The following is a 57,671-nucleotide window of genomic DNA, read 5'->3' as shown; positions in this document are numbered from 1 at the left end:
TGGCCATCGGCCGACACCACCCGCCATGCCACCGCGTACCGGCCATGGGCCAGCGCTTCAGGGAGAGGCACGTCGACAGTGGTCTGGTCGCTGGCCGGATGGACCGGTGCTCCAATGTGGACGGTGGATCCGGTCGAGGTGAACAGCCGGACGCCGTCGCCGGCGAGGCTGACCGGTTCGGTGAACTGCAACCGCAACCGTTCCGGCGGGTACTGCAGGGTCTGCCCGTTACCGGGGCTGGCGTGGACGAGCTCGGCGTGGGCCCAGCTCGGGGTGGCGACCGCTAGGCAGGCCACAGCGGTGGCGGCCGCGCTGAGCATCAGCGTGACCACCACACGGCGCAGAGAGATGGCCGTCATCGTCTGCCTGCCTTGACTGGTTGTTTGCCAGCGTTTCCGGGCCGGGCGGGCACGTCCGGCGATGCGGGCGGGGCAGGTCGCCGGCGCAGCAGGGCGACGATTGTCAGCCCTAGCGCGAGCAGCGCGATAACGAGACCCGCCAGCGCCAGTGCGGTGCCGTTGGCCGGGGCCGGTTCGGCGGCGGGTGCCGCTGGCGGTGCCGCCACTGTCACGACCATCGCGGGATGCTCGGGCCTCGGTGCCCCGTCTTGGGGCACGTCGATCCAGCGCACCACCACACCATCGGAGTACGTCTGCAACGCTTTGAACACCAGCGTTGTGGGTTCCTTCGGCAGCTGCCCGACCGCCACATCGAAGGTCTGGAACTCGTTTTTCCCCACGCCTACCTCGCTGCGCCAGACGATGCTGGTGACGGCCCCGGCGGCAGCTGTGTGGTCTTGCTCGGTGGGCTGGGCGGGGGCCGCGGACGGCTTACGGTTGACCGTGGCGCTCCAGCCCGGTACCGGCCGCAGCGAGACGGACGTCAGCGCGGCGTTGTCCGGGAAGACGACCTCTAGCTGGACCGTCTTGGCGGTATCGCTTTCGTTGGGCACCTTGAAGGTGAAGGTCGCCCGCCCTCCGGCGGTGGCGGTGGTCGGGGTGACCGTGACGTGGGCGGCGGCGGATGTCGCGGGTAGGAGTGCGGCGAAGGCAGCGCACGCAACGACCAAGGCTTGTGTGAGGCGCCGTTTCATGGGCGGGTCCTTCCAATGTGGAATGGGCGCGGGCAGATGCAGAGGTGCCGGCCCGGTCAGGTGGCCGGGCCGGCTCTGGGATCAAGCGGTGACGTCGATGGTCGTCACTAGCCCGATCATTCCGTCGGGTCCTTCGGAGTGGGAGAAGATGTGGCAGTGCAACAGCCACTTACCGACTTCCCTGGGCTGGAAGATGATGTCGAACGTCTGCCCCGGCGCCACACTGAGCGTGTCCACTGTGTACGGGGAGGCGAGCCTGATCCCATCCTGCGCGATCACCTGGAAGGGCATACCGTGCAGGTGCATCGGGTGGATCATTTCCGGGCCGGTGCCGATCAGCCGGATGTGGACCTTCTGGCCCACCCGGGCCGGCAACGGCACGGTGGCCGGGAACGACTTTCCGTTGAGCGTGAAGCCGTTTGACCCATCGCCGATCTCGACGGTGTAGTGCTTGTCCGCTGCGATGTCGCCGAGTGTCGGGGTTATCAGCAGCGCGCCGTAGAGCCCTTTGCCGACCTGGTTGCCGCCCATGTGCGAGTGGTACCAATGTGTGCCGGTACTCTTGGCCGTCCATTCGTAGGTGTAGATCTGGCCCGGCATGATGTGCGGCTGAGTGATGCCCGGTACACCGTCTTGGGAGTTGGGCAATTCCATGCCGTGCCAGTGAACGGCGGTGTGCTCGGGCAGGTTGTTCTGGACGATGAAGCGAAGCTTGTCGCCCTCATTGACCTTGATCGTTGGACCGGGGACGAGCCCGTTGAACGCGAACGCCGGTCTGACGACACCGGGTGACACCGTCAAATTGAGCGGTGCCATACACAACTTGAACACCTTCACTCCGCCGATCAGCTCGAATGTCGCGAGCCTGGTGCCGTCGCCCTGGTCGGCACCCACCGTCGGGTTCTGGCACGGTGGCGTGCCGGACGTCGGCGATGGGCTGGGCGAACTGGTGCCCGTGGGGGTGACGGTCGGGCTGGTCGGGGGTGGTGTGGTGGTCGGGGGTGGTGTCGTGGTTGGGGGTGGTGTGGTGGTCGGAGGTGGTGTCGTGGTTGGAGGTGGTGCCGTGCCGGAGTTGATCGTGCCGAGCATGTACGGGTGGTTGCCGCAGAAGTACGAGTAGCTGCGGTTACCCGTGATGGTGACGGTGAAGGAGGCGCCCGGAGGCAGATCCGGTGAGGTGAAGTCCCCCCGGATCGTGTGCAGGGTGCCGTCGGTTTCCTGGTTGATGAAGGTGACGGTGTCGCCGGGGGCGACGTTGAGCACGTCGGGGGTGAACGCGAAGTTGCGGATCGTAATGGTGTGGTTGGCTGCCATGGCCATCCGTGGCGGGAAAATCGCCAGGCCGGCCAGCATCGTCACGACCACCACCAAGGCGGCGATGGCTAGCCGCCGTATCGGTGGTGATGAGTTTCGCAACAGCCGCTGGACCGCGCCGAAGCGATCCGGCAAGCTCATATCTGACATGAGGACACTCCTCATCTACGCTGTTTGGGTATGCGGCATCGCCACCGGTCGCCGTGCGTTGCAAAACGCGGTGTGTGCCGGGGATTTGCTGGCCCACGTTGGCCAGCGGTGTGAACCGCCCTGAGCCGGGAGGGACCGCCCGCTTCGCGGTCCCTCCCTTACCGCCAGAGGCGGCTCGAGCCGGGAACTGGTTTAGCAGCCGCCGGTGTTAATGGGATTCAGCTGGGCGCAGGTGAGCTGGGCGGCCATGTCCGCCGGCGCGTTTTGCACCCATCCGTTGTAGACAATCGGATACGGGAACACGCCTTGGCCGCCCATTCCGTTGTACTTGACAACGGTGTCGTCGCTGATCGTGCCCGGAGCCCCGTCCAGCACCATCTTGCCGACGATCGCGGCGTCGGCGGGGTTGCCGTCACCATTCGGATCGGGATCGACGACCGCCAGTGTGTTGGCGAATTTGCTTGACACGTAGGCGTAGTAGCCGCCGCCGCGCTTAGCGCCGAAGTTGATCCCATGGCACCCGGAGTCACACGGCAAGTACTTGACGATCTTGTCCGTGTCCGGGTCGATGACCGTGATGCTGCTGGTCAACGTGTTCGCGACCAGGAGGGCCTGGCCATCCGGGCTGACCGGGAGCTGGATCGGCAAGCCACCGAAGGTTCCCCCGGTTGTCGCTCCGCTGATCGGGTCGTAGTTGGACCACAAGTTGATTGCCTTGTAGCCCACCGACGCACCCGCGTCGCTCTTGCACGCCGCCGCGGTGATCGAGATACACGAGACGCTCTGTCCGAGGAAGTTCGCCACGTAGTACTTCGAGGCATCCGGCATCATGCCGGTCGCGATGGGCAACTGCTCGGTCTGCATCTTCTGAATCGAGCCGGTTGGCACGTCAACCAGGGTTGAGTCGTGATGGTTGACGTTGGGAGTGACCATGTATCTGGCGTCGTGGCTCATCCAGTGCGCGTGCGGATGCGCGGGGGTCTGCCCCGGCCCCTGCACCATGATGCGCCGATCGATCTGCGTGGCGCCCGGACTCAGCTCCACGACCGCGTTGCCGGCGTTGATGGCCACATGGAGCTGATCGGTGTCAGTCCGGGTCATCACGTGCGACGGGTCGGGTCCAACTTGGATGGTCCGGACCAGCTGTCCCGTGGTGCGGTTGAACACAGTGAGCCGGTCGGAGAACCATTCAGTTTGGTAGATGTACTGGCCGGCCCGGTCAGACCACATGTTATGCGGGTTGTTCATGTTGATCTGCGGGAGCGCCACTTTCCGGGCCACCGTCCAGTTCACCACGTCCACTTTGGTGGCCGCGCCGGACTTCACCTTGCCCGCGTATCCCTCCATCTGGGTATCGATCCATACCTCGCCGACCCCCGGCACAGATGGCCGCTGGTTCAGCGCGGGCAGGGTCACGCCCTCGGAGAACTTGCTGTTGTAGAAGGAATCAAGGAGCGGAACCAGCACCGGTTGCTCCGCCGCGTCATACATGAGGATCGGCGCGGGTGGGTAGTGGGGGTTCCACTGCTTGGCCTCGGTGTTGCTGAACGTCTGCCAGTTGTCCGGCACCGTGATACGGAAGAACTTCTGCACCAGCTGCTGGACGACGTCGGCCGAGCTGGGCACGACCATACCGCCCTTGACAGCCACGTTGAGCTTCTTGCCGAAGTCGAGGCCCGGCGTGAGCGGATCGTCGACAACGACCGCACCCAGCATGTACGGGTGGATCTTGCAGGCCCACGCGTACAAACCCGGCTCGACAAGCGACGTTTCCACATCACCGATGAAAGCGCTGCTCTGGTCCAGTGGCGTGGCGCCGACAGGCCAGATAATGCTCGTCACCGAATGTGAGGAAGCCGCCGCCGGTGCGGCGACCTTGAACTTGGCCTTAGGGATCAGGCTCAGATCCTTAGGAGCAAGTGCCTGCAGATCTGCCAGAGTCCGCATCAGGTCGAGACCGACCGGCAAGCTGGAAAGTGCCACCGCTTCGTTGGCACTTTGCCCAGCGAGCTGGGTCCGGAACTGGTTGACCTGCTGCTTGGCCCGCTGCACGGTCGGATTCAGGAATCCGAGCGCGCCACCAGCGGCGTCGATCGCCGCATTGAGCGCGTCCAAGTTCAGCAACGAGTTCAGGTCAACCCCGAGGCTGCCCAGAAGCGGCGCCTCACCGCCCACAATGGGCAGGTTGGTGAGGTCACCAAGGTTGCTGTTGAGTAGCGGCAGGCTGTCCAGCGGCAGATCCAGCAACCGGGTACGCGGCGTGACCGCGACCCCGAGTGCCCGCGTACCGAACAGGTTGACACCCGTGTCGAACCAGGCGTCGTTGTTGTCGGTGAGGTTGAACATCACCGGGACGCCGGCACCGACCGGCTGCGCCTGCGCAGAGCCCGGTACAGCAGCGGTGGCTACCACGAGTACCGGAACCAGCAGGGCCGCCCAACGTCTGCGCGCGGCTCTGCGATTGGCGTCCCGTACGTCGTCGGGAGGTGAGTGCATATTGCTCCTCCTCTATGAGATCGGCAAGCGAAGACATGTGCGCTCCAATGCGGGCAGCTTCGCTTGAACGCCGCAAGCGCGGCGGTGGCCACATCGCGTTTCGATCGGACCACATCGATATAGGAGCAAGCCGGTATTACAGGGATCAACAGCAACACAGACCGACCAATTAAGAACTGCGCACGGCATAAACCATCGCCCGTGCTACACCGTTAACACGAAATTTATCAATCTTGATGTAACGCCGGCGGGGCCAAACCCGATAACGCCGCCATAGGCCCGCTAGGGCAGGAAACAAAGGAGGAGCCCGCCGAAATATCGACTAGCTCCTCCGGCGGCCCAATTGCCGACGATCCAATGAGGACTACCCGCAGCTGAAATGGCGGGTCAGGCGCGCAGACTCCATTGCTGGTTGGTGCCGCCATTGCACGACCAAAGGACGATCTTGGTGCCGTTAGCGGTGGCCGCACCAGTGGCATCCACGCATAGTCCTGATTGGACATTAGTGATGGTGCCGTTGGCGTTGACGTTCCACTGCTGGTTAAGTCCGCTGTGGCAGTCCCAAATGACAACCGCTGTGCCGTTCGCCGTCCCTGCGCCGGACGCGTCCAGGCACTTGTTGCCGTAGACGGTCAGTTGCCTGCCTGTCGTATAGGTCCAGCGCTGGTTCGTGCCGGCGTGGCAGTCCCAGAGCTGCACCTGAGTTCCGTTGGCTGTGGCGCTGTTGGGCACGTCGACACAGCGGCCCGATTGGCCGCCAACGACCTGGACGTTCTGCTGGCCGCCTCCGCCGCCTTGCCGCCTGACGATCGACTTGGACTCAGCTGATCGATTGCCCTGAGCGTCCAAGACAAACAGCCTGTAGTCACGCGCCGTCGTGGGAACGGCAATGGAAGTGGCCGTGCCGCTTGCCGTCGTCATCGTCGGGCCGGCGACGAAGGTGGTCGTGCCAGACGGAGCCAGCCAGATGGCCTTTGCCGCGTCACCGGTGCTGCGAACCGGAATCGACGATCCACTGCTGCCGATGAACGTGCTGGCCGGCAGCACGTAGTCAGGCAAGGCGAGATTGCTCTGCGGGATGATGTCCCGGTACGAATCCTCAAGCCCCGAGTTAACGGCAATGGCGTAGGCGGCCGCCGGCCAAACATAGTCGGAGGAGACGAGGATGTCGTGGATCGTGCTGTTCGGCAGATTCTTGTTGGAGACCTTGTTGATCGGGCCGTAGGTCTGGGTGATGCTCAGATCGTGCTTGCGCCCGAAGTCGTCGGAATTGATGAGCCACGTGACATTCTTGTCCACGCTCAACACGTTGTCGCGAAACGTAATGAAGGCTGAGCCCTCGTCCGGGTGAAGTCCGTATTTGTGACCGGAAGGAACGCCCTGGAGATAGTTGTTGACGATGGTGGTCCCCGGCTGGCTGCCCAAGGTATAGATCGGAGCCGTATCGCTGAGACGCTGCACGGTATCGATGATGTGGTTGTAGCTGATGTTGTTGTTCTTCGCTGTGGTGGTCGGCCGGTTAGGCGCTATCGAGCCCGATGAGCCGTCGAAGTTCCACCATCCCCAGCCCATTGTTATGCCCGACCAAGGAGTTTTCTCGATCCGGTTGCGCTGCACCGTGAGGGTGTCGGCGAAGTATGCCGAGATAGGACTGTGCCCGTTGAACAACACAGCGCTGTCGTAAAGGTAGTTGTTCTTGATCTCGATGTTCTTTGGCAGTCCCTCCGCCTGAACGGGATACTTCTCGCGGTTAGACGAGGTGTGGTCTCCGATGTAGACGTGCTGGGGATGGCCCACGGTGACCGCGGTTCCGGCGATATCGTTGGTGAAGTTTCCGGTCAGCTGCGTGTTCTGCACGTCGTTGACCATGCTGATCCCGTCGGCACCGGTGTGCTGAATCCGGTTGCGCTGCAGCGCGATCGCGTCGGCGTTCTGGATGTCGATAATGCCCGGGGTGAGGTCGACGTTGCGGTAGTAGTAGACGTGGAAGTTCCCCTTGGCGTAAACATTGGCGCCCAGATTGCCCTGCTGGGCTTGCTTGAATACCGAACCAGCCACGTTGACCAGGTTCCAGTCGGAGTGCTGCACCGTCAGGCCAGACAACGTGATGTTGCGCGCGTGACTACTCGTGGACGTACCAGCGATCCGCAGCAACGTGGTCACATTGTTTGGCGCGAAAACCGTTGCCGTCGCCATGTTTTCCGAGCTGGCCTTGTAGTAGTACAAGGTCCGGCTGGTCTTGTCGAAGTGGAACTCACCCGGCGTGTCCAGGAACTCATAGGCGTTCATGAGCTTGTGTGATCCGCCGACTTGAGCGTTGCCGTTGAACGCGCCCTGGGCGATGGCCGCGCCCGGTTGCTGGAACAGCGCTACCCGGTTGGCACCATCGGTCGTCACCTGGCGAACTCCCACGATGGCCGTGGTCCAGGTCGTGCCCGTTTCGATCTCAATATCATCGTGGTTGCGGGCAATGGCCGGAAAATCCGCGGGGCTGTACCGGGCGCCATCGCACTGCGATCCTGATTCCCAGGCCCACGGAGCTTGCCCTGCCGTGATGTTGTAGGTTCCGTGGCATCCCGCCGAGTTGACGGTTTTGGAAGCCATGAAGGCCCGCTTGTCGTTGACATAAAGCGTGCGCAGCTTGCTGGCGCGGTCGAGCGGGGCTTTCCAGATGTTGCCGCTGTGCTGCGTCCAGCCGGTCACCTGAACCCCGCCGTCGAGGACTGGAATCTCGCTGGGGTATGCGGCATAGATGACCCGGTAACCGTTGGTGCCGGAGTCACCCGCCCCGAACTCGATCGTGCTGCTGACCGGATAGGTTCCGCCGCGCAGATACACGTAGATATCACCGGTCATATTCGCATTCACCGTGCGGACGGCGTCCCGCGCGCGTTGCAGGGTTTTCCATGGTGACGCGATCGTTCCGGGGTTGGCATCGTTGCCACTCGGGGAGATGTAGTAGGTCGCTTGGGCCGCGGCCGAAGCCGGTACCTGGTAGGCGACGATGGCCGCAAGCGCGGCGGAAATGAGCACCGCGGCTGCCATCAGCGACCGTCCAGCGGTGGAAAAGGCTGACCTCACGTGATGTTCCTTTCGCTTGCCGCTCCTGCTGGATCCCGTCGTGGGCAGGCGCCTTCGTCCAAAATGGAGATCCATCATGAATTTCAAGCCGTGATCGCGTAGCGGAATACGACACCGAGGTAACACAGGTAATGGGATGAATATATATCTGTCACTCTTGCTGTTGTCCAGCGACTGAGAGACATAGCAGCTCACAGCTCTGCGTTCAGAATCAGCCGGACCCAGTTGCGGCACAGACATGGGATGGCCTGAAGGTGTCAGCGCTCCCCCCATCGGGCATGCAAGAAGCAGCGTTGCGTCCGTATCCGCGCGATTAGCTTTTACATCAAGGGGTACGGCGCACCACGCCATACCCCTTGATGGCTACTCACTGCCGTTACCGGTGTCCTGGAACCTCACCGTCCTGATACCACTGGCACCGCTATCGATCTGCGTTACCTTGTGGGGTAAGGGTTCTGGCCGCGCAGGTGAGCGCGGTAGCCTTCGCCGACGCCCGGTTCGGGGGTGCCGGCCCAGTCCTTGATGAGGACGGCACCCGAGGTGCAACCCCACGGGTTCCACGTCCAGGCCAGATAGGACAAACCATGCGTGTCGGCCCAGTTCGTCAAGCCTTGCATGTAGTCAAAGCCGCAGTTGTCCTGGCCGAATTCACCGAGCACAACGGGCACCTGCTGGGCCAGTGGTGCGATTTGGCTGTCCCAGCATGCGGCGCTGGCACACGCGTTGAAGCTGTAGGCGTGCCACGATGCCACCAGGTTGCCGGTTGGGTCGGCCGGGCGGTATTGCAGCCACTCACGCATGTCGTTGGCCCATTCCAGCCCGCTGACCATGACGACGTTGGTGGCGCCGGTGCCGCGCACGGCGTCAACGAGGTCCTGCATGCCGGCGACTTCGTAGGAGATGCCGGTGCAGGTGCCGCCGTCGCGAAGGCACTGCCATCCCAGGGTTTTGTTCCAGTCGGCGCCGGCCTCCGGGTATGGCTCGTTGAACAGATCGAAGACCACGGCGTTGTTGCCTTTGAAGGTGCTGGCGACGCTGGCCCAGAACTGCGGAGCGTACTGGGCATCCGGGACCGGCTTCTGGCATGTCGCGTGCACGTCGGTGCAGTGCCAGGCCGGCCCGTTGGTCCATGCCCCCCAGGTCCAATGTAGATCCAGGATCACGTTGATGCCGTTGGCGACAAGCAGGCTGACGTAGTCCTTGACGCCCTGCTGGTACACCGCACCGCTGGGCGAGCCGTTGAGGCCAAGCCAGCACTCTTCGTTGAGCGGTATCCGCACCGCGTGGATATTCCAGGTCTTCATCGCATCGACCGACGCCTGGTCGACCGGGCCGTTGTCCCACAGTCCCTTGCCCTGCACGCAGGCGTACTCACCGCTGGAACGGCTTACTCCCAGCAGCCGGTACGGTGTGCCGTCGGAGGTGACCAGCTTGTTGCCTGATACCCGCAGCTGCGGGGCCGGGCCGGACGGATTGGACGGGCTGGGAGTCGGGCTGGCCGTAGGCGACGACGAAGGACTCGCTGTGGGGCTGATCACCGAACCGGTACACGTCGTGCCGTTGACCGCGAATGAGGACGGCTCGGGATTTTGGCCGATCCAGGAGCCGACGAAGCCGACAGAGGCCGAGGCATTCGTTGCCAGCGCACCATTCCAGCTCATACTCTCCGCTGCCACCTGTGCGCCGTCCTGTGACCAGGTAGCGCTCCAGCCGTTGCCGACTTTCTGGCCGCTGTCGGGAAACCCGAAGCTCAATGTCCAGCTCGTGATAGGACTGCCCAGGTTGGTAATCGCAATGTTGGCGGTAAACCCGCCAGGCCACTGGCTCTGCACGGTGTAATCGACCGCGCACCCCGCTGTCGGGGCGGCAGATGCCGGCAGCGTAAGGGCTGCCATGCCAGAAGCCGCAAGCACGCCTGCGCATGTTGCAGCAACCAGCGCTCGATACTGTTTTTTCACCGAGTTCTCCTCTGATAGAGCGGGAACCCGTGGGAACGCTCCCAAAGCATAGTGGCTGACATCGATAAGTCAATACCTCGCGACCTCGCCCGACATTCGAGGGGCACAAAAGTAGCGGTGTCCCTCCCCCAGGGAAAGGACACCGCTCCTTGGCGCTCCTGTTCAGAAGTTGATCCAGTAGCACTGCGGCCTCTGGTAGGCCTGGTAGCAACGGACTTGGCGGGTAAACGGTGCGCTGCTTTGGTTACGGCTGTCGCGGACGGTCAGGGCGACCTGGTACAGGCGGGTGACGTTGGGATAGGTGTGTGACGTGGTACGGCCCGTGCCTGTCGTGTTGTCACCGAAATCCCAGTGGTACGAGGCGATCGCGCCCTCACCGTCGCTGGACGCGCTGCCGTCGAACTGACACGTCGGCAGCCAGCACGAGCCGGTGAACGACGCGGTAGGCGGCAGGTCTCCGGCCTTCACCTCACGGCGCACGGCGTCCTTCTTGCCACTGTTGTCGGTGACGGTGAGCTTGACGCTGTAGCTGCCGGACTGCTGGTACGTACGGGACGTGGTGCGGCCCGTACCGGTAGTGCCGTCACCGAACTCCCACGCGTAGCTGGCGATGGAACCATCAGGGTCACTCGACGTGCCCCCGTCGAAGGTGCACGTGTTGTTCGCGGTCGTGCAGGCGAACGTGAAGGCCGCGTTCGGAGCCCCGGGATCTGGTGCGCCACCGGGGAAATCGGCAGCGCTGCTGACGTCGAGGAGCGGCTCTTTGACGTTGTCGCCCGAGTCGTCGGCCCAGTTGGTGTTGGCGGTCTCCAACAGCCGGTCACGTACGCTCTGAACGCCTTGCCGGTTAACGGGTTTGCCGCTGCCGGAAGCCAGCAGTGCCGCGGCACCAGCCACGTGCGGGGCGGCCATCGACGTGCCCGACATCGTGGAGTACCCACCGTCTTTGTACGTTGAGTAGATGCAGGTACCAGGCGCGGCGATCTCGATACTGGGCCCGAAGTTGCTGAAGCTGGCCAGGGTGTCGTCCTGATCGGTACGGCAGGTCGAGCCAGCGCCGCCACCCGGCTCGCCGTTGAAGTCGGCCAGCGCCGAAACGGTGATCACGTCCGGGTGGTTGGCCGGGAAGAATGTCTTGGCGTCCTTAGTGTTGTTGCCCGCCGCCACACTAAACACGATCCCCTTGTTCACCGCATTGGTGATGGCCGTCGTGAGCGCACTGTCGGTGCAGCCGTCACAGCCGAGACTGAGGTTGACGACCTCGATCTCGTCGGCACGGGCTGCTACCCAGTCAACGCCCGCAGCCACTCCCGACAGAGTGCCACTGGCGTTGTCGCCCAAAACCTTGACCGACCAGATACGCGCGCCTGGTGCGACGCCGACGACACCGATGCCGTTGTCTATGGCACCGACCGTGCCTGCGACGTGGCTACCGTGGCCGTGGGCGTCATCGCCGCTGTTGTTCACGCAGGAGGTGCGGTTGGCACAGTCGGTGCGGGCCACGACATTGAGGTCGGGGTGATCGAAGTCGACACCGGTGTCCAGGATCGCCACATCAACGTCGGCGCGGAAGTCTTCCTGGCCATTGATTTTCAGGTTGCTGTTGTCGTCGGCGAACACACGGCGGATCCCGGTTGGCACATCCTGGGCCGCGATCGTAACCACCTGGTCGGCCTCCACCGACAGCACCCGCGGGTCCCGGCGCAGCGCTGCCACCGAGGTGGCGTCCAGAGTGACCGCGAAACCTTTCATCGCGTGCCGGTAGACGTGATGCAGCTGGCCGCCGCGCCGGGTGTACTCCCCGGCGACAGCAGACGGATCGGTGTTGTCGCGCAACACGACCACATATGCCGTTGGCGTACCCGGCTGGCTCGCGGCCATCGCGGTCCCGGTGCTCGCCAGGGTGGTGCCAGCCAGGAACAACGCGGCGGTGAGGGTGAGGAGCGTTCTGAGTCTTCGCATGTCGGTCCTTCACGAGGGGGTGGTGGCGCGGGGACATGGCCGCGCTCCCAAACACCCTGCGATCGATGTCCTGGCCGGACAATTGCGGTCCATATACGTAGGGGTACGTATCAAATGCGAAGCCGTCACTCCGGTTCGGGCAGACCGGGCAGCTCCGCCCGGTCACTGACGGCCATTTTGCGCAGCACCCGCGCGGCATGCAGCTCCACTGTCCTGGGCGACAGGAACAGCACTTCGGCGATCTCCCTGTTGGTGCGGCCAAGTGCCATCAGACGGGCCACCTGTTGTTCCCGAGGCGAAAGCGAGCTGCCATATCCGTGCCGGCCACGTCTCGGCCGCGGGGCTACGGCACCATAGCGGCGCAGCAGATGCCCACAGCGAGACGCGTCCCACGACGCACCAAGCGCGGCGTAGCGGCCGGCAACAGCCCGAAGCTGATCCTCCGCGTGCTCACCGCAAGCCAGCCGGCACCGGCCAGCCGCCTCGCCGGCTCTGGCCTGGTCATAGGGACGGTCGATCGACTGATACTCGGCCGCGGCCAGCTCATACCACCTGATTGCCTCAGATAGCTCACCGGCCGACTCACAAAGTGCACCCCGGCAATACCGCACGGTCGCCTCAGCCAAAGGCGTGTCCTGGCCCGCAATCTGCTGAGCCACTTCGTCGACAAGCTGACCGGCCTCCGCCGCCAGGCCCTGTCCAATCAGGAATGGCACCGCGGCGTGCAGCAGATCGCTCGCCCAGCCCCAAATCCCCTTGGTACGCAAGCGATCCAGCGCTATCGCCAGTTCCCGCCCGGCCAGACCCGGCTGCTTCGTCGCGGCGAAAGAGGTGATCCGCACCGCCGAGGCGGCGCAAAGCTGTGGCGCACAACCGATGTGCGGCTCCCGCATACCCGGCACCTCCAGCAGCCCCAGTGCTTCGGCCCACTCGCCTCGGCTCAGCGCAAGCTGCGCCAGCACCAGACGAGCATCAGCGATCACCGGCCAGCCAGCCGGCTCACCCAGCAACCGCAAAGCACGCCGGCCCAAATCAGCCCACCGGCCCAAGGCGAACTCCAGACGCAACTGCGTCCCATTACCCAGCCCCACCGCATACGCGGCACCGGCGTCAACAGCCAAACGCAGGCCCTCACGCAAGAACCGTGCCGCGTGCTGACTGTGCCCCAGCCACACCGCCGCGTCGGCCAGATTGCAGTACGCGCGCCCCGCCTGCTGACGTTGCGCCACACTTCCTTCATGATCGGCAAGCTGCGGCACCCGTTCCCAAATGGACGGATCACCCACGTTCATCAGCAGCGACAGCTCATTGGCCACCACCGCGGTAGCGATGGCAGGGTGACGCGCCCGGGCCACCGTCTGCTTGGCTTGCTCAGCCCACCAACGGTGTTCATCAACGTGACAACTGCCCCAGTGCGGCACCACCAGCGCCGCCATCCCCCGCGCGGCAAGGGCCGGGCGGCGGCGAAGCTCCGAGACCGCCCGGGTGATCTCCTTCCAGCCATCCTCACCGTGGCCCATCTGATTCATCAGCAGAAGGCCAAAATCAAGCCGGATCTCACCGCGAATCCCGGCAGGCAGACGTTCGTCACGCACTAAGTCGCGCAGGAGCACGAACGTCTCCTCACGATGCACACTCAGCGGCGCGAGGCGGGCCAGTTTTACCGCGAGACGTACCCGCGCCGGGCTGCCCGCCGGTGCCTGAGCGACAAGCTGCTCAAGCAAGCCAAGCGCGGCCGCTGTATCACCCGCGAGCATGGCTTGTTCGGCTGCCTCCTCACCAAAGCGGCTTGCCGCCGCCCAATCCCCGGACAGCCCACTGTGCCGGGCCAGCGCGGCCCGGTCAGCTGGCTCGTGAATGGACAGTGCCTTCATCGCCGACGCATGCAGATGCGCCCGCCTCATTGGCGCAATCTGCTGATACAACCAGCGGCGCACCAGTTCAGCCGCGATCTTCGTACCCGGCGAGGTGACCAGGAGCCCGCTTCGTACCAGAACGGTCACCGCGTCGTCGAACTCGGCAGCGGAAACCTCAGCCACCTGCGCCAGCACAACATCGGTCACCTCCACGGCCACCGCCGCCGCGTACAGCACCGACTGTTGCGCCGCAGGCATTCTGGTCAAACGGCTGTGCAGCCACTGGACATACGCTGCTGGCAGCCCGGCACACTCCATCGCCCCCACGGGATCACCCTGCCCGCTGGCTGCCGCCCGCACACAATGCGCCGCGAGGGCCGCTACGCCACCGCTTAGCTGGCCAAGTGGGGCGAGCACGGACGCGCGAACCTCAACATCGAAAGCCGGCTGCGCGAAAGCCGTAAGTTCCTCGACGCTCATAGGCCGCAGTTCCACAGCGGCGATCCGTATACCCACCGCGGCACGTGGCTCCGCGCCGAGGGGCAGACCCGCAACCGTCAGCTCGTCTGGCCGGTACGTCACAACGATCCGGCAGGTGCCCGGCATGTGGGCGATAAGCCTCAGTAAGGCCGCCCGGCACGCCTGGTCAAGCCAGTGAGCGTCCTCGATAAGGATCGTCTGGCCTTCTGCCACAAGGTTTGCGATGTCATGCAACGCAGCCTCGTCTGACTGTCCCGGTAGGCAACTGATTACCGTGCATCGCAGGTGAGGCATCGAGCTCAGTACCGCCTGTATGACACTGCTCTTGCCCATCCCCGCGGCTCCGGCGACGAACAGCACCACACCAGGCGCCCTCAGCGCCTCGGCAATGTCCTCAAGGTACTGCTTCATGTGCCCTCGAACTTGCCATCGGCAGTAGCGACCTAGATGCGATCCATGGTGTCCGCGATGGACACCCGGCACAAGAACGCGTCCAACCCTCGGGCACGCGTACCAACGCGAAGCCTCGACGTCAACGGCCATGGCTGAGCGGCGCCGGTAATCAGGCCCGATACTCCCCTTTACCCGCGTCGTAGCTGGTCTGAATAACGGGCTCAGGTTGATGAAGCCAATTTGTGTTATCCGTGGCCCGGGAAAACATCTCCTAAGCGTGACGCAAAGACCAGAGAGCATCCGTCGAAGAAGAACACCGATCCCACACTGGTTCTCCAGCACGGCTGCTCGTGAAGGTCTGTGACTGTAGTGCCCGTGCTAGTTCGGCTGCGTTGCTTCACTTCGGCGCACATCGCATGGGCGATTCACGGCCAACTCTGGCCCTGCGCACGCACCTCAACGCCCAAATTTTTCTCAGCATCGCCGGGCGACCTTTCCGGTTTGCCGGACCACTAAAGGTCGTCTGGTCGGCTGGAATGCAAGGAGAGATTGATATGCCAGCTCTAAACCCGCACCGGCGGTGGCGCTTCGCGTTGGCGGGTGCCGTCTCGGCGATGCTAGCGCTAGTCGCCAGTTGCGCTGAGCCGCCCGATCGTGGGGATGCCACAGCCACACCAGCCCCCAGCAGCCAACGGGGTGCGGGGGATATAGCAGGGTCACCGACCACGCCGGCTTCACCCACCCCGGCCACGTCAGGCTCAACCGCCCCGGCCAAGGGGAGCACCACCGGTGGCAGCTCGGCGAAACGTTTCATGGGCAACAGCACGGTGCTCATCGGCGCGTCCATGGACGACTCCTCGGCGAAAGCCGCGCCGTTCGACATGCGGTACGCCTACGTGCACAGCCAGCCCGCACCCTCGCCGGAGTACTACACGGCATCGCGTTGCCAAGATGCGTGGACGGGCTGGTGGGGCTGCTGGAACGGCAGCACCACGGCGCCTGGCACCTACGTGACCTACCGGCTGGCGCAGGCGGCGCAGGCGACGTACCAGGGCCGCTCGCGCCCGCAGAAGTTTTTCTTTACTTGGTACTCGTTGCGCGACCTCGGCGATGCGGCGGGGCAGGGCGATGGTCCGGGTGAGGTCGTGGCCATCAACAGGCTAGATCTGCTTACACGGTATTTGAATGACTACCGCTTCTTCCTGCAGAAGATCGGCAACTCGCACGCCGGGATCGACCTTGAGCCAGATTTTTGGGGCTTTGCCCGGTCGCTAGGCAATCTGCACCAGGTTCCCGCGCAGGTCTCCGGCGCGAATCCGGCCGATTGCGGATCGCAGGAAAACAGCGCCGCCGGACTGGCCCGCTGCCTGATCGCGATGGCACGCAAATACGCGCCGAACGCCGCCGTCGGCTTGCACCTTTCCTGCTTTGACTGGGAAAGCAACATACAGAAATGCGTCAATGACTACGCCGATCTCGGGGCCCGAAACGGCGACTTCGTGGTCTGCGACGTGTCGGACCGCGACGCTGGCTGGTACGCGCTGCCGGCTCATGGCAGCCGGAACACCTTCTGGACCGAGCAGAAGGCCGCTGCCGCGCTGCGGTTCTACAAGACGATGGCAGAGGCGGTGGGCAAGCCGGTGGTCTTGTGGCAGATTCCCGTGGGCAACATGGCGCAGAACAACACCCCCGGCCATTACAAAGACGACAAGGTGGACTGGTTCTTAGGGCACATGGACCAGGTGGCGAACGCACACGTCGCCGCCCTGCTCTTTGGTGCGGGGTGGACAGAACAGACAACACCCGAGACCGACGGCGGAAACCTGATCAGCAAGACGATCGCGTACCGCAACTCAGGTGGTGTAGCGCTCAAGTAAGCCGATGTGCCAACCCGACCCCATCTCTTTCGAAGGGGGCCGGGTTGGCACCTCTTCGCCGGGATGCCACACGGGCGGGTCTGTCGTGCGAGCGCGAGCTGCTTGCTTCACCAGGCAGCGCTAGCCGGCCGCGATGGACGCCTTGATGCGGCCCTGGTACGGCTGCGCCTCTCCCGTACTTGGTATGCCGAGGACGGCATTCACTTGGAATGAGCCAACGCGCGACGCCACAGCGATGGACCACCGGCGGTCTTCTACCAGCTCAGCAGCCCGGGAGGCTGCTCGCTCAACGGGAATCCGCGACTAGGGCTGCTGGAAGTTGGGTGTGGTCCAGATTCGCTGGGCCAGGTAGTCCTTGACCCGGGCGATGTAGCCTTCAGCCGCATCGGTGTGCCAGCGGCCCGAGAAATGAACGCCCATACAGCCCCACGCGTCGCCAGCGGCGTACGACGATCCGCGCTCGACCGTGTTAAGCCAGGTCATCTTGCCTTCAAAGCAGGACCGCCAGACGGCGAACACGTAATCGGTATTCATCGCCGTGGACGTTTCGACGCCAGGAAATGCGTCCACATTGTACGGATAGCGGACCTGCAGCATTCCGTAGCTTTCCGGGCATTTTCCCGGGGTACCGTCCATTCCCAGCCCATGGTTTGGAGGGCAGCGTGAGGAATCGGTGCCCAGGTCGCCTTTGTTGTCCATGTGCCACCAGCTTTCTATGGCGGCCTGAGCTTTGACCATGTCTTCGTCGATGCCCCACTTGCAGGCGGCCCAGCGCAGGATCTGCTCGGTGGTGCCGGTGAAGTTCCCGTCGACACGGGCCAGCTGACCGCTGGCTCCCGCCACGGTGTGCCCCTTGGTCTGGTTAGCGACCGCGTTGACCGACTTGTTCTCGGGGATGGGTTTGGTGCGCACAGCGGTGGCGCACTGCGTACCCGATGGCAGCTTGGCACCTGGGGCCAGCAACCCGAACGTGCTGGAGGACAAGCCCGCTGGCGATGCGCTGGCTATCGCCGGTGATGGTGAGGTGCCGGTGCTCGCGGAGGCACTCGGCTGCGCTGGCGTCGCGGCCGCGGGCCTGAATGCCGCGCCAGAAGGCGTCGCCGCGAACGCTCCCAGACCATAGGCGGTAAGGGCACCACCGCCGAGTACCAAGACGGCGGCCGCGGCGGCCACGGCCGGTTTCGCGGTCAGTACAGGTCCGATCTTCGCGAGCCAGCCGTGTGAATGACCAGCTGCCGCCGGTCCCCAGAGGCCAGCACCAGCCCGCAACGCCGGAAGGGCAAACCCCAGCGGCAGCGGGACCAGGGCCAGCCCGACTAGCAGCCGGTCAGCCGGAACCAGATCGGCCCAGCCGCCAGCACACCGGCCACATTCGCGGGTATGACGGGCGAATCGCTTGCGCCACAACGCCGAAGGCTCGCCATCCCAGCCCCGTTTCAGATAGGCAAGCTGGGCACATTGCGGGGCTGCCCGCAGCGCACGCACGATCGCCCGGGCCGCGTCCAGCTGCCCTCTCATCCGCTGCACCCGCACTGCCGCCTGTGCGGGTGTCACCTCCAGCGCCCCGGCCAGATCCGAGCGAGACAGTTCACCTACGGCTTCCAGCCACCACAAAGACAGCAACTGACGGTCGTCTTCGTCGAGCCACCGGGTCGCTTCGGCAACCTCGCGGCGCTGTCCCTGCAGACCCAGCCTGGCGATAGTGAGGTCCACGAAGTCGGCCCCAGGATCGGTGACGTCTACATCCAGGTCGGCGCGCCGCGGCGAACGGCCCAGGCTTCGCCACCGCCCACGCACTTGCTGGATCGCGATCGCCACCAGCCACGACCGGAAACGCTGCGGATCACGCAGATCAGGCAACCCGCGCAGCGCGTTGAGCATGGTTTCCTGCACGACATCATCGACATCGGCATGCCCATCCATCGCCCGGCCGACGACGTTGTACACCAACGGCAGGCACCCCACCACAAGATCATCGACAGCTGTCTGACTCCCACCCATCGCCGCGGCCACCACCGCCGGATCGAACCCGATCCCTTCGTCCATCTCATCGACCTTTCAGGCATTCCACCGGCATCTCGCCCCGGCCTCTGATGTAGGAGATGCACGTGGCGGGGCGACATTGCAGAAACCCACGAATTGATCCACAAAGGTAGGCATCTTCCTCAGGAAGCCCGCGCGGTTGTTAACGTTAACATCCGCTGGGGCGCCACTTGTGAGCTGAGGGCAATGCCTAAGAAGCGGGCCGAGGTTGGGGAGTCAATTTGTGTTATCCGTGGCCCGGGAGAGACATCTCCTAAGCGTGGCAGAAGACCAGAGAGCAAATGTGGATCTACCCGGGCTGAGGTTGTCAACCCGGATCTGCCCATTGACCGGCTCTTACCCATCGCCGTGGACGTGACCCGGCCATAACCGCCTCCCCCCTAGCAAACACGTGCAGAAGGAGAACACCCCCGCCATGAAAGGCCTCACGAACGGCTGGCGCCGCGGGCGTCATCGCCGCCGTCGCTGGACCGCCACCGTCCTGCTGCTCGGCATACCCGTCCTTCTCGTGCCTTACTTCCTGTTCGTTCACGAGTACTCACTGGCCGCGGCGGTCGACGGCGATGCTTATTACCGGCTGGTTTCCGTGCGCAGCGGCAAAGCGTTGGACGTCAACGCCTTCTCGACCGGCGACGGCGCCCGCATCCAGCAATGGACCGACCAGAACACCGCCAACCAGCAGTGGAAGCTGAGATCTACCAGCGACGGCTACCACGAGCTGGTGAACCGCAACAGCGGCAAAGTGCTAGGCATAGCGGGCGATTCGACCGCCAACGCAGCCCCCGCCGAGCAGCAGACTGACAACTCGTCCGCCTCCCAGGAGTGGCGCATCGACGATGTGAGCGGTTCCGATGCCGTCACCTTCACCTCCCGCAGGAGCGGCCAGGTCCTGGACGTATACGAATACTCCACGGCCAACGGCGCGGCAGTCATCCAGTGGCCCAGCCACGGCGGCAACAACCAGCAGTGGAAGCTGGTGAAAGTGGCGGACACCGAGACGGGAACTGGCGTGCAGCCCCCGGCCGAGACGCCGGCACCCGAAACCGCGGCACCGCCCCCGGCCGCGACCGGACCATACGTGTGGAAGAACGCCCAGGTGGTGGGCGGCGGTTACGTCACCGGGCTGGTGTTCAACCCGCGGGAGAAAGGTCTGCTGTACGCACGCACCGACATGGGCGGTGCCTACCGCTGGGATAGCGGGTCCGCGCAGTGGATCCCGCTGACCGACTGGGTCGGCGAGAACGACTGGAACCTGCTGGGCATCGATGCGGTGGCCACCGACCCCGTCGACCCCGCCCGGCTCTACCTCGGGGCGGGCACCTACACCAACGAGTGGGCGGGCAACGGCGCGATCCTGCGCTCCACGGACCGGGGCCGCACCTTCCAGCGCACCGATCTGCCGTTCAAGCTGGGTGCCAACGAGCCCGGGCGCGGCGCGGGCGAACGGCTCGTGATCGACCCAGCGAACCACGCCACCCTGCTGCTGGGCACCCGCAAGAACGGCCTGTGGCGCAGCAGCGACTATGGCGTGACATGGCGTCAGGTCTCCTCGTTCCCGGTCAAGGACGGGGCGGGCAGCGGCGCGGGCATCTCCTTCGTGACGTACGGCCCAGCCGGCAGCAACACTGTCTACGTCGGCGTCCACGACAATTCCACCCCGCTGTACCGCTCCACCGACGGCGGCAGCAGCTGGCACGCCGTTGCCGGACAGCCCACCGGCCAAACGCCGCAGCACGGTGTGGTCTCCGGTGACGGTTCGCTGTACTTGTCCTACAGCAACAGCATCGGCCCTATGGACGCGACGGCGGGCTCGGTTTGGAAGTACACGCCTTCGGGTGGGGTGTGGAAGAACATCTCCCCCTCCCAGGGCGGTTACGGGTTCTCCGGCCTGGCCGTCGACCCGCAAAAGCCCTCGACGGTAATGGTCACCACCTTGGACCGCTGGTGGCCCGAGGACGAGATCTACCGCACCACCGACGGCGGCACGACCTGGAAAGCCCTGGCCGACAAGTCGCAGCGGAACGCCTCCGGCGCTCCTTACGTCGGCACCCACACCGGGCACTGGATGACCGCCCTGGCCATTGATCCCTTCGACTCCGGGCACGTGCTGTACGGCACCGGTAACGGCATCTGGCGAAGCAAGGACGCCACTGCCACCGACAGCGGCGGCACCAGCCACTGGACCGCGGGCGCCCGGGGGCTGGAGGAGACCTCACTGCTCGACGTCATCGCCCCTCCCGGCGGCGCCACTGTCATCACCGCCATGGGCGACCAAGGCGGTTTCCGTCACGACTCCCTGACCGAGGTACCCGCCGGGCGGCTGTCGCCGTTGATGGGCAACAGCACCGATATCGACTTCGCCCAGTCCAATCCAGCGGTGATGGTCCGCGTTGGCAATGGCGACAAGGACGGCGCCTACTCCACTGACGGTGGCAGCAGCTGGATGGGCTTCGCGACGGAGCCAGTGGCCAGCGCTAACGGTGGCCATGTCGCGCTCTCGGCGGACGGCTCCACCATCGTCTGGACCCAAGCCGGACAGCTCCCGTACCGCTCGACAGACAAGGGAGCGAGCTGGTCGAAGGTCAGCGGCCTGGGCACCGGCGCCGTGGTCGTCGCTGACCGCTCCTCGGTTAAGACCTTCTACTCGCTGGCAGGCGGCACGCTTTACGCCAGCACCGACGGCGGCGCGACCTTCACCACCCGCGCCACCAACCTGCCCTCCGGCCGGCTTACGGCCGTCCCCGGCATCGCCGGGGACTTGTGGATCGCCGCCGGTGGCAAGGGGCTGCTGCATTCCACCGACGGCGGAGCTAGCTTCACCACCCTCACAACGGTGCCCTCCGCCTCCGCCCTCGGCTTCGGCAAGGCCGCACCGGGCGCCTCCTACCAGGCCCTGTACCTAATTGGCACCATCAAAACCGTCACAGGAGTCTTCCGCTCCACTGACAAGGGAGCCACCTGGCTGCGCGCCAACGACGACGCCCACCAATGGGGAGGCATCGGCAGCGTCGGCGTCATCAGCGGCGACCCCGACCTTTTCGGGCGCGTCTACATCGGCACCAATGGACGCGGCCTGCAGTACGGCGACCCGTCCTAACCCCAGCGCCCGAGCGGGTACGCAGGCACCGCCTCCTGCGTACCCGCGACGGCTGAGACCTCGCTTCGCCTTGCGCTGAAGGAGAAACGTAAATGAACACCACCCCCGCACACCCGAAGCGGTTCACCTGCGCCAGCATCGGGCTGTTTCTTCGCGGTGCCTGCGCCCTGTCGCTAGCGCTGGCCGTGACTATCGTGCCCAGCGCGGCCCACGCGGACACCACCATCACATCAGGCCAGACCGGCTACCAGGCTGGCAACGACAACGGCTATTACTACTCCTTCTGGAACGATCGCGCTGGATCCGTCACCATGACCCTCGGACCTGGTGGCACCTACAGCACCTCGTGGAGCAACGCCGGGAACTTCGTCGCGGGTAAAGGCTGGAGCACCGGCGGCCGCAAAAGTGTGAGCTACTCAGGCAGCTTCAATCCGTCGGGCAATGCCTACCTCACTCTCTACGGGTGGACGACCAGCCCGCTCGTGGAGTACTACATCGTCGATAACTGGGGCACCTACCGGCCTACGGGAACACACAAGGGCACGGTCAGCAGCGATGGCGGCACGTACGACATCTATCTGACGACGAGATACGACGCACCGTCCATTGTGGGCACCGCGACCTTCCAGCAGTACTGGAGCGTCCGGCGGTCCAAGAAAACAGGCGGCACCATAACGACCGGCAACCACTTCGACGCGTGGGCCAGTCACGCAATGAACCTGGGCAGCTTCAACTACATGATCCTGGCCACCGAGGGATACCAAAGCAGCGGGACCTCCAGCATCACCCTGGGCAGCTCCACGCCACCCCGTACCACCCCGCCAACGACCGCACCCGCGGTGCCGCCGGCTCCCACGAGATCCGCCATTGCGTCCGCAAGCCATGCCTCAGCAGCGCCATCCAGTTCGCCGCTTCCGGCATCGGTGTCAGCGTTCCCGGCGGCAGACAGTGACGTCGCTGTCCTCACGCCCGCCGCCGGCAACGGCAGCGTCATGTGGCTTGCCGTCGCAGGCGTGCTGATAACCGCTGGCGCTGCCATCGCGATCCTGATGAGACGCCGCCGGTTGGCGGCACGCGCGGCGCACACAGAACGGGCCGCGCGGCACGGGCGCCGCTAGAGAACTGACCTTCCCGTTAGAGGACTGACACCTAGGAGAACCACAACATGGCACCCGCTCGGCCACTCCCCCTCCGGAAGCCTGCGTTCGTAACCACCATCGTGGCGGCCCTGCTAGCGGCCGCTGGCGGTTGCAACGCCAGCCCGTCGCAGCCAGACACCGCCCCGAGTCTGGTACCGGCACTGGCCGCGAGCGGCACTCCGTCGCTGTCGCAGATGAGCACCAGCGCGTCACCGTCGGGCATTCCTTCGAGCCAGCGCCCCAGCGGCATACCATCCAAGGCACCTGCAGCCAGCCCGTGCGCTCTTCCCTTGAAGTACCAATGGAAATCGACGGGTGCACTGGCGACCCCCAAGCCGGGCTGGGTCTCGCTCAAGGACTTCACGACCGCCCCCTACAAGGGCAAGCACCTCGTCTACGCCACCACCCACGACTCCGGAACAGCCTGGGGCTCAATGAGTTTCGGCCTGTTCGCCGACTGGCCGGACATGGCATCGGCCAGCCAGAACACGATGTCTTCGGGCACCGTCGCGCCGAGCCTGTTCTACTTCGCCCCCAAGAACATCTGGGTACTCACCTACCAGTGGGGGCAGTGGCCCTTCATCTACCGGACCTCCAGCGACCCCACCAACCCGAACGGATGGTCGTCACCGCAGCCGCTGTTCTCCGGAACCATCTCAGGCTCCGACAGCGGCCCTATCGACCAGACAATCATCGGCGACTCCACGAACATGTACCTCTTCTTCGCCGGCGACAACGGCAAGATCTACCGGGCGAGCATGCCCATCGCAAACTTCCCGGGCAGCTTCGGCACGAGCTACACGACGATCATGAGTGACACGAGGAGCAACCTGTTCGAAGCACCCCAGGTCTACAAAGTCCAGGGCGACAACCAATACCTCATGATCGTCGAAGCGATGGGAACCCGCGGGCGCTACTTCCGCTCGTTCACGGCCACCAGCCTGGGCGGCTCATGGACACCACAGGCCGCCACCGAGAGCAACCCCTTCGCTGGGAAGGCAAACAGTGGAGCCACCTGGACCAACGACATCAGCCACGGCGAGCTGATCCGCGTCAACGCCGACCAGACCATGACCATTGACCCGTGCCACCTGCAACTGCTCTACCAGGGTCGCTCGCCCAACTCCGATGGCATGGACTACGGCCTGCTGCCCTACCGCCCGGGCCTGTTGACACTGCGACGCTAAGACCGAGGACCAAATCCTGCGGTGTTCCCGGCGTCCGGACGGCGTGCGGCGGTGATCGCGAGCTCGACCCGTGACCGGGCGTCGAGCTTGCTGAGGATGTTGGAAACGTGTGTCTGCACGGTCCGCCGGGACAGGAACATCTGAGCAGCGATGTCGGGATTGGACAGTCCTTCCACGACGAGCGCCAGAACCTTGTGCTCAGTTTCGGTCAGCGACTCCCAGCCCTTCTTCGGACGGCCACGCCGGCCGCGTACGCCCCGGCGCACACCAGACTGACGCAGACGTGCCTCGGCGCGCCCGGTATCCCAGGCGGCATCGAGATCGCCATAGAGCATGAGCGCGCTGTCCAGCGCCTTACGCGCCTCGTCCGCCCGGCCCAGCGGGACTAGTGCCAGCGCGGCATGCTCCAAGGCGTACCCCTCAAACAATGGGCGCTTGGCCTCAGCGAAGCTGGCTGCAGCGGACAAAATGAGGTCGGGGTCGCCGCCGGCCACGCCGCGGCAAAACTGCGCTATTCCTTTCGTGGTTGGGTTTGGCAGTTCGAAGGCTACTTGCTGGGTACTGGCAGCGAGCTCCCGAAGACACTTGCTGTCGCCCGCCGCGGCAGCCAGGCGCGTGAGGTCAGGGCAGATGTCGTAGATGACGCGATGGTGTTCCATCAGACCGCCGTCGCGCCATACGGGGTAAAGGATGTCCAGTGCCGCCTGCGGCCCGGATGCCGTCTCTTCGGCGATCGCCTTTGCCCACAGGAGGAGGAACCGGGACGACCTCATCCCCGCGCTGTCGTCATCCGCCGGAATGCTCTGCGTGCCAACAGCCGTGCTCTGGCGGTGTAACCCGATCATCGCGGCTATTGCCTGTGCTGGCAGGCCAAAGTGGTACGGGTCAAAGGATTCCAGACTTGTCTGTACTTCGGCCAGAGCATCGTCCCAGCGCCCGTCGCTGAAACGGATGCGTGTTCGCACTAGCCCGGACAGTCCGGCGTAGATGCCGCCCACTCGCACGTTTTCACGGATGGATGTGGCTAGCGCCTCATCCGCCTCAGCCAGGCGATCCAGCATCGTGAGGCAGAAGCCGCGCAGATAGTAAGGGTCCTGATGCTGGTCGGGATCTGTAGCGGCGCCACCAAAGGCCGAAAGCGCCCGGTCAACATAACTTAGCGCCTGGCTGAACTCGCCTCCCATCATGTTGACCCCGGCGAGCATGTCGTAGCCGTACCCGATCGCGATCCTGTCACCGGATGCTTCCCCTGCCGCGATGGACCGCAGAGCTGCCGCCTCAGCCTCGTCGAACTGGAACATGACGGTGTGGCACAGGCTCAGGAAGCCATGCATCCGGCTGATCTCGCCCTGGGTCAATTCTGGTGAACGGAGTGCGCGCTCCGCGGCCTCCTTCGCCTCCACCAGCCGCCCTTGGCGGTAACAGCTTTGCAGCAGCAGCCAGTACAGTGCGCCCTCCCGGTGCGGATGGTGGCCTGTGACAAGAGCTGTCCGCACCGCGTGTTCGGCTTCGTGGGCGTCACCTACCCAAAGCAGCGCGCGGATCAAATCGAAACGCAGCTGCTCCGCCACGGCGTCTTCGGCGCTGTCCAGCGCGCGGCGTAACAAGGTGACAGCCGTGCGGGGCGAGCGGGTTATCAGCTGGTCGGCGTTGTCCGTCAGCCATTCGATGGTCGCGCGGTCGATCGAGGTGCCAGCCAGCATGTGTTCAGCGATCCGTTCGACCGGAGCGCCTATGGCACCCAAAACCTGCCCAGCGTGCAGGTTCAGCGCGATGCGCACCGACCCGGGAAGGCTCGCGGCCAGCGCCTCGCGGATCAGATCGTGCCGGAAGAGCAGGTCGGTCCCGGTGTCGATCAAAAGTCCGGAGTCGACTGCGGTGATAGCTATTTCTGACAGCACGGCAACGGAATTGCCCGTCACCGCCGCGAGTTCCGTGAGATCGACTGTAGGGCCGAGCACGGCTGCCATCTGAAGCGTCTCGCGGGCCTTGTGCGGCAGGAAATCAAGCCGCCGGATGATGACCTCGATCAAAGATCTGGGTACCCGCCCAGCAAGCGGCGGTGCGACATCGGCTACGCCGTCGGTGATGTCGATGGCGTCCTCAGTGGACAGTGCGGTGATCAGTTCGGCAACGTACATGGGGTTGCCGCCTGCCCCAGCCATCAGACCGGTCAGGACCGGCCCTGGTCTCGCGCCAATCAGCCGTTCTGCAAGCGACGTGAGGGATTCACGATCCAGCGGCCCTAGAGTGAGGGTCTTGGCGCCGCGTGACCTAAGACCACGTACCAGACCGGTTATCGCTTCGCTGCGCGGCGTTGAGCGCCCGGAAACGATCAGCAGCAACGGCTGTTGCGACAGGGCCTGCCCGATCCGGTTGAGGGCTAACGCGCTGGACGGGTCAGCCCACTGCATATCGTCGACAATGAGGGCGATGGGCGCTTCGGTGCTCCATTGGTCCAGCAGGTCGAGGATTGCCTCGACGATCGCGAGTTCATGGTTTGCCGCTGAAAGGCTCTGCCCTAGGGCACCTTCGCCGCGCATCAGGCTGGCCACCTTCGCCGCGCCCGCATCATCTGTCTTCGTACGCACTCCGAGGGCGGCACCGATGGCGGCGAATGGCAGACGTTGCTCAAGATCCTCAGCGGCGGCCCGTAACACACGCGCGCCGAGTCGCTGACATTCCGCTGCCGCCGTGTCCAGCAGTGTTGTCTTGCCGATCCCGGGTTCGCCCTCTAGCACGATGGCCGCACCCTCCCCGGCGAAGGCCTGGGCGGCGATGGCGCTGATTTCCCGAAGCTCAGCCTCACGTCCGAGCACTCGCGGCGCCGCACTCGACGTCATAAACGAAGCATAAAACCATTTATGCGAATCAGATTCCTTCTTTGGGTGTTTTGTCTTAATCGCCCGATTTACGCATTTGAGTCATGTTGGGAGCGCTTCTTTACGTGCGGTGGCGGATGTTTCCGCTCCGGATAACGAGGATTGTTGTTCTCGTCGGGAGCGGAGTCACCCCCCAGGATTCCGCTCCTGGCCCCCACAGCAGTCGAAACAGCGAAAACGACACGGGGAAGAAAAGCATGTCGCATCAAACGCTCATCGCTCACGTAGAGGCACTGTTCATCTCAGATCTGCAGTCGTCTCAGCAGCCGAGCGCCGCCCAGGTGCGGGCCGCTGTTCGCAGAGCATTGCAAACAATCAGCATCGACGACGTCGCGGCCTTAGCCGCTCAGGAGTACGGCGACCATCCCGAAAGCTCCGTCACACGTATGCGGTGGGCCTGGGATCAGGTACTCCACGCCTACGATTCAGGCGGCAGTGCTCGTGCAATCCGTTGCGCCACTTTGCCAGCCGTGCCGGTATCGCCCCGCGACGGCCGCGATGAAGGCCTCAATCGCGACGGGATCGGCGTCATCGAGGAGTTGCAGCCGTTGCCAGCCGGTGAGCGCGACACCTTGGCGTAACACTGGATAGGGCGCGATCACCACCTTGCGTGGGTGCCCACGGGCGATCCGCTCTAAGGCTGGCACATCGCTTCCGGCGGCGTATTGCACCAGGACATGACCATGTGCCAAGACCTGAACCTGAGCCTCTTCCGGTAGCGGCTCCCGGTAAACACCGGTCGCCAGCACCCGCAGCGAGTGCGCACCCGAGGTCGGCGGCACCGTCCTATATGGAGGATGCGGCTCGGCATCATAGCGCAGCAAGATATCGCCCTCCGAGGCCTGAGCGGTGCCTGGAACCTGGTCGCAGGAAAGGGCTGTCGCCGTTTCCCGGACGGAGAAGTCCACCACCACTGACAGCCCGAGCGCGGCCATCGCCCCAGCCGAGAGCACGGGTGCCAGGATGGCAATCAGCCTTGCCTTCATCGTCGCGCCAATCGCTTGCGAATGATGATGAACAGGGGCAGGCCAAGCTGCACCGCCGCTAGCGCCGCCAGCGCGAGCGCTTCCCACCAGTCCGCGCTTCCCCAAGGCGCCGCTGTCAGCGCGGCCGCGGGCCAGCCGAACACGATCCTCGCGCTGGGCAGCAGGAAATGAAAGGCATACCAGCACAGCCAGAGCAAACCCGCAAGATAAAGCATCTGGTACCACCTCGCGGTGCTGACATCGCGAGGGTGAGCATTGTCCAGCTCGGCCGCATCCGCGGCAGTGAGCCGCCAGAACCGCTTCTTCAGCGACAGCTGGGTTATCCGGTGCAGGTTACGTCCGCCCGTCGCGGTTAGCAGCACCATGTACAGATCAGTGCGCAAGAACGCGAGCGCCTGGAAAACCGTGCCCACAACGAGCGTTAGCACGACCACGCCGAGAATCCGGATCAGTGTGGGCGGCACATCAAACCAGCCGCGGGTCCACCCGAACTTCACCGTTAAAGCGGCACAAAGGACGACCGAGTCGATCGCCATCCCAGCGAGGAACGGGCCAAACCGCCGGCCCGGTGGCACAGCCCAAACTCCCGTGAGATCGGTTTGCAGCACCGGGAAGTAGGCACGCTGATCGAGCCGGATCGTCGAGCGAACGCCCAGCGCCGCACCGGCTAACGCATGCCACACCTCGTGCAGCCCGGTCAGGCTCAGCGCAAGCACGTTGACTGCCATGATGCTCAGCAGCACACTCGGGGTGAAGAACAGGTCTTCATAGGTGGGAAGCAGACCGGGTTCCAGCACGAAAAGTGTTACAGCGCCTACGAAGCAGCCGGCGTAGAAGCACCACGCGACGCGGCCAAACAGCGGTTTGACGAATCTGGCGGGAATCTTTGACACGGCCCAGAAGCGGCCGCGCGGTCGCTCAACGCCGACCACACCGGCCGCGGCTATCTCGGTGGCGAAATCCAGCGCGTCGACGTCGGCTCCGGTCTCCACGCGCAGGATGTCAGCCGCCTCGGCGATCGTGTGGCCCTGCGCGAAGAGCTCTATGAGACGTGCGCCTTGACCTGGTACCGAAAAATAGATCCCTTGATCTGGATCTCCTACCAGGTATTCGTCTTCATCTTCCTGACGCACCACGAGATGCGCCACCGCGACCGTGTCCGATGGCGTCACGTGCGCCCACACACAGCGCAGGTGCTGTCCGGATCGGGCGCGACGAGATAGTGGTAGGTCAGATCGGTGAGGCTTTGGTGGAAGACCCGGCCGAGGGAGGTCGGCCGCAGCCCCACGAGGAAGTAGATGGCCTCCATCGCCGACAGATGACCGGTGAGGTTCGCTGTCGGGCCGAGCACAGCATGTCCCCCGCGTGACTCGAACAGGCCCGGCACCTGACCCCAGTCCCGGGCGATGGCGTCGTTGACGGTCAGAAGGCAGGCGTAGCAACAGGTTTGCCCAGGCACAAAGATGCCCGTCACCGCCATCGGGCCGGCATACTGTGAGACCTGCCAAGGCGTGCCGGTGGCTAGCGCGGCTTCGTTGACCCATTGCCGGATCTCGGCCATGGGCTGATCGGCGCAGAGCACGAACAGGTCAGTCTCGCGCATAAGCTCAGCGGCGTCGGCCGTACAGGTGAGCTTACGTTCGATGCCAGTAACCTGAACATGTCTGTTCATCCGGCGCAGCCTCGCCACCGCTGTCTGCACTTTGGACGCCCCGAGATCGTCCTCGGTGTAAAGCAGCTGCCGGGTAAGGTTTCCCACCTCGACGCGGTCGAAGTCAACACATCGCACGCTGCCAGCGCCAGCGGCCACAAGCGAAGAAGCGACCGCTGATCCCGTCCCGCCAAGCCCGCAAACGGTGACCCGGGCGGCTTTTAGCCGCGCCTGCAGCTCAAATCGCGATGGGCGTGGAGTGAGGTCGACCCACGCGAAGTAGTTCAGCGCCCTGTCGTAGCGCTCCTCTTCCTCAGCGCTGAGCGACGCCGGCCGTGGAGCACCAGCGTCCTCGACATGACCGGCATCCACGATCGAGGAGATCGCTTCATGAAGGCTTTCCGCATCAAGCTCTGGCCGCTCGCCGGTAAGCTCGGCAACGATTTCATCGCGGCTGCGGCGGCCGTCCATAAGCGACATCAGCCGCCAGATGGTGCCCTCCTCGTCATCATCGATGCGTGCGCCAATGCCGTACTGCTGGCCCCCGACGCTTATCAGCGTTGGCGTCAGGCGCAGCGGCCGGTGATTTCCCTTGATGCGTGGCCTGTTCATGCCTGTCTCCCAACTCGGTGCGACCCGGGGACCGCAGGCGTCCCCGGGTCTTCATCCGATTAGCCTTCGAGGTCCCAGCGGATCTGCTGAGTCGTCTCAAGCTTCTCGAGCCGGCGGACGGCAACCTTGATCGCCTTGCGCTCGGTCTGCACGGGTTGCTGCACCTTGTCCGTCATAACGCCTCCTTGAGGTGATGTGTGGACTCAAGGTGCCAGGCGCCGCTATGCATCTGCTATTCACTCGCTAATCAGCCGCGTGCGCGCTGTTGCTCTCGCCGGGGCGTTGCTGGGCCTGCCAGCACCGCCATTGGCTTCACCCGCCCAGGCGCTGCCCTGGGATTCCGTGCACGGTTACTACAACTCCGAAGCCGAATGCGATGCGGTTGGATTCGCGGGGTTCGGCGTGTCCTGGTCCGAGTACGCCCGCACACGGCAATAAGCGCCCCCTGGCATGTGGGTTCTATACGTCGCCACCGACGGCAGCCAGCCAGAATAGTGCGGCTGGTTACCCAACAACCATTGAATGTTCATATGTATTAATTTTCTTTGGCTTGCGAGTCCGAGTTGGATTCCATCTGACCATTTTGGACTTAAATGGCCCCGCCATATGCTTTGAGCTGCCCATATTCCCAGACATCGAGGTCAGAGGCCCGGGGACCCGGCTGGTGCTGGAGCCAGGCCAGATGTACCATTTGCACGTCACTTGGCCAGCGTGCTTCATCGCTGGCCTGCAATGTGTTAGCTCCCAAGTTTCCCCTCGCTGCGCATGATTGGATAGAAGTTGGCGCATATAACGGCTGACAGTGCGAGCGAGCGACTCACCCCGCAAAACGTCGAGAAGGTGCCCCGCCGCCGGCGGGATCGCCGCAAGCAGACGATTAAACGCCGCGTTATCAGGCTCGTCCTCATACCCAGTGTGGTGGCCGTGCTTCTGTGGTTCGTGGCGTCGGGATACCTTGTCTTCCAAGGGTTCTACAACCGTGCGGTCGCCGACTCGGTGCGTCAGGTGTCCATTCCCGCAGTCTCGGCGCTCGCGTCGATCCAGCAGGAGCGGCGGCTCAGCGTCGCCTTCCTCTCCCAGCCGTCGAGTGACCTGACCACATTGGCCGATCAGCGGCGGCAGACCGATGAGGGAGTGTCCGCGCTGCGGACCGCTGCCACCTCCGCGTTGGCGCTGGCCCCAGACTCCATTGTGTCCAAATGGGAGACGCTCACGGCGTACTTGGACAAACTTCCCGGCACCCGGACCGTCATCGATTCCAGGTCCGTCACTAGCCAGCACGCGTACGGTTTCTACAACGACCTGCTGGACGCGGCGACGAGCTTGTTCGATACCCAGGCCCGAGTGGTGCCCGACGTCGCGGCGACCCAGGGCGGCATCGCGGCGACCGAGGTTTTCCGGGCCAGCGACTTGATGTCACGGGCAGGGTCAGCCATTGATGGCGCGTTCGCGGCAGGCACGCTCAGCCCGGCCGATCATCTTGAATTCGCGCGGCTAGTGGGCACCTATCATTCGAGCCTGGTAAACCTCGAACCACACCTTCAGCCTTCCGTTCGCCAGCGTCTGAGCAGCATTTCAGCCAGCGACTCCTGGAAAGAACTTGTCGCCGCTGAAAACGCCGTCATCGCCGGTGGCGCATGGCGCACTGGAGTGCCCCGCGGATTGCCTGCTGACAAGGCCCGCTGGGAGACGCTGACCCGCCAGGTCTCTGACGATTTGATCGGCTTGACTATTTTGCAGGCTGATGTGGTGTCGGCCGAGGCGCTGCGGACAGGTAACTACCAGCTCATCACCGCATCGCTTGGAAGTCTCATCGCCCTGTCGATCGCTATCGCCGCCATCGCGTGGGCGGTGCGCCAGTCACGGGTGCTGGTGGACCAGACACTGTCCGTGCGTCTAGCACAACTAGGCAAAGACGCCGCCGACGTGGTCGATCAGCGGCTGCCCTCCATCATGGAACGCCTGCGCAGACGCGAACCAGTGGACCTCACGACTGAGCTTCCAGCCCAAAACTATGGCAGCGATGAGATTGGCCAGGTCGCCGATGTCATCAATAGATCGATGCAGGCGGCAGCAGGGGCAGCCATCAACGAAGCCAAGGCCCGCGCGGCCGGTATCGCCATGCTGATGGGTGTCGCACGCCGGCCACAGCGGCCGCTGCAGCGGGGACTCAAGGTCGTCGAAGACCTGCAGAGCCTCGTGGGTGACGAGAAGATGCTGACCCAGCTGTTCGACATCAACCATCAGCTCACTCAGACCCGCCGCTTCCTGGAGAACCTGGTCATCTTGTCAGGTGGCCAGATCGGCCGGCGATTCCACAAGCCAGTTCCCTTGCGGCGAGTCATGCTGGCAGCATCCGCCGAGGCCCGGCACTACCAGCGGATCACACTTCGCCACTCAGCCGACGTGGCCATCGTGGGCCAAGCTGTGGCCGGAACGGTTCACCTGCTTGCCGAGTTGCTCGACAACGCACTCGCGTTCTCCCCGCCAGGAACAACAGTCTGGGTTACCTGCAACGAAGCCAGGCACGGCGTCGCGGTAGAAATCGAAGACGCCGGCGTGGGCATGAACGCGGAGGCCATCGAGCGGGCGAATCTGCTGCTGGCATCGGCGCCAACTCCAGACGTGACAGAACTGAAAGACGGCGCTCAGGTCGGGCTGCACGTGGTGGCGGAGCTGGCCAAGCGTGAAGGTGTCCAAGTGAGCCTGCGCAAGTCGGCTTACGGCGGGCTGCTCGCCGTCGTCCTCTTGCCACACCGGATGCTGATCTCCAATTCGGACGGCGTACCAGCCGAAGGGTTGGGCATTGACCCACCCACCGCGGCGATGGCCATTTCGGCTTCCCCACAAGCTTTCAGCCTTGAAAATGTGCCTGGGCTTGTGCCTGGAGGACTGTCGTCGCCCGCCTCAAGCTGGCCGGGCTTTCTGCACCCCGGCAGTAGCAAAACCCAGCAGCCGGAAACCCAGCCGTCTAGCAGCGTCAGCGCACCCAGCCAATGGCCCCCCGTGCCAGAAGTGATGAGTTCGTCCATGACGGATCCAGGAAACGCTGAACGCCCGCCCCTGCCTAAACGGCATCCACAACAACATCTCGCGCCAGAGCTGCGCCAGGAAGGCTCCATAAAAACGGGGACAGCGCCGCAAGCGGCCACCGTTGCACGGTCACCCGAAGAATCACGCAACCGGTTCGCGCGCTATCAACGGGGCTGGACCGACGGCCGGATCGCCGGCCAGGAAGAAATCGCTACCAGCGCTGATCAAGGCGGGAAGGCATGACCAAACTCGACATGCAAAATAATCTGGCTTGGATGTTGGATGATCTCGTAGAGATCCCCCACGTTGCCTATGCGGTTGTCCTGTCCACCGACGGGCTGATCATCCAGAAGTCGTCATCGCTGTCACAAGACGTGGCCGAGATTCTGGCCGCCGGTGCCTCATCGATGTACAGCGTCGCCGCGGGCACCGGACGGCGTGTCGACAGTGGGCCCGTTCAGCAAGTGGTCATCGAATACCAGGGCCGCACCATGTTCATCGCCGCCGCCGGGCAAAACGCCCGCCTGGCCGTGCTTTGTGACGAGGCTGTCGATCTGGGAACCGTGGCATACGAGATGAGCCGTCTGGTAACGCGTATCGGCGATTACCTCGGCACGACACCACGTGCTTCCACGTTGCCGCCCGACGGCGTCTCAGGCGTGGTTCATGGCATATGACGTGTGGGACGGCGACGAGGCTGATGCTGGGCGGCTAGTCCCCTGGTATGTCCTCGTCAATGGACGCACAACGCCAAAGGCAAGCGACCTGGATCTCGCGACACAGGTCTACGCGCTGCCAGTTGATACCAGAAGACTGGAACCAGAATTCCTGGAGATCGTCAGGCAATGCGCCAACTGGATGTCCATCGCGGAGATAGGTGCCTACCTACATCTGCCTCTCACCATCGTCAAGGTGATGGTTGATGTCCTTCTTGAGCAGGGGTATCTGGGCGTCGGTACCCCAGCGCAGGAAAAGATCGTGGACAAGCGGCTGCTGGAGATGGTTCTCGCCGGTCTCCAGAGAGAACTAGATGTGAGGGACTGATGGCCGTGGATCGCAGATCGGTCAAGATAGTGGTGGCCGGCGGCTTCGGCGCTGGCAAGACGACCCTGGTGGGATCGGTCAGCGAGATTCCCCCGTTGACAACAGAGGAACTCCTGACACAGGCGAGTGTCGGCATTGACGACGTCACAGGTGTGGAAAGCAAGACGCAAACAACTGTCGCCCTGGACTTTGGGCGGATCACGATCAGCCCAAACGTGGTGCTCTACCTTTTCGGCACGCCCGGGCAGGACCGGTTCTGGTTTATGTGGGACGAACTAGCGCAGGGAGCCGTCGGCGCTATCGTGCTCCTGGACACGAGAAGACTCGAGTCCAGCTTCCCAGCGATCGACTACTTCGAACGGCGGGAGATCCCGTTCGTCGCGGCCGTCAATCAGTTCAACGGCACGTGCGCCTACACCGAGGAAGAGATCCGCTCGGCGCTGGAACTGAATGCGGACGTGCCGCTGGTGTGGTGCGACGCAAGGGATCGGGCGTCGAGCAAACTGGCGCTGATCGGGCTTGTCCGGCACGCGATGTCACGCCTTCCGGTTAGCGCGTGACCACAGAAAACCCTTCTTCGCCTGAGGTTTCGCTGGTTCCGCCGTGTCAACCGCGGAGTCGGCGGCGGCATCAGCCACAGGGGCTGCGGCAACTGGCGAGGCGCCCGTAACTGGAGGCGCTGGCTCAAGCCGCACCTTGAAGTGGCGCAACAGGTTTGGCGCGGAGACGATGCGGTGCCCGGGCACCCGGCTGGGATCCTTGGCGATGTGCGCTAGGACGGCAGCCACGTACACAAAATGGTCCTCGGTGTAGACCCGGCGCGGGATCGCCAGACGCACCAGCTCAAAAGGCGCCGGGGTCACGAGCCGGTGCTCGTTGTCCATCTGCCCCAAATACAGCGACCCAAGCTCGGCGCATCTGATGCCACCTTCGAGATAAAGCTGGCATACCAGGGAATGCCCGGGAAATTCATGCGGTGAAAGGTGGGGCAGCAGCCGGCCCGCGTTGAGGTACAGGGCGTGAATTCCTGGCGGCTGAACAGTGTCGACGCCAGCATCGTTGATCATCTGTGCGAGCCGGGCGGTCGATGCGGCACGGGTGCTCAGGTATGCGGGATCGACTACCTCACGGAGCCCTTGCGCAAGCCGCTCAAGGTCACGTCCCGACAGCCCACCGTAGGTGGAAAACCCTTCCGTAGCAATCAGATTCGCTTCACATACCGTATGCAGGTTTTCGTCGCGCAAGCCGATAAAGCCGCCGACGGGAGACATCCCGTCCTTCTTCAAGCTCACCACACAACCGTCGGCGAGGCCGAAAGCATGTGTGGCGATCTGCCTTGGCGTCCAATCCCGGAAGTCGGGCTCCCGCTGGCTGACTAGCCACGCGTTTTCGGCGAAGCGTGCTGCGTCAAGGAAAAACGGCACGCCATGACGACGGCAAAGCTCGCTGGTGGCGGCGATATTCGCGATCGAGGCAGGCTGCGCACCGAGCCCATTGTTGGTGATCGTCATAAGGACCAGCCCGACGCGTTTGCCGTCCGGTCCTTTGAGGACCTCCTCAAGGGCGTCGAGGTCGATGTTGCCCTTGAACGGTTCGTCGCTGTCGAGATCGGCGGCCTGCGGGCAAGGCAGGTCCCTCGCCTCGGCACCTGCCAGGACGACGTTGGCGTGAGTGGTATCGAAGTGAGTGTTGCTGATGCAAATCTGGCCCGGCTTGAGCAGGCTGCTGAAAAGAATGCGTTCGCCAGCCCGGCCTTGGTGGACCGGAAGGATGAAGGGGTACCCCGTGAGGTCGCTGACCTCATCACGGAACCGGAACCAGGAACGGGCGCCGGCATAGGTTTCATCGCCGACGGCGGCAGCGGCTTCCTGGGCGGCGGAGGTGGCACCGGTGCCTGAATCGGAAAGCAGGTCAACCGTTATCTGATCTGCCCGCAGGTTGAACGGGTTGTAGCCGGCGTCCGCGAGAGCCTGCTGCCGTTGTTCGGCGGTGAGGAAGGGAATCGGCTCGACGACTTTGATGCGGTACGGCGGCGGCATCCTCATCGGATCAACGGACATGGCTCACTCCTTTGCAATCAGCGGATCGTCGCCGTGGTGCGGGTGCTGCCACGCTCCACTGGGCTGCGAGCCGCCGGTATCTGTTTCGATCGCGGTGGGAAGACGCTGTAGGTCTCGGCCGACAGGTAGACCGTGACGCCTGGCCGCGGCGGGCCTAATCGCAGCGAGACGTGCGGTATCAGCCCGACGCCATCGCGAAGCGGCCGTTGCGTTAGCTGGGCTAACGCCTGGTCCAGGATCCCGGCGTCGAATCCGTAGCGTTTAAGCAGTGCCACCGCTTTGTCGCGGGCTTCCTGGTCATCGCTGACGTAGCTGCGAATCGGCACGTAGATGCTGTATCCGACCGGCTCATCAGAGCCTTCCGTCAGGGTGTAACTACCCACCAGCGGCCTGCCGCTGAAGCGGCTGGTGCCGGCTGCCAGCGAACAGAACTCCGCGACTTCGGATGGGTCGACACCGCTGACCACACGTGCGGCGCGGGCGATGTCGTGCACGTCAGCATGGTGGTGGGTCAGGTAAAGCTTGACGCGGGCTTGTGGCCCGTCGTCCAGATCCAGCGCGAAGAAACTGATCCGGTCCTGCAGACCCAGCTCGCCTGGCCGGATGACGCGGTCCAAAAGCGACTGGTATGACCCGCCTAATTTGAGACGGTCCAACGCTTCACCGACAAGAGCCGGAGCCTGGTCGACTCCCCTGACTTCCGGATTGAGGTAAACCTTGAACTCGGGCGCCCGCCCACTGCGGAATACCAGCGAACTCCAGAGCGCGAATGCGCCTTGGGGTTGTTCGGTGGCGAAGAGATCCTTGACCGCATTTAGCCGCTTAGTCGACAGGCCGAATTTAGTAACTTGCGAATCAATGAATTTGTAGCCGGCACGCATATTCGCCTGCGCACTTGGCGGCGAACCCAGAGCCTCACCCAGAATCCTCAGCGACGGCGGTTCGGCGCCATTAAAGGCCACCGAATATTCCACTGGAGTATGGTCATCGGCCACATTGGACGGCCATGGAGGTGGCTCAGACAGCAGGCGCGAGCCGTTGGAACCCAGGAGGTCCATCATCAGCTCAATCGATGCAGACTGGTCCAATCCGAGAACGTCGCATAGCCCTGCTAAGTGAGCACTCAATTGCCCCGCAACAGACAAGCCGCGCATGTTTATCCTCGCGTTGGATTCAGGCTGACCGTCGCATGCCAGCGATATCACTTGTCGGCACGCGTGCTTTACGCCCGCGTTTGTCTTCCTTCCATTGTGGCCTCCGGGAATTCTGACTCACATATCGTTATTGCCTAGTGACCCAATGTCGAGTGAGACATAGATCATATTGACAAGCGTCCACTTAGGACATTCGTTCTAATCAATGTAGTATGCGGCTGCCCACCCAGACCGCTGGTGTCTACATTGGATTCACGGCAGTGACCACCTGCGTTCATTGCAGATGAGACTCACTGTTGCCGGGCATCGCCATCCCTGATATAGATGCATGCACATTCTATGAGGTGGAGGCGTGCATGCGTTTCGTAGCAGCGAGAAGCCTGGCGATCCTCGCGATGGCGGCTGGAATCATTCTCACCCCGGCTGTGCCCACGATGGCGGCGACAGCGGAAGCACGTGCCTCACTTCGTGACCGGCTGGCGGAGCTCGCCCCGGTAGGCAGCTCGGCGGTGATCGACCCCGCGACCGGTGAAGTAGTTGTTAGGGTGGCCGGCACCGCCTCGCGAGAGTTCACCGCGGCCGTTTCGCGCCACCGTCCTGTACGGACGGTCAGCTCCGCTCCGGTGCAGACCACCGCGATCCTCAGGGGCGGACAGGCGATGAACAGCTATGACGGCCGCCCCTGCACCACGGGCCTCGTCACCCAGTACGGCAGCACCTTCTACTTGATAACCGCCGGCCACTGCCTAATCGGAGCGCAGAGCCCGTGGTGGGGCGAGGGTGGCGCCATGATCGGGCCAGCCCACTCTGCCACCTTCCCCGGCTCTGACTTCGGCTTACTGCGAGTCAGTGACGTCAGCCCGTTGACGCCACGCAGCGAGGTCGCCTTCCAGACCGGATATGCGCGCATCGGCGGGGTGGCCGATGTGGCAGTCGGGACGTCGGTGTGCAAGACCGGGCGGACCACGGGGACGACATGCGGCACCGTGCTAGCCAAAAACGCGACGTACCACTTCCAGCAGGGCGTGGTTTACGGACTCATCGAGACCGACGCCTGCACCGCCGCGGGCGACTCAGGAGCTCCGCTTATCAGCACCCGCGGTGGTTACGGCTCGCGATCGAAATATGGCGCCTTCGGCATCCTGTCCGGCTCCAACGGGGTGGCCTGCGACGGGCCTGGACATCGCTCAGCCTTCCAGCCGCTGCCGCCGGTGATGAGCTACTACGGGCTGCAGTTGCCCGAGGTCTGAAGCACGGCAATGGGTTCTGGGCGCGAGGGCGCACAGGGCAACCGGGGCCTGGCATACACCAGGCCCCGGTTAGAGGTCAGCTTATGCGGACATCGTCCACGGCGGCTTCGACCAGGCTGGCGCCACTGGCGTCGGCGGCCTCAACCGTCACGGTGATCGACTGACCGGCGAATGATGAAATGTCGGCGCTGGCCGTCTGCCAGGATGCGGCGACATTGGAAGCCGCGCCGAGTCTTTCAAACACCACAACATTATTGACGCGTACCCGGAAATAGTCGGCACTGCTGGCATTGTTCAGGTGTGCCAAGTAAAAGCGCAGTGACAGCGTCAACGGCCGCCCACTGGGCAACGCGATAGCCGGGGACCGCATCGAAGTGCTGCCACCATCAATGTCGTTGGCACCAACGGAACCATTGGCCAGACGCCCGGTCACGAGACAGTTAACGCCGCTCGTCGTGGTGCCCAGCTGATAGGTAGCGCCACCTGAAGTGGTGGCTTCCGGGTCGCCGCGTTCGAGGCGGCCCGAGGTTGCCGTGTCTGTCCCGTTTGGATTGGCCACCCAGCCGCGATTGGTCTCGAAGGTGTCCTCAAAAACGGTGCCACCACTGGTACTTGGCGGGAAGCGGACCACACGATCGTCGGTGGCGATCGGGGTACCCCGGCCGTCCCGGTTACTGGTCGCGATCCACAGGTAGCCGTCCGGTCCAATCACGACGGTACGGATTCGGCCATAGGCGCCTTGCAACTCAGAAGACGGTGGCCCGCTAGTGCCGCCGCTTCCGTTGAGCGGCACCAGCCACAGCCTGGTACCCCGCAAAGCGGCTGCGAACAAGGTTCCGTTGGCGATTGCCGCACCACTGGGCGAGGCTTCGGCCGTCGTCCAGGTGACGATGGGATTGCGGAACTGCGGGTTGCTGCAAGTGCCTTCGCACGTCGGCCAGCCATAGTTGCCGCCCGCCACGATCTGGTTTACCTCGTCGGTCGTGTTCTGGCCGAACTCGGTGGCATACAGCCGTCCCTGCGCGTCCCAGGCAAGCCCTTGCACGTTGCGGTGGCCATAGCTGTACACGACCGAGTTGCTGAACGGGTTGCCCGGCGGAACGGACCCATCCGGGTTCATACGCAGGATTTTGCCCGCCGTGGTGTTGAGATTCTGGGCGTTGGCGGTGTTGTTGGCATCACCGGTGCCCACGTAAAGCATGCCGTCTGGCCCAAACGCGATCCGGCCGCCGTCGTGAACGCTCGCCTTGGGGATGCCGGATCGCACCACCTGCACCGTGGCCGGACTGTCCAATCTGAACCGGACGATGCGGTTATCGGCGCTAGCCGTGTGATAGACGTAGACGAATCCATCGGTCGCGTAATTTGGTGATACGGCCAGCCCCAGCAGGCCGGCTTCACCGCTGGGCACCACCCCGGGGACGGTGGCCACCTGAACAGGAGCCATGCCGGGACGCAGGCGGAAGATCCGCGCTGTGCCCCTTTCCGCCGCGAGCGCGCTGCCATCGGGCAGGAACCCCAGGCCCCATGGCACCTGCATTCCTGTTGCCACTACTTCGGGCCGGGTCAGGTCGAATCCGCCGGCTTGGATCACTGGACCCGTGGCTGCCGGTAATCCGGCTTCGGCCGCACTGACGGCAGGTGCGGCGCTGATGGTCAGGAGGGTCGCAGCGACGATCGCCACTAATGATCTGATCTTCATTCGCGATCTCCTTAGATCGAGTATCATGAATACCCTACCATCGGTGAAATTACGTGGCGCCGATGACCAGCAGTGGTTAGCTTCCAGGCGTGAGCAGAATCCTCTCGGTCAATCTGCCCCAGCCCGGCGCGGGCTTCAGCAAACACCCCGTCGACCACCTGGTCACGGTGCCCGTTGGCGATGACGTTTACGCCTATGCCCGGGACGACTACGACTGGTGGCAAGCACGGCTTAGCCGCCGGCTCCCCAACGGGCTCTTCGGCGAGACCATCACCACCGAGGACCTCGATCTGGGCAACGCGGTCATCGGCGAAACATGGCGCATCGGCCCACGGCTGATGGTGCAGTTGGTGCCTGGGCGCATCCTCGATATCGCGTTTCAGCACATGATGGGCGAGCCCCGCTGGATGAAAACCTTCGCCCGCTCGAACCGGCCTGGCGCATGGCTGCGCGTGCTGGAGCCCGGCGAGGTGTGGGCCGGCGATCCGGTGTCCATAGAGGACCGTCCAGCCAACGGGATAACAATCGCGCAAGCCCAGCATCAGCGCACAATGGCGCCATGATTCTGGTGCTTCTCGGCGTCTCGGTCATCTTCGCCTTCAGCGTGACACTGTCCTATGTGAAGGTTTGGCAGCGCCGCCTGCGCGGTGTCACCGGCTGGGCAACGGTGGAGACACGCCGCGACATTCACGAATACGAGCGCGTGAGCCATCGTCTCCTCGTACGGCTCGACGCCGGCCCGTCGGTTCTTCTTACCCTTGTGGAACCCGGCCACGTGCCCACCGTAGGCGATCGCATCGAGGTCCGTTACGACAGCCGCAATCCCTCCAATGTGGACAAGGTAAGCCGCACTGTCGGCAGTCGCGTCCTGGCCGCCGCCACCGAGGTGATCATGGTGGCCTTCACCCTGGGCTCGATCGCCACCGTGGTGTTCCTGTCCTTCGCCGCGGCCAAATCGTTGTAAGCGCGGCTACGTTGGCCTGGCGGAACTAGGCCAGCACCGCTTTGCTTGTGAGCGCAACTGCACGACGCCAGCCATTGGCCCCAACGGCGGCCACGGGCCGCTACGGCAACCCTCGCCGTTGTCACCGCACCGACGCGGCCGGGCACAGGCCACCACTGCCGGGGGTCCCCTACCGGCCGGATAGCGTTGCCGCAAGGTTTTCCAGCAACAACGCTTCAGCGAGGCAGACCCGGTGGAAGTCGCCGAGGTGAAGGCTCTCATTTGTTCCATGAGCCCGTGAGTCGGGATCTTCGACACCGGTGACGAGCAGCGTCGCTTCTGGATAAAGCTTCGTAAGCACCTCAACCACGGGGATCGAGCCGCCCATGCCCACATCGACAGGGGCAACACCATCCCACGCCGCGGTGAAAGCCGCCCGCGCCGCCGTGAACGCCGGACCGATCGCATCAACGGCCCACGGCTGCCCTGAAGCACGGTGTGTCACCGTGACCTCGGCGCCCCACGGAGCGTGCCGCAACAGATGGTCGCGAAGGTTACCGAAAGCTCGCATCGCCTCGTCACCAGGGGCCAGCCGCATCGAGATCCTGGCTCGCGCCACAGGAGTCAGCGCATTAGGTGCATTAGCAACCGACGGCGCATCCAGCCCTAGGACGGCGATCGACGGACGTGCCCAGAGGCGATCGGCAATGGGCCCGGTGCCGATCAGCGACACCGAATCCAGCAAACCCGCGTCTGACCGGAAACGGTGCTCCGGATAGTCGATGGCGGACCGGGAGGCACGCGTGAGTCCTTCGACCGCGAGATCTCCCGCAGCGTCATGCAAAGTTGCCAGCAGGCGACACAAGGCCGTCAGCGCATCCGGTGCGGCGCCACCATAGATTCCACTATGGACAGCGTGTGTCGCGGTGCGTACCTCCACCACTGCGCTTACCGCACCACGCAACGACGTGGTCAGGGCGGGCTGACCCACCGCCCAGTTCGCCGAGTCAGCAACGACAACAACATCGGCGGCGAGTTCCCGGCGATGCTTGTGCAGCAAAGGCTCCAGCGACCTGGTGCTGAACTCCTCCTCGCCCTCAACGAACACCGCAACACCCACGGGCGGATCACCGTCGAAAGCACGCAAGGCGGCAACATGAGCCATGACACCGGCTTTGTCGTCAGCGGCTCCACGCCCGAAAAGCCGGCCATGACGTTCCGTAGGCTCGAACGGCGGAGTGTCCCAAAGCGACGGATCCCCCACCGGCTGAACGTCATGGTGGGCATAGAAAAGCACAGTCGGCGCACCGGCAGGAGCGGCACGGTGGCCGATAACAGCAAGGTGACCCCCGTCGATGCGCTCAACCCGCGCGTTGCTCAGGCCTGCCCCGCGAAACAGTCCGGCGACGGCCTGCGCTGATCGCTCAAGCGGCTCAAAGTCATACCCGTCAAAGGCAATTCCGGGAATGCGGACCAGGGCTTCCAAGTCGGCCAGGATTCCCGGCATCAGTGCGGCCATCCTGTCCGGGAGGTTTGGCATGGCCAGGACCATACCCGCCACCTACCGTCCGCGCTAGATTGCACGCAGCCGCGAAGACGACCGTGGCAACCTCGCCGTTCTAGCCACCGCAAGGGGGTCCATTGTGCACACCAGCTACTCTCGGTGGCGCACAAGCCGGTTACGTCAGCAGGTGCGCGCCAGGTCCCTGATCGCCGAGCACGTCACGCGGATTAACCAGCCCACACTGCTGGAACGACAGGCACCCGCAACCGATGCATTCGGTGAAGCGATCGCGAAGCCGTTCCATGATGGCGATGCGCTCGTTCAGCGTTTCGCTCCAGCATTGTGATGCGCGCACCCAAAACTCACGAGTTGGAGGGGCATCCGGGGGCAGAAACGTGAGCACCTCTGCGATCTTCGCCAGCGGAATTCCCACACTCTGCGAAGCACGGATGAACGCCACACGGCGCAGCACGCTGCGGTGATACCGCCGCTGGTTGCCACTGGTCCGCCGGGCACCGATCAGCCGCCGGCGCTCGTAGAAACGTAAGGCAGACACCGGCACCCCACTGCGATGCGACACCTCACCGATGGTTAGTTCCTGAGCGATCGCGGACATCTGAAGATTCTAGCTTGACCTGAACTTAGGTTCACGTTTGATGCTGTGATCATGACCAACTTGAAGCGAATTCTTGTCACCGGCGCCAGCGGAAACATCGGCCGTCATGTACTGCAAGGCCTGAAAACTGCGGGAGCCGATGTCACGGCATTCGCCCGCAAACCCGTACACGGCACCTATTCGATTACCGGTGACTTCACCGATCCTGCGGCCATCGCCCGCGCGGCAGATGGTGCCGACAGTGTGTTCCTGTTGTGGCCGTTCATGTCTGCCGACACGGCCGGCTCAGTGATCGAGATCCTGGCTGGCCGAGTGAAGCGAGTGGTCTACGTCTCGGCGATGGCGGTAGACGACAGCCGCGAACCCGAATCCAACGGGGTGTGGGGCCAACTGGAGCACCTCATTGCCCAGTCCGGGCTCGACTACACCTTCCTGCGGGCCGGAGGGCTCGCAGTCAACGCGCTGGGGTGGGCTGATCAGATTAAGACAGACAGCGTGGTGCGCTGGCCTTACGGCGAGGCCAAACGCTCCCCTGTTCACGAGAACGATGTCGCCGATGTCGCTCTCAAAGCCCTGCTCACCAGCGACCTGATCGGTGCCAGACCCACGCTCACCGGACCGCAAGTGCTCAGCCAGGCCGACCAGGTGCGCCTCATCGGTGACGCAGTCGGCCGTGAGGTGCGCTGGGAGGAATTGCCGGTTGAGGACGCACGGCAAGGTCTGCTCGCCGCTTGGGGCGATGCCACGTTTGTCGATGCCGCCCTGAACCACTGGGCCTCCATTGTGGACAATCCCGAACCGGTGAGCCACGATTTCGAGCAGATCACCGGCAAGCCCGCCCGCACCTTCGCGGCCTGGGCCCAAGATCACGCCGACGCCTTCCGCTGACCTGACCGGGGCCTGGCTCTCGTCCAGCCGGGCCCCGGCAAAGCCGTGCTCGCCGTGACGGCGGCAGCGTTAAGGCCCGCTTGGCAGATGCTACGTAGATGTTGCTAACCGTGCAGTACAACGGTATTGGCGGCCCGAGGGCCAGGCGAGCAAGCCCGGCGCGGTTCCCGGTCGGCGAGTAGGGCGTCCTGCCACCGAATATGCTGACCTACGCATACGGGTAACCGCAGCGACGGTTCGGCAGCTGGCGTTCTGACCTGCCGATCAGGCGGCAGCGCCTGGCGATCCTTCGTGTTCGTCGAGGTCGCCTCTCGCGCGAAGATGCCGGGCCGGCCTGCGAAATGTTGTCCCGGCGTCGTATCTTGACAGTCCGTTGGAAGAGGCGATCACAGCAGGCTAGCTAAGGAGTGCGGGGGACAATGCTGGAGTTTGGCGTGCTCGGACCGCTTCTCATCCGCCGCGATGGTGCGCCTGTGGAGCTGTCGAGTGCGATGCTGCGGCGGCTCACGGCGATCTTGCTCGCAAAAGCGGGCATAGCTCTCACCGCAGATACTCTCATCGACGCGCTATGGGATGGCAGCCCTCCCCCGACCGCCCGCAAGACGCTCCAGGTCTATGTTCACCGGCTCAGGCAGGCACTCGGGGGCGAAGAAACCGTTCCACGTGGCCCTGATGGGTACCGCCTGTGCCTAGATCAGGGAAGCCTTGATGCACAAGAGTTTCTGGACCTGCTGGCGAAGGCGGAGGCCGGCCAGGATCCGGCCGGATCACTCAGGGCAGCCTTGAACCTTTGGCGTGGACCAGCTTTCGCCGGTGTGAACGACACCGTGCTGTTGGCTGAGCATTCGAGCTGGCTCGAGGAACAACGCCTGGTCGCCCTCCAGACACTGGCCGGACTGGGACCTGGGCTCGTCAAGGAATTGACCGAAGCTGCGGCGGCGCATCCCTATCGCGAGGCCTTGCACGCGCGCCTGATGATCGCGCTGTATCACGACGGGCGGCAGGCAGACGCGCTCGAGGTCTACCGCCGCATCCGGGAACAACTGGCACAGGATCTCGGCATCGATCCAGGACCGGAACTACGGGAGACACACGAGCAAGTACTTCGCGGCAACGTACCCCGGTCTGGGCAAGCAGCAAGCCCGAGCCGCAATTTCCTGCCACCGGACGTCGCGGACTTCACCGGCCGGGCCCAAGAGATGAGCCAGCTGGATCTGCTGACGCAGGACCAACCGACAATCGCGATCACGACTGTCGCCGGGACCGCCGGGGTCGGCAAGACCGCCCTCGCGATCCGCTGGGCCAACCGAAACCTGGCGCGCTTCCCCGACGGGCAGCTCTACCTGAACCTGCGTGGATACGACCCCGGTCCGCCGTTGCGCACGATCGACGCGCTCACGCAGTTGCTCATTTGCCTGGGGGTACCAGCTGAGAAGCTCCCGATCGATGTGGATACAGCCGCGGCGCTTTACCGAGCCGAAGTCGCCGGTAAGCACATGCTTATCTTGCTGGACAACGCCAGCTCGGCCGAACAGATCCGGCCGTTACTCCCCGGCGGGCAGGGCTGCGTCACGCTCGTGACAAGCCGGGATCGCTTGTCTGGCCTCATTTCCAGGGATGGTGCACAGCGCCTGACACTGGACACGCTCCCCGAGGCTGACGCGATGGCGCTCTTGCGCCGCATCCTCGGCGAAGACCGGCTAGCGGCCGAACCCGATGCAGCACAGCAGCTAGTCGCAATTTGTGCCCGGCTGCCGCTGGCGCTGCGGATCGCCGCCGCTCAGCTCGCGGACGAGCCCTCGGCGGGGCTGGCCGGCTACCTGGCGAAGGTGGCCGAGACCGGTGCCCTTGACGCGCTTGCCATCGAGGGAGACGCCTCGTTCGCCGTACAGCCGGTCTTTCATCGCTCCTATGTGGAGCTCCCTCTCACCGTCCAGCGAGCGTTCCGGTTGCTAGGAGTGTTGCCGGCGGCCGACTTCACCGCCGAGACGCTTGCGGTCCTCGCCGCGGTGACGGAAGGCGAAGCGACAACGGCACTGGACTGCCTGAATGCGGCACATGTCATCGAGCAAAATGCGGCGGGCCGGTTCAGTTTCCACGACTTGCTCCGGCAATTCGCGCGAAAGCTTGCGCACACCGACGGCTGTCAGGAGTGGACAGAGGCACTGGCCCGGCTCGGTGATTGGTATTGCGGCCGTGCGGCCGCGGCTGGTGCCTTAATCTACCCCGGCCTGGACTTCCTTCCCTCAGACCCGGGGGGCGTCTTCAGCAGCAGAGCCGAGGCACTGTCCTGGTTAGACGCTGAGGCACCGTCGATGCTCGCCTTCATCGTGCACGCCGATTCGCCGGTCATGAGGCGCCACGCCTGGTACATCTCCGATGGGATGCGGCCTTATTACCGCCTTCGACGGCTCCACTCAGACTGGCTGCGGGCCGCAGCCAGTGCTCTGCAAGCAGCCGATGCCGAGGGCGATCTGATCGGCCACTCCGCCGCTCATCTAGGAATGGGCAATGCCTATCACCTCCGGGGAGACCAGGAAACAGCGCGGCACCATTACCAGGCCACGCTGGAATCAGCCCGCGCCGCTGGCTGGGACAATGGCGAGGGCGCCGCGTTATCTGGGTTTGGCGTCGCCTACTACGTCGAAGGGCGGCTAGCAGAAAGTGTGGAATACACGCGCGAGTCGCTGGTTGTTGCCCGGAGACTAGGAAGCGACAGACGTGTCGCAACGCTTCTGAACAACCTTGGCTTCGTTTGCATGGATCTCGGGCGTTTGGCCGAGGCAGAAGCCTACTGCAGCGAAGCGCTGGCATTGCACCGCCGCGACGGCGCGTCCGTGTCCGTTGCCTACGATCTGTTAGCCCTCGCGATGGCCCGGCACGACATGGGCAGGAATGCCGACGCGATCGCCACCTGCCAGGAAGCATTGCAGGCTTACCGCGAGCTGGGCGATCGCGGTGGCCAGGAATCGGCGCTGGTTAGCCTCTCCGAGATGTTCGCAGCCGCTGGAGATGCACAAGCCGCCGAGGCTTCGGCACGAGAGGCTTTGGCCATCGCGGACGAGATCGACACCCCTCGAAACACAGGCAACGCCTGCCTCGCTATGGCGATGGCGGCCAAGGCGGCTGGCGACCTGACTTCTGCTCGCCGCTACGCCGAACAGGCCTTCGAGTGCATGACTCAGGTCAACGATCGCGCTGGGCTGGCTACGAGCCATTGGGTACTGGCGCTGGTCCACCACGGCCAAGGCGACACCGAGACAGCGCGAAAGCATGCCGCGACAGCGTCCGAGATAGCCGAGGACCGGGGGTACAGTGTCATCCACGCGCGTGCGCAGCTGGCTCTCGCCTCGGCCGCAATGGTGTTAGGCCATCGAGGTACCGCACGTGCACACGCTACGGCGGCGGCGAAGCTAGCCACGACTTGCGGCGCGGCCCCGGAGCGAGACGCCGCCCACGCGCTGCTCGCCACGCTATAGCTCGTCCTCCGACAAATCAGCTCGCAACCCGCACTCGGTGCCGACACACGTCTCAGACGCTGGCCAGCTACGCAAGCTCACTTCGCCGGAATCATCGGCCTGACTTTGTCAGCAAGGACCTTGCCGTTAACCTGCTTCCCGGCGGGAACAAACTGCACCGCCGGATACTTGTCCTTCACCGCGCCGATCGCGGAGACCTGCTGTTCTCCAATGGCCACAATGATTCCGCACTTCTGCTGAACCTGCGTCGCGACAAACTTCTGCGCCTGAGCCGAAGTCTGCTCGCCGGTCACCGCCACGTATGACAGCCGCACCTTGGCCTCAAGCGACACGCCTTGCAGCGCAGTCCATGCCGCCTTCGCCTCGTCGTCTGTCAGCCCCGCTTCGCCTGTCAGCAAACAGATGTCGTAGTCGCGATACTCCCGCGCACGTGGCACCGACTCAGGATCAGGCTCCCACGCGAACCACGAGACGACCGCGACGATCGCGGCCAGCACCGCGATCCCGCTCCACGACCACCACATCACTTTCGCGATGGCGCGGTCCTCACTGCCTGAATCCATTACCGCGCACCATCCTCAGCTGCGGGAGCGACAGCCCACACTGAAAGCCGCAATGGCGCTTCCTTGTCCTCGTGTTGAAAGGTGACCATCAATAGGCACGCGTCTCGATTCCAAACCACACCGCGATCGAACTGACCTGGCACCGGAAGCTCAGGATCGTCGAACTCCGATGACAGATCAGGTTCCTGGCCGATCAAGCCAGAGACGTCATTTGCCAGCGCTACGAAGGCCTCTTCGAACTCGGTGTAGAGCCCCTCGAAATCAGCGCCCTCGTCTGGCGAGTGGAGCCGGGAGACGAGTTCGAAGCTGAAAGCGCCATGATCGCTGCTCGTGTAGCCCGACACCTGGCCTTTCCGCCATTCCTCCCACCCTCCGGCCTCGTTGGCACGCGTCAGCATCCAGCCACCGTTGGACAGCCAGCGGTTCAGCTGATCTCCGTCGAAACCAGTCGTCACACTCGCGAGATCAACAACACTTCTAACGAGGTCATCCATAACTAACGCTTCCTCTTTCTATCTCCCCACATACCGTCACCAGGTACATGGACGACGCGAAGAGTACCGTTCTTGATGTTGTCTTCAAAGAATCCACCAAGATAGCTACGGAAGAAGTCAGCGCCATCCTTGCTCGAGACCCGGTACTCCACGCCCTTTCGGTCCAGACCCGCTGCCAGGTCAAGCAGGCGTCTGGCTTGGTCCAGGATCTTTGTGCCGTCGAAGTGACGGTGGTTGGGGTTGAAGTTCGACGACCCCCACTGGTTTTCGTTGCCAGTCCACTTCGCTTCTAGCAGCCAGTCATCCGCATCACCGTCCACCTCGGTCAACTCATCGTTGTAGCGCCAGGTGGTCTCGGTCTTCGTTCCGGTGGCATGTGCCTGATAGGTGAAGGAAGGACGCTCAAGTTCCTTATCGCTCAGCGTCGAGGTCCTGACCGCCTCGGGACATGGATTGTTGTTGTGGACAAGGGCGGGCTCGTTGGCGGCTTGGATGTAGTAGGTGTGGACATTGGCGACGGTGAGGTCGCGCATTTGTTCGTTGCCGGTGAAGTTGTCGACCTTCACCACGTGCAGGGTTTGACCTTCGGGGCCGATGAAGGCGGACTGGCCTGGCTTGAGGTCAGCTGCATTGACCCATGCCTTGGCAGTCACATCCCAGAAGGGGTGGTGTGCCGTGGTTTCGATGACCGACTCAGTTGGACCGCGGGTGCTGCGGCCTCCCTTGCCTTCTGCGGTCTCCGACGGCTCGACGCCGCCGGCAGCGGCTGTGCTTACCGTGACATTGGTCAGCTCGGTGTCGAAGTTTTCGTGCAGCACCGTGACTTGCTCGGAGGTCGTCTTGCCAGTCTCCGGGTCTGTCGCGGTGACCTTATCTCCAACTTGGACTTCCTTGATGGCACGCCAGGTGCCGTCAGCCATCAGGACTTTGGTGTCAGGGTCGAAGCTGTGCGTAAAGCAGGACTCAAGGGTGCCCTCGTGCGGCCTTTCCTTGGGTGCGTTCTTGTCAATGTCGTTGGCCGTTGGTCTGGGCTTCGGCTTTGGCTTCGGTTTCGGCTTACCTCCGCCGCCATTACCGCCGCCGCCTCCGCCGTTACCGCCTCCGCCGTTACCGCCGCCGTTGCCGCCGGGCCCGTCGCCCCCGTGACACTTCTTGGGGTTGGCCATGCACCATTTTTCGAACTCAATGTTGCCGTCGGGATCGATGTATTCCGGCCGGTCTGGGTCGTCTTTCAGCCTGTCCCTGGGTAGTTTGAATTTCTTGACCAGCTCGAGTGCCCGTTCAGCGACCTTCTTCAAAAGTTTGATCGCGAAGGTCGCGCCGCCGGTGAAGATGTCGACAATCGTCATGAGCACTCCGGCGAGTGCCTGGCCGACATGTTCGGCACACTTGTTCTTGTTGCCGCCGGTGCAGTCTTCGACTATCTCGCATAGGCCCGAGATCGCGCAGATCCAGCCGCCGATTTCGGCCGCAAGGTCACATGGTAAATAGAACGGGCACTTGCCCTTGAGCCAGCCCTGAAGCTTGCCCTTCCATACGCTGGCTTGGTGCTTAAGTCCGTCCTGGATGCTCTTGATGGTCTGGCGGAAGTTGCTTATGGCGCTCCAAAGATCACGGGCCATCTTTGGGATGTCAATGGTGTCAATGATTTCGTTGACGAAGCCCTGGATGACGCAACCGAAGACGTCGTTGCAGTTCTTCATGCGCCAATGGCCAGTCGGGTCGATGCCCGTCATCGGATTGGCGTTGGCGTAGCCGTATCGGTTGGCGTTAGCAGACTCCGGGTTTGGCGACAGGGTGACGGAGTCGCGGCTGTCGAAGGCACCGGTGCCCGGCTGGTACCAGCGGGCGTGCATATTCACGCGGCCGGTCGAGGCCTCGGTGTATTCCTGTTGGTAGCCAAGCGATCCCAGCACACCGTTGGATGTCAGCGGTTTGCCATACGGGTCGAAAGCCTGCGAGCCCGAAAGCGATGCACCCGTTGCTGTGAACTGGCCCACCACGTCGGTGTGCAGATCGGTCCAGGCGTAGGTGTTGTTGGTACCCTGCCTGACGCCGAGCAGGCCGCCACCCGGATCCCGGGTGTACTTCGCGTCGCCGTCGGTGGCCAGATCGTTGCCAAGGCCGGTGTAGGCGAAGCCAGGTTTGATAGCCCGGCCAAGACCGTCGTACGTGTATTGCGCGGCAACCCCTGGCGCTGATTCCTGCGAGGTGATCTGGCCGAAGGCGTCCGCCAGCGTGTTGAGCGACACCGTGCCGACGGTGGTCCGCCGCAACGTACCCCTGGCCGTGTATTCGTAGGTGGTTCCGTCCGAATTGGACGCCAGCTGGTCGCGCTCGTTGAACGTATAGGTCACGGCACCGGCTTGGGTCCGGTTGCCGGCCTTGTCGTAGGCATATGCCGTTGACGTGGAGCCGTTGCTCCAGGAGATGAGGCGGTTCGCTAGGTCGTAGCCGTAGGTGTTGCTTGCGGCGCCAGCGAATCCGGTCGTCGTCTTGGAGGTGAGGTTGTCGTTGGCGTCATACCCGTAGGCGAGCTTGGCGATCGACGCTCCGGCCGGCGTTTTGAGTTCATCTGACGAAAGCCGGTGCAGCGGGTCGTAACCTAACCAGCGGGTGTTGCCGCCCGATCCGTGCGTGATCTGCTTCAGCTGCGATAGCGCGTCGTAGCCAAGTGTCATCTGCACACCCGTGTCTGGATTGGACACTGTGCCCAAGCGGCCTGCGGTGTCATAGCCGTAGGTCGTGGTCCCGGCGGCATCCTGACGTGTCTTCATCAGGCCATCGCCGGTGTAGGTGAACGTGTTGTTGCCCGAGGGACCAGCGACCGACCGCAGCAGGCCACGATCATCCCATGTGAGCGTATTCGTGCCGCCCGGACCGGAAAGTGATGTCACCCGGCCGGCCTTGTCATAGCCGAAGACCCGGTCTTCAGTCGCCGCTTCGGCTCCCGAGCCCGCGGAGCGCCTTAGCAGACCCATCTCGTCATAGGTGTGATTGACCGTTACGCCGCCAGGAATGCGCTCTTCCACGAGCTGTCCGGCCTTGTCGTAGACCGAGGTGAAGCGGTGGTCGCCTGGTTCCACAATGGATTCAGGCAAGCCGAGGGTGTTGTAGGTGGTCCATGTGGCGTTGCCGCGGCCATTGGTGAAGCGGGTTCGCCGGCCCGCCGCGTCGTAACCGAACGTGGACGTGATGGATTCAGTCACCGACGTTGGCTCGACCTGCGACATGAGTCGGTTGAGCGCGTCATAGGTGAACGTCTTCGTTGTGCCACGCCCGTCCGTGGATGACACTAGATTGCCGTTGCGGTCATATCCGGCCGAAACCGTACGCAGCAATGCGTTCGTGTTGCTGAACCACTTACGTGCTTGCATGCGGCCGGAGAGGTCGTAGGCGTCGACTGTGCTCGTGCCGTCGGCCAGAAGCGATTTCAGCAGCCGGCCTGCCGCGTCATAGGTGTAGGTGGCGACAGCGCCACCGGCATCCTTGGTGGAGGCTATCTCGCCAAGCGTGTTGTGGGTTACTTCGATACGCACACCGTCTGGTGACGTTTTCGAAGATAGAAGACCATTTACGGCGTACCCAAAAGTGGTTGTGTGGTTGGAAGACGTCTGCCGCACGATCTCGGTCGCGGTGACCTGCCGGCCAAGGTAGTCCCACGTCGCCCGCCGTTCCGCACCCGTCGGATCGACGGCGGACAAGAGGTCGCCATTGAGGCTGTAAGTGTAGCGGGACACGCCAGCATCCGCATTGGTCTGCTTCGTCAGGCGTCCGAAAATGTCATATGCCTGCGACGTCATGTTGCCGAGCGGGTCGGTGACGCTAGTGAGGTCACCGGTGTTTTCGTTGTAGCCGTACTGGACTGACGGGACAACGGGTGTTGACGCACCGGGTGGCGTGTAGGACGGATAAGTCACCGTCTTGACCCGGCTCATGGCGTCATAGGTGCGAGTCACGACCTCACCCACGGGATTGCGCGTCTGGGTCATTGACCCGAAGGTGTCATAACCGGCCGACGAGATCGGCACCAGCGTGACCGGCGAAGTCCCGTGCACTTCGCTGGTGATCGACGGAGCGGTGACACTAACTGGCCGTCCTGCTTCGTCATAGCTGATGTGGGTGACGTTGCCATTCGGGTCGATGGTCTTCTTCGCAACCCCGGATTCGTCGCGCACAAACGATTCCCGGATCACCTTGTTGGCTGGATTCGGGTAGCTTCCTGACACCGAGGCGAGATCGCCAATGTTGGTGAACGCCACCCCATGCGGTTCAGGTGCTGGCAGGGTCCGGTGCCTGCGGACCAGGGCACCATCCGAGGATCGCACCGCGTACGCGTCCAGGCGCCCGTCACCGTTGAAGTCACCAGAGGTCGCTTCGCTGAGCCCTGTCCATCCGGATTGGATGACCGCCATAGCCCCGAAGGAGACACCGCCGTTGCCAGACCAGAAGTGCAACTCACCGTTGCTGTGAACGGCCATCATGTCGGTTTTGCCATCACCGTTGAAGTCACCCGACATGCGGTTGGTGTAGGTCTGGTTGCCGCCGCCATAGGAGTCGTTGCCGTTGAATCCGCCGATTCCGTCTCCGAAGTAGAACCGAAGCACACCATCGGTGGAGCGGACGGACATCACGTCGGTTTTGCCGTCAGCGTTGAAGTCGGCGGCGGTCAGCTTCGTGTCTGTGCTCCAGCCCGTGCCGACGGTGACGCCTGCGGCGTAGGTCCAGGCACCGGTTCCCTTGAACCATTGCATCGTGTGATCGGAGGTCCGCACGGCCAGCAGATCGAGCCAGCCGTCACGGTTGAAGTCCACCGACATCAGGTCCCGGAACCCCGACCAGCCGCCGTTGACGGTGCCGCCGTAGGTGAAGGTGCCGTCGCCGTTGCCCGACCAGCGCACGAGAGTGTTGTCCGCCGACCGGATCGCGAGCAGATCGGCTTTGCCGTCCTTGTCGCCGTCGCCTGAAGTGTAATCGCGGTAGGTTCCCCAGTTCTGTTCCTGAGCGGCACCGGCGTACACCTGGGAGATTTCACCTGAGGACAGCGCCTTCTGATACACCTGAACGTCGGCGATGCCGCCCTGCCACCGTTGACCCGCGTCGCCACCGATGTGGGTGGCGGTGGCCTGGTTGGTAAAGGGCAAGGTGGTGGTGGAGCTGCCGGCCTGGACACCGTTCACGTAGAGCTTGAGCGTCTTGGCCGCGGTGTCCACGGTGACGGCCAAATGCGTCCACACGTTCACCTGTGGCGCACCGGCGGCTGACATCGGTGCGGGGACCCATGTGTTGGTGGATTTACCTGGCTCCCGGATGGCCATGGCGGCGAGCCATTTGTCCAAGGTGGAGTCGTAGCCGAGCTTGAGCGCAGACGATCCCAGCACGCCGGGCATCACGACCGCGAACCGCGAAGCGCCTTTGGCTTCAAGCTTCACCCACGCGGACACGGTGACGGAGTTCTGCACGTCGGCGACCGCTGCGGCCTGAGTGACAGAGGTTGTGCCGTTGAAAATCCCGGAACCGCCTTTCTCCGGCGACCAGGTGACGTTGGACGTTGTGCCGGGGCTGTTGCCCGTGGCGTCGGCGCCGTCCCCGTTGAGTTTCCACCGCGCGATGGGAGTCGCACCCGCGCCGGTGTATGTCGTCTTGGCCAGCACCCTGCCGAGCTTGTCGTAAGCCGTTTCCTGTTGCGAGGCAACGTTTCCGGCGCCGTCTTTGATCGTGACGGCGTTAACCAGATCCTCTGGCGAGTAGGTAATGGACGTTGTGCGCTTGAGCCCATTGGGGTCAAGCGTCGTGGACGTCACGCGGGAAGCCGCGTCCACGGCGTAGGCCTGAACGGTAGCGCCGTTATTAGTGACCTGTTTGACGAGGTTTCCGGCCAGGTCGTAGCTGTTGTCTTCGAGCACGAACCGGTCGGTTCCGTTGGTGCGGGTGGTTTTCTTGAGCAAGTTGTTGTCGGTGTACTCGTATTCGGTGTCCCACCCCATAGAGTCGGTTACCCTGATGAGCCGGCCCGCCGGGTCGTAATAGTTCGCGGCGACTGTCACATCCACTGGGGCTGTAGGGAAGTCCGGATCTCCGGTGTAGTTCTTGAACACTTTGCTGACACTCTTGCCGGTCGTGTCCGTGACCGTCTCCAGCACCGTGCCGGCCGGGTCGGTCTGCGTGCGGCGCTGCCCCAGCAAGTCGTAGGTGTAGCCGGTGACTTTGCCCGAGGCGTCCGTCATTGACGACCGCTGGCCCAGGCCGTTGTAGCCGTAAAGTGTTTTGCGTTCGGCGTCGCCACCGCTGGAGTCCTGCACGGCCATCGACAATGGCTGGCCGTCCTCGTTGTAGAGCACGGTCGTCACCCGGGTGTGGACCGCGCCAGTGACCCGGTTCGTTACGGCCGGCTCCGTGGTCTGCTCTGGCAGGCCGTGCTTGTTGTAGGAAACCGTGGTCGTCAAGCCGCCCGGGTAGATACCCGAGGTGAGCTTGCGGCTGCTGACCCGGCCCAAGCCGTCATAGGTGAACTCGGTGATCATCCCTGCCGCATCGACCGTCCTGGTTAAATCACCGGCCGCGTTATAGGTGTGCGTGGCGGTTGCGCCGCCCTGGCTCGACTCGGTCAAAGGCAGACCGCTTGGAATACCACTTGTTCCATCGCTGAACGTCGCTAAGGTCTTGCGTCCCAAAGGATCGGTGAGTTCAACCGGGTTGCCCTTGGTGTCGTAGGTGAAGGTTGTCAGGTAGGTGTTGTCGGTGCCCGGCTCAGGGGTCCGGCCGTCCTTATAGGTCAGCATCACGTCGTTACGCGGGTCGGCTGCGGGTGTCTTCGTGGTGGCGTCCGGGAAGTAGGTAAACCGCTCGGTTCCACAGACATTGGCCAGCCGGTCGAGACACGTCTTGCGGGTCAGCATGTTGCCGCGCACGTCATAGGTGAACTCGGCGAGGTTGCCATTCGGGTCGGTGACCGTCGACAGCAAACCACTGGTCGGGTGGTATCCGTACTGGCTCTTGTATCCGAGGGCGTCGTATACCGCGATCGGCTGTCCGGAATAGAGGTTGAACTGCTGGACGCTGATGTTGCCGTCGGGGTGCGTCATCGACACGCTCTTGGACGGCATCGCGGTGGCGTTCGGGTCGTTCGTCACCTTGTCTGCGGCGAGGTACTGGGCCCAGATCTGCTGCTGGGTCAACGCGGTCCGGAAGGTAGCTACCTCAGCGATCCGGCCGCTCCAGAAGGCACTGCGGGCACCGCTCCATTTGCTGGCACCGACGCTCAACGGACCAGTTGCCCGCCATGGAGTGGCGATGGTCGCGCTTCCGGCCGACGTGCCGTTGACGTAAAGCTTAATCGCCTTAGAACCAGCGTCGTAGGTTCCCGTGAGGTGCGTCCATTTGTTGAGCTCTGGAGCGTTGTGTGCCACCTGGGTGCACGTGGACGTGCTGGTGGAGTCCGTGGGGCAGACGGCAAACCGCCATTTGTTCGCGGCGTCGTAGCCGAGATAGAACTGCGAAATATTGTTGCCGTCAGCGGCGACTGCGGTTTGGTACACGCCGCTCTTGGTCAAAAACACCCACGCCGACACGGTGTACGACTTCGTGGTGTCGATGGATGAGCCATCTGCTTCGAAATACGCGCTGGTTCCGTCGAAGGTCGGAGCGAAGGTGTCGGTGAACGGCCCATTCGGCTTCTGGTCCGCCGAGCCGAGTACGGCGTTGTTGTTCGTAATCACCGACCCGTTGATTTCGTTGTATGCCTGCGTTATGCCGGGCAGATCGTTGAGTCGCCAGTAGTCGATCGGCGCCGCGCCGAGCAGAGACGAGGCGTATACCTGCGAGGAACCCTTGACCTCTGGGGTGTGCAGCTTCCATACTCCGCCATTGGCGTCAGTGACCTCCTTCGCCCGGCCACTGACACTGTCGTAGGTGATCTTCGCGCTGATTCCGCCGCCGGGACGGTTGATCTGCGACAGCACCTTGCGCGGTTCGGTTGAGCCGTAGAGGCTTCCGATCATCGCCGTGGTCAGTGGCCTGTCGAAGATGGCTACGTCACTGATGCTGCCCGAGAACCAGTCCGGGACGCCGGTGTTCTTGTTTGTATCCGGGTGTGACTGATTCGGCCAGCCGCCACCGAGGAATCCGGCACCGATGTACTGATGGCGCGCCGCGATGTCGGACACGATGATGCCGGTCTGCTCAGCGACCTTCACATTGTCGACATAAATGGCCTGCCTGTCACCCGCCGCGGTGAGCACGACGTGATGCCACTGTCCATCGGCCACACTCGCCGCCGACTGCATCGGGTTGTGCGTGCGCGCGGCGAAAGTCTGGGACTTGGAATGCTGATCGTGGCACGTGTGCACGACCAGGCGGGTGGCGTTGTCGACTCCCGTGGTGTCTAGGCACAGCCCCGAGGTGTGTGACTTGACCCGCCCTTCGGCGCTGAGCATCCATTTCTGGTTGGCACCACCATGGCAGTCGTAGACGACCACGTTGGATAGGTCCTCGGTGCCGCTGGCGTCCATACACTTGGTGACACCGCTGTGAGTGAAGCGCAGCTCACCCGTGGCTGTCAGCGTCCACTGCTGATTTCCGCCACCGTGACAGTCATACAGGTGGACCAGACTCATGTTCGCGGTGTTCGACGCGTCGACGCAGCGCCCCGAACCGTAGCCGAGCAGCGAGCCCAGCGGTCCTGG

35 protein-coding genes (2 of these 35 only partly in view) are annotated in these 57,671 nt (G+C 63.7%); 14 read left to right on the top strand and 21 right to left on the bottom strand.

Going from position 1 to position 57,671, the window contains the following annotated elements:
* The 8 genes from A3E1_RS0103300 to A3E1_RS38660 all read right to left on the bottom strand — a co-directional run.
* A protein-coding gene (locus A3E1_RS0103300; RefSeq protein WP_020519316.1) for a copper resistance CopC/CopD family protein crosses the window boundary here: on the bottom strand, positions 1-359 show its 5' end (the start). The gene continues 1,390 nt to the left of window position 1, outside the view; the window shows 359 of its 1,749 coding nt (coding positions 1-359); the start codon lies at positions 357-359; the stop codon falls past the left edge of the window.
* On the bottom strand, positions 356-1,093 hold the full coding sequence (locus A3E1_RS38675; RefSeq protein ID WP_020519315.1) for a YcnI family copper-binding membrane protein: 738 nt from the start codon (positions 1,091-1,093) through the stop codon (positions 356-358). Before A3E1_RS38675 ends, A3E1_RS0103300 begins: the two co-directional genes overlap by 4 nt.
* Positions 1,094-1,174: 81 nt before the next feature.
* The gene (locus tag A3E1_RS44360; RefSeq protein WP_211215842.1) at positions 1,175-2,557 is read right to left on the bottom strand and encodes a multicopper oxidase domain-containing protein; all 1,383 of its coding nucleotides are present in this window, start codon (positions 2,555-2,557) and stop codon (positions 1,175-1,177) included.
* Positions 2,558-2,749: 192 nt separating this feature from the next.
* On the bottom strand, positions 2,750-5,053 hold the full coding sequence (locus A3E1_RS0103285) for a YncE family protein (RefSeq protein WP_020519313.1): 2,304 nt from the start codon (positions 5,051-5,053) through the stop codon (positions 2,750-2,752).
* Between the two features lie 387 nt (positions 5,054-5,440).
* Positions 5,441-8,134, bottom strand: a complete 2,694-nt coding sequence (locus A3E1_RS38665; RefSeq protein ID WP_020519312.1) for an RICIN domain-containing protein — start codon at positions 8,132-8,134, stop codon at positions 5,441-5,443.
* A 434-nt stretch (positions 8,135-8,568) separates the two neighbouring features.
* The gene (locus A3E1_RS0103275) at positions 8,569-10,029 is read right to left on the bottom strand and encodes a cellulase family glycosylhydrolase (protein WP_020519311.1); all 1,461 of its coding nucleotides are present in this window, start codon (positions 10,027-10,029) and stop codon (positions 8,569-8,571) included.
* Positions 10,030-10,254: 225 nt separating this feature from the next.
* Positions 10,255-12,054, bottom strand: a complete 1,800-nt coding sequence (locus A3E1_RS0103270) for a S8 family serine peptidase (protein WP_020519310.1) — start codon at positions 12,052-12,054, stop codon at positions 10,255-10,257.
* Between the two features lie 125 nt (positions 12,055-12,179).
* The gene (locus A3E1_RS38660; protein ID WP_020519309.1) at positions 12,180-14,801 is read right to left on the bottom strand and encodes a helix-turn-helix transcriptional regulator; all 2,622 of its coding nucleotides are present in this window, start codon (positions 14,799-14,801) and stop codon (positions 12,180-12,182) included.
* Positions 14,802-15,337: 536 nt separating this feature from the next.
* On the opposite strand from A3E1_RS38660, the gene A3E1_RS0103255 reads away from it, so the two are divergent.
* A complete protein-coding gene (locus A3E1_RS0103255) occupies positions 15,338-16,660 on the top strand; it encodes a hypothetical protein (RefSeq protein ID WP_211215841.1) in 1,323 nt (440 codons plus the stop codon).
* Between the two features lie 303 nt (positions 16,661-16,963).
* On the opposite strand, the gene A3E1_RS0103250 is transcribed toward A3E1_RS0103255, so the two are convergent.
* Positions 16,964-18,706 (bottom strand): RNA polymerase sigma factor, encoded by a 1,743-nt coding sequence (locus A3E1_RS0103250; protein WP_020519307.1) that lies wholly within the window; start codon positions 18,704-18,706, stop codon positions 16,964-16,966.
* Between the two features lie 412 nt (positions 18,707-19,118).
* Here A3E1_RS0103250 and A3E1_RS0103245 point away from each other — a divergent pair, with 412 nt between their 5' ends.
* The 3 genes from A3E1_RS0103245 to A3E1_RS38655 all read left to right on the top strand — a co-directional run bounded on the left by A3E1_RS0103245 (position 19,119) and on the right by A3E1_RS38655 (position 24,126).
* Complete coding sequence (locus A3E1_RS0103245; RefSeq protein ID WP_020519306.1) at positions 19,119-21,800, top strand: RICIN domain-containing protein; 2,682 nt, start codon at positions 19,119-19,121, stop codon at positions 21,798-21,800.
* A 92-nt stretch (positions 21,801-21,892) separates the two neighbouring features.
* Positions 21,893-22,918 (top strand): glycoside hydrolase family 11 protein, encoded by a 1,026-nt coding sequence (locus A3E1_RS0103240; protein ID WP_020519305.1) that lies wholly within the window; start codon positions 21,893-21,895, stop codon positions 22,916-22,918.
* 101 nt (positions 22,919-23,019) lie between these two features.
* Positions 23,020-24,126, top strand: a complete 1,107-nt coding sequence (locus A3E1_RS38655) for a non-reducing end alpha-L-arabinofuranosidase family hydrolase (RefSeq protein ID WP_245571070.1) — start codon at positions 23,020-23,022, stop codon at positions 24,124-24,126.
* On the opposite strand, the gene A3E1_RS0103230 is transcribed toward A3E1_RS38655, so the two are convergent.
* The 4 genes from A3E1_RS0103230 to A3E1_RS38645 all read right to left on the bottom strand — a co-directional run bounded on the left by A3E1_RS0103230 (position 24,123) and on the right by A3E1_RS38645 (position 30,257).
* Positions 24,123-26,969 carry a helix-turn-helix transcriptional regulator gene (locus A3E1_RS0103230; protein WP_020519302.1) on the bottom strand — a complete coding sequence of 949 codons (2,847 nt, stop codon included), beginning with the start codon at positions 26,967-26,969 and terminating at the stop codon, positions 24,123-24,125. The two genes, A3E1_RS38655 and A3E1_RS0103230, sit on opposite strands and share 4 nt — an antisense overlap.
* A 464-nt stretch (positions 26,970-27,433) precedes the next feature.
* Positions 27,434-27,994 carry a DUF3105 domain-containing protein gene (locus tag A3E1_RS0103225; RefSeq protein ID WP_020519301.1) on the bottom strand — a complete coding sequence of 187 codons (561 nt, stop codon included), beginning with the start codon at positions 27,992-27,994 and terminating at the stop codon, positions 27,434-27,436.
* The gene (locus A3E1_RS44355) at positions 27,991-29,166 is read right to left on the bottom strand and encodes a hypothetical protein (RefSeq protein WP_157631275.1); all 1,176 of its coding nucleotides are present in this window, start codon (positions 29,164-29,166) and stop codon (positions 27,991-27,993) included. The genes A3E1_RS0103225 and A3E1_RS44355 overlap by 4 nt, the downstream gene beginning before the upstream one ends.
* Complete coding sequence (locus A3E1_RS38645; protein WP_020519299.1) at positions 29,163-30,257, bottom strand: HesA/MoeB/ThiF family protein; 1,095 nt, start codon at positions 30,255-30,257, stop codon at positions 29,163-29,165. The genes A3E1_RS44355 and A3E1_RS38645 overlap by 4 nt, the downstream gene beginning before the upstream one ends.
* A 255-nt stretch (positions 30,258-30,512) precedes the next feature.
* Between A3E1_RS38645 and A3E1_RS0103205 the strand changes: the two genes are divergently transcribed.
* From A3E1_RS0103205 to A3E1_RS0103185, 5 genes are all read left to right on the top strand, one after another.
* Positions 30,513-30,695: a hypothetical protein gene (locus A3E1_RS0103205; protein WP_020519297.1), complete on the top strand. Its 183-nt coding sequence runs from the start codon at positions 30,513-30,515 to the stop codon at positions 30,693-30,695.
* A gap of 342 nt (positions 30,696-31,037) precedes the next feature.
* Positions 31,038-33,533: a sensor histidine kinase gene (locus A3E1_RS0103200; RefSeq protein ID WP_245571069.1), complete on the top strand. Its 2,496-nt coding sequence runs from the start codon at positions 31,038-31,040 to the stop codon at positions 33,531-33,533.
* A gap of 32 nt (positions 33,534-33,565) precedes the next feature.
* Positions 33,566-33,967, top strand: coding sequence for a roadblock/LC7 domain-containing protein (locus A3E1_RS0103195; protein WP_245571068.1), 402 nt, complete (start codon positions 33,566-33,568; stop codon positions 33,965-33,967).
* On the top strand, positions 33,957-34,334 hold the full coding sequence (locus tag A3E1_RS0103190) for a DUF742 domain-containing protein (protein ID WP_020519294.1): 378 nt from the start codon (positions 33,957-33,959) through the stop codon (positions 34,332-34,334). The genes A3E1_RS0103195 and A3E1_RS0103190 overlap by 11 nt, the downstream gene beginning before the upstream one ends.
* Positions 34,334-34,894: a GTP-binding protein gene (locus A3E1_RS0103185; RefSeq protein ID WP_020519293.1), complete on the top strand. Its 561-nt coding sequence runs from the start codon at positions 34,334-34,336 to the stop codon at positions 34,892-34,894. The genes A3E1_RS0103190 and A3E1_RS0103185 overlap by 1 nt, the downstream gene beginning before the upstream one ends.
* On the opposite strand, the gene A3E1_RS0103180 is transcribed toward A3E1_RS0103185, so the two are convergent.
* Positions 34,871-36,394, bottom strand: coding sequence for a tryptophanase (locus tag A3E1_RS0103180; RefSeq protein ID WP_020519292.1), 1,524 nt, complete (start codon positions 36,392-36,394; stop codon positions 34,871-34,873). The two genes, A3E1_RS0103185 and A3E1_RS0103180, sit on opposite strands and share 24 nt — an antisense overlap.
* Positions 36,395-36,411: 17 nt before the next feature.
* The gene (locus A3E1_RS38640) at positions 36,412-37,455 is read right to left on the bottom strand and encodes a tryptophan dimethylallyltransferase family protein (protein WP_020519291.1); all 1,044 of its coding nucleotides are present in this window, start codon (positions 37,453-37,455) and stop codon (positions 36,412-36,414) included.
* Between the two features lie 449 nt (positions 37,456-37,904).
* Here A3E1_RS38640 and A3E1_RS0103170 point away from each other — a divergent pair, with 449 nt between their 5' ends.
* Positions 37,905-38,798, top strand: a complete 894-nt coding sequence (locus A3E1_RS0103170; protein WP_020519290.1) for a S1 family peptidase — start codon at positions 37,905-37,907, stop codon at positions 38,796-38,798.
* Positions 38,799-38,874: 76 nt separating this feature from the next.
* Here A3E1_RS0103170 and A3E1_RS45875 read toward each other — a convergent pair whose 3' ends face one another.
* Positions 38,875-40,500: a PQQ-dependent sugar dehydrogenase gene (locus tag A3E1_RS45875; RefSeq protein WP_020519289.1), complete on the bottom strand. Its 1,626-nt coding sequence runs from the start codon at positions 40,498-40,500 to the stop codon at positions 38,875-38,877.
* Positions 40,501-40,589: 89 nt separating this feature from the next.
* Between A3E1_RS45875 and A3E1_RS38630 the strand changes: the two genes are divergently transcribed.
* The gene (locus A3E1_RS38630) at positions 40,590-41,063 is read left to right on the top strand and encodes an MOSC domain-containing protein (protein WP_020519288.1); all 474 of its coding nucleotides are present in this window, start codon (positions 40,590-40,592) and stop codon (positions 41,061-41,063) included.
* Positions 41,060-41,464, top strand: a complete 405-nt coding sequence (locus A3E1_RS0103155) for a hypothetical protein (RefSeq protein ID WP_020519287.1) — start codon at positions 41,060-41,062, stop codon at positions 41,462-41,464. Before A3E1_RS38630 ends, A3E1_RS0103155 begins: the two co-directional genes overlap by 4 nt.
* A gap of 169 nt (positions 41,465-41,633) precedes the next feature.
* Here the strand turns inward: A3E1_RS0103155 and A3E1_RS0103150 are convergent, their stop codons facing one another.
* Both A3E1_RS0103150 and soxR read right to left on the bottom strand, forming a co-directional pair.
* Positions 41,634-42,983, bottom strand: coding sequence for a dipeptidase (locus tag A3E1_RS0103150; protein ID WP_026208034.1), 1,350 nt, complete (start codon positions 42,981-42,983; stop codon positions 41,634-41,636).
* 139 nt (positions 42,984-43,122) lie between these two features.
* On the bottom strand, positions 43,123-43,563 hold the full coding sequence (soxR, locus tag A3E1_RS0103145) for a redox-sensitive transcriptional activator SoxR (RefSeq protein WP_020519285.1): 441 nt from the start codon (positions 43,561-43,563) through the stop codon (positions 43,123-43,125).
* A gap of 51 nt (positions 43,564-43,614) precedes the next feature.
* On the opposite strand from soxR, the gene A3E1_RS0103140 reads away from it, so the two are divergent.
* A complete protein-coding gene (locus A3E1_RS0103140) occupies positions 43,615-44,451 on the top strand; it encodes an NAD(P)H-binding protein (protein ID WP_040390468.1) in 837 nt (278 codons plus the stop codon).
* 419 nt (positions 44,452-44,870) lie between these two features.
* Positions 44,871-47,930: an AfsR/SARP family transcriptional regulator gene (locus A3E1_RS38625; protein ID WP_020519283.1), complete on the top strand. Its 3,060-nt coding sequence runs from the start codon at positions 44,871-44,873 to the stop codon at positions 47,928-47,930.
* A 77-nt stretch (positions 47,931-48,007) separates the two neighbouring features.
* Here the strand turns inward: A3E1_RS38625 and A3E1_RS44350 are convergent, their stop codons facing one another.
* The 3 genes in view from A3E1_RS44350 to A3E1_RS0103120 are tightly spaced (at most 2 nt apart) and all read right to left on the bottom strand, a layout consistent with a single transcriptional unit that may run on beyond the window.
* Positions 48,008-48,493, bottom strand: a complete 486-nt coding sequence (locus A3E1_RS44350) for a type 1 periplasmic-binding domain-containing protein (protein WP_020519282.1) — start codon at positions 48,491-48,493, stop codon at positions 48,008-48,010.
* Entirely contained in the window at positions 48,493-48,987 is a 495-nt protein-coding gene (locus tag A3E1_RS0103125) for a hypothetical protein (RefSeq protein WP_020519281.1), read from the bottom strand. The genes A3E1_RS44350 and A3E1_RS0103125 overlap by 1 nt, the downstream gene beginning before the upstream one ends.
* A 2-nt stretch (positions 48,988-48,989) precedes the next feature.
* Positions 48,990-57,671, bottom strand: the 3' portion of a protein-coding gene (locus A3E1_RS0103120) for a LamG-like jellyroll fold domain-containing protein (protein ID WP_169454359.1). The gene runs 3,132 nt beyond the window's last position; only the last 8,682 of its 11,814 coding nucleotides appear in the window; the start codon falls outside the window, past its right edge — the gene reads right to left on this strand; its stop codon occupies positions 48,990-48,992.

Origin of the sequence: Catelliglobosispora koreensis DSM 44566 (genome assembly GCF_000379685.1) — a bacterium.
Taxonomy (GTDB): domain Bacteria; phylum Actinomycetota; class Actinomycetes; order Mycobacteriales; family Micromonosporaceae; genus Catelliglobosispora; species Catelliglobosispora koreensis.
The sequence above is the reverse complement of the archived record's forward strand: the minus strand, read 5'-3'. Positions and strand labels throughout refer to the sequence as shown.

Excerpts from the sequence above, each read along its gene's own strand:
- A3E1_RS38675 (WP_020519315.1), bottom strand. The coding sequence starts at position 1,093 with ATGAAACGGCGCCTCACACAAGCCTTGGTCGTTGCGTGCGCTGCCTTC.
- A3E1_RS44360 (WP_211215842.1), bottom strand. The coding sequence starts at position 2,557 with ATGTCAGATATGAGCTTGCCGGATCGCTTCGGCGCGGTCCAGCGGCTG.
- A3E1_RS0103285 (WP_020519313.1), bottom strand. The coding sequence starts at position 5,053 with ATGCACTCACCTCCCGACGACGTACGGGACGCCAATCGCAGAGCCGCG.
- A3E1_RS0103275 (WP_020519311.1), bottom strand. The coding sequence starts at position 10,029 with ATGGCAGCCCTTACGCTGCCGGCATCTGCCGCCCCGACAGCGGGGTGC.
- A3E1_RS0103270 (WP_020519310.1), bottom strand. The coding sequence starts at position 12,054 with ATGCGAAGACTCAGAACGCTCCTCACCCTCACCGCCGCGTTGTTCCTG.
- A3E1_RS38660 (WP_020519309.1), bottom strand. The coding sequence starts at position 14,801 with ATGAAGCAGTACCTTGAGGACATTGCCGAGGCGCTGAGGGCGCCTGGT.
- A3E1_RS0103255 (WP_211215841.1), top strand. The coding sequence starts at position 15,338 with ATGCCAGCTCTAAACCCGCACCGGCGGTGGCGCTTCGCGTTGGCGGGT.
- A3E1_RS0103250 (WP_020519307.1), bottom strand. The coding sequence starts at position 18,706 with ATGGACGAAGGGATCGGGTTCGATCCGGCGGTGGTGGCCGCGGCGATG.
- A3E1_RS0103245 (WP_020519306.1), top strand. The coding sequence starts at position 19,119 with ATGAAAGGCCTCACGAACGGCTGGCGCCGCGGGCGTCATCGCCGCCGT.
- A3E1_RS0103240 (WP_020519305.1), top strand. The coding sequence starts at position 21,893 with ATGAACACCACCCCCGCACACCCGAAGCGGTTCACCTGCGCCAGCATC.
- A3E1_RS0103230 (WP_020519302.1), bottom strand. The coding sequence starts at position 26,969 with ATGACGTCGAGTGCGGCGCCGCGAGTGCTCGGACGTGAGGCTGAGCTT.
- A3E1_RS0103225 (WP_020519301.1), bottom strand. The coding sequence starts at position 27,994 with ATGAAGGCAAGGCTGATTGCCATCCTGGCACCCGTGCTCTCGGCTGGG.
- A3E1_RS38645 (WP_020519299.1), bottom strand. The coding sequence starts at position 30,257 with ATGAACAGGCCACGCATCAAGGGAAATCACCGGCCGCTGCGCCTGACG.
- A3E1_RS0103195 (WP_245571068.1), top strand. The coding sequence starts at position 33,566 with ATGTTGGATGATCTCGTAGAGATCCCCCACGTTGCCTATGCGGTTGTC.
- A3E1_RS0103190 (WP_020519294.1), top strand. The coding sequence starts at position 33,957 with ATGGCATATGACGTGTGGGACGGCGACGAGGCTGATGCTGGGCGGCTA.
- A3E1_RS0103185 (WP_020519293.1), top strand. The coding sequence starts at position 34,334 with ATGGCCGTGGATCGCAGATCGGTCAAGATAGTGGTGGCCGGCGGCTTC.
- A3E1_RS0103180 (WP_020519292.1), bottom strand. The coding sequence starts at position 36,394 with ATGTCCGTTGATCCGATGAGGATGCCGCCGCCGTACCGCATCAAAGTC.
- A3E1_RS38640 (WP_020519291.1), bottom strand. The coding sequence starts at position 37,455 with ATGATGGACCTCCTGGGTTCCAACGGCTCGCGCCTGCTGTCTGAGCCA.
- A3E1_RS0103170 (WP_020519290.1), top strand. The coding sequence starts at position 37,905 with ATGCGTTTCGTAGCAGCGAGAAGCCTGGCGATCCTCGCGATGGCGGCT.
- A3E1_RS45875 (WP_020519289.1), bottom strand. The coding sequence starts at position 40,500 with ATGAAGATCAGATCATTAGTGGCGATCGTCGCTGCGACCCTCCTGACC.
- A3E1_RS0103155 (WP_020519287.1), top strand. The coding sequence starts at position 41,060 with ATGATTCTGGTGCTTCTCGGCGTCTCGGTCATCTTCGCCTTCAGCGTG.
- A3E1_RS0103150 (WP_026208034.1), bottom strand. The coding sequence starts at position 42,983 with ATGCCAAACCTCCCGGACAGGATGGCCGCACTGATGCCGGGAATCCTG.
- soxR (WP_020519285.1), bottom strand. The coding sequence starts at position 43,563 with ATGTCCGCGATCGCTCAGGAACTAACCATCGGTGAGGTGTCGCATCGC.
- A3E1_RS0103140 (WP_040390468.1), top strand. The coding sequence starts at position 43,615 with ATGACCAACTTGAAGCGAATTCTTGTCACCGGCGCCAGCGGAAACATC.
- A3E1_RS38625 (WP_020519283.1), top strand. The coding sequence starts at position 44,871 with ATGCTGGAGTTTGGCGTGCTCGGACCGCTTCTCATCCGCCGCGATGGT.
- A3E1_RS44350 (WP_020519282.1), bottom strand. The coding sequence starts at position 48,493 with ATGGATTCAGGCAGTGAGGACCGCGCCATCGCGAAAGTGATGTGGTGG.
- A3E1_RS0103125 (WP_020519281.1), bottom strand. The coding sequence starts at position 48,987 with ATGGATGACCTCGTTAGAAGTGTTGTTGATCTCGCGAGTGTGACGACT.